This is a genomic window from Cupriavidus gilardii (genome assembly GCF_008801915.1).
Taxonomy (GTDB): domain Bacteria; phylum Pseudomonadota; class Gammaproteobacteria; order Burkholderiales; family Burkholderiaceae; genus Cupriavidus; species Cupriavidus gilardii.
The window spans coordinates 1-42947 of the sequence record NZ_VZOV01000033.1 but is presented as its reverse complement, the minus strand read 5'-3'; the positions used below and the strand labels follow the sequence as shown (position 1 = coordinate 42947).

Sequence of the window (42947 nt, the reverse complement as noted above, 5' to 3'; positions counted from 1 at the left end):
GTTCAGCCAGCTGATGCTCGAGTTCCAGTTGCCCGCGTAGAAGCCGCTCGCATGGCTGTAGTCGAAGCCGCCCTGGATCGCCGGCCGCCGGTTGGTCTGCATGATCCCGCGGTAGCGGTATTCGGAGCCCAGCGTCACGTTCGCCGTGAACGTATGCGGCGAGGCCGCTTCGGCGGTCACGGGCGCGCTCTGCGCCAGCGCGGTGGTGGCGGAACCGCACAGCGTCAGCGCGCCGATGGCGAGGGCCAGCGTCTTCATGGATTTCTTCTCCTTTTCCTTGGGCTCGGGACTTCTTTGTCAGGCGGATACTGCAACTGCCATGCCAGGAGCCGCCGGCGCCCGGGTGCGCATGGACGGCGCTTCCCACGCGCAAGGGACAGCGAATGAAAGCCGGTTTCCATCTGCCTTCGGAACGCCCGCAACACGGGGCGGGGCGGGCCATGCCGGGTTAAATGCTGTGTCCGGCAGGTCCGGGCCGCTTTCCCCGGCGCGCTTCACGGGCCATAATCGGCCCATGCCACCGGCTGGTGCTGGCCGCCGCCACGGGCGCGCACTGCACCGATAACGTGCAGACGCACCCATCCGGCCGCCCCCGCCGCCCCCGATCGATGCACCCTCACGGTGCAAAGGAGAAACCGATGAAACCCACCGATCTCTTCAACGACCTGCAGAGCAAGGTCAGCGAGGTCCTGCGCAATTCGCCCGCCAAGGACATCGAGAAGAACGTCCGCAGCATGATGACCCAGGGCTTTGCCAAGCTCGATCTGGTCACGCGCGAGGAATTCGACGTGCAGTCGCAGGTGCTGGCCCGCACGCGTGCGCGGCTGGAGGAACTGGAGATGCGTGTCGCCGAGCTGGAACGGCGCGCCGGCATGGGCGCAGCGGGGCCGGCCACGGTCGGCACCGCCGGCGTCGGCACCACGGTCTCGGCCACTTCGGTGCCGGGCTCGACCACGCCGGAACCGGGCACCGGGCCGACGAACCCGGGGCTGGCTGGCTGAGCGCGCCAGACCCACGTCACGCGAAGGCCGCCGGGCAACCGGCGGCCTTCTGCGTTTACGGCGGCGTTAATAGATCTGCGACATGCACGGCAATGCGCGCGGCGAGATGCCCGCCGGCATGCCGGATCGTTCCCCCGGCTTGCGCCTTCCATCCGCTTCGTCCAACCCTCTCCTGGTCCCTTCCCATGCACCTCGCCGTCCTGCGCAGCCGCGCGCTGACCGGCATCGACGCGCCGCCGGTCTCGGTCGAAATCCATCTGGCCAATGGCCTGCCGGCCTTCGCCATCGTCGGTCTCGCGGAGACCGAGGTGCGCGAGAGCCGCGAGCGCGTGCGCGCGGCGATCCTGAACTGCGGCTTCGAATTTCCGAACCGCCGCATCACGGTCAATCTGGCGCCCGCCGATCTGCCCAAGGAATCGGGCCGCTTCGACCTGGCGATCGCGCTCGGCATCCTCGCGGCCAGCGGGCAGATCCCGGCGCCGGCGCTGGACGGCTACGAGTTCGCCGCCGAGCTGTCGCTGTCGGGCATGCTGCGGCCGGTGCGCGGCGCGCTGGCGATGGCGATGGGACTGGCGCGCGAGCAGGCGGCCGGAGCCGGAGCCGCAGCCGCAGCCGCAGCCGCAGCCGCAGCCGAAGCCGCAGCCGGAGCCGCAGCCGGAGCCAGAGCCGGAGCAGCAGCAAGAGCTGGGACAGGGACCAATGCCAGCGCCGGCACCGCCGCTCGCGCCTTCGTGGTCGCGGCCGGCAACGGCGCCGAGGCCGCGCTGGTCGAGTCGGTCACGGTGCTGGCGGCCGCCTCGCTGCCCGAGGTCTGCGCGCACCTGGCCCGCACCGGCCCGCCGCTGGCGCGGGCCCGGCCCGGGGCGACGGCACCCTTGGCCGGTTCGCCCGCCGGCATGCCGGACATGCGCGACGTCCGCGGCCAGGGGCAGGCGCGCCGCGCGATGGAGGTGGCGGCCGCCGGCCAGCACTCCGCCTTGCTGATCGGGCCGCCCGGCACCGGCAAGTCGATGCTGGCGCAGCGCTTTCCCGGGCTGCTGCCGCCGATGACGCTGCAGGAGGCGCTCGAATCGGCCGCGGTGCTGAGCCTGACCGGCGCCGGCTTCCACACCGAGCGCTGGGGCCGCCGGCCGTTCCGCTCGCCCCACCATACCGCCTCGGCGGCCGCGATGGTCGGCGGTGGCGGCGATCCGCGCCCCGGCGAGATTTCGCTGGCGCATCACGGCGTGCTGTTCCTCGACGAGTTGCCCGAGTTCGAGCGGCGCGTGCTGGAGGTCCTGCGCGAGCCGCTGGAGTCGGGCCGCATCACGATCTCGCGTGCGGGCCGGCAGGCCGACTTCCCGGCACGCTTCCAGTTCGTCGCGGCGATGAACCCCTGCCCCTGCGGCTACCAGGGCCATCCGGCCCGCGCCTGCCGCTGTACGCCCGACCAGGTGCTGCGCTACCAGTCGCGGCTGTCCGGGCCGCTGCTGGACCGGATCGATCTGCAGATCGAAGTGCCGGCGCAAAGCCAGCAGGACACGCTGGATGGCCCGCCCGGCGAGGACAGCGCGGCGATCCGCGCGCGCGTGCTGGCCGCCCGGGCGCGGCAGCTCGAACGGCAGGGCAAACCCAATGGGGAACTGGCGGGACAGGAGATCGAGCGGCATTGCCCGCTCGACGAGCAGGCGCAGGGGCTGCTGCGCGCCGCGATGGCACGGCTGGGCTGGTCGGCGCGTTCGTACTTTCGCGTGCTGAAGGTCGCGCGGACCATTGCGGACCTGGGCGGCGCGGATTTCATCGGCACGGCGCACGCCGCGGAGGCGGTGCAGTATCGGCGGGTATTGCGCCCGGTTTAATGGCTCAGGGCCGCCATCGGCTCCCCTCTCCCGATGGCGGGAGTGGGTCGGGGGAGAGGGAACGGGCGGTCGCCCTATCGACGCCGCCGGTCATTCAATCGCCCTTGCCCTCTCCCCCGCCCCTCTCCCACATGTGGGAGAGGGGAGTGAACCGGCGCGGTGGCGGCGCATTGCCGTACATCAAGCCGGAAGTCGCGCTTCAGGCGGCTCGCCCGGCGGTTCCGGCTCCTCCTCGATCGGCGGGTGATCGGGCGGCACGCCGGGCGGCGGCGGGTCTTCTATTGGCGGAACGGTATGGTCGATATGGTCGGCACGGCGCGGCATCGGTCGGCTCCAGGGGCGAGGTAACCACCATTGAAGCAAACCGGCCGGGGGATCGCCAGCCGGCGCGGTCCGACGGCGTTCAGCCCGGCTGGCGCCGCACGAAGAACAGCGCCGCGCCGACCGCCATCAGCACGCTGCCGAACACGCGGTTCTGCCAGCGCATCGCGCGCGCATCGCGGAACAGCCCCTGCATGCGCGAGGCCAGCAGCGCGTAGCCGTGCATCACGATCAGGTCGACCGCGCACATCGTCACGGCCAGGATTGCCAGCTGCGGCGCCAGCGGCCGGCCCGCATCGATGAACTGCGGCAGCACCGCGACCATGAAGACGATGCCCTTCGGATTGGTGACATTGGTCAGCAGGCCGGTGGCGAACCGCCGGCGCGGACTCATCGCGGCCACGCGGATGCCGCCCCGCACCTCGCCCTCGCCGTTCGCGCCGCCCGGCTCCTGCTCGACGCGCGCGCGCCATTGCTGCACGCCGAGATAGATCAGATACAGCGCGCCCACCGTCTTGACCGCGGCGAACGCATGTTCGGACGCGATCAGCAGCGCGCCCAGGCCGCCGCCGGCGACCAGCAGCACGATCAGCAGCCCGGTCTGCAAGCCGAGGATCGTCGTGGTGGTCCTGCGCAGCCCATAGGACAGTCCGTGGCTCATCGACAGCACGGCCCCAGAGCCCGGCGAGACCGCGATCGCCCAGCAGGCCGCGAAATAGGCGAGCCAGATTTCCCAACGCATGATTTGCTCCTTCCTGTTTTTTCCTGAGCCCGAATCTCTTCAAACCTTCGGGCCTATCCACACTACGGACCTTTCCAACCCCCGACCTTTCCAAACCCGGACCGTTCAAACCCGCCGGATCATGGGAAACGCCGGCGGCATTCAGGCGGCCGCGCGCCGCCACAACCGCGGCACCAGCGCATACCAGAGATAGCCGACGAGCTGCAGCGCCAGCAGCCCGCCCAATGCCGCGCGGAAGGCGTCGGCCTGCGGCAGCCCGGCGTCGCGGAACAGATCGATCGCGACACCCAGCCCCCACTGGATCAGGAAGCTGCCGCCGAACACCAGCAGGTTGTAGGTGGTATTGGCGCGCCCGGCCACCTCGGCGGGAAACGCCAGGCTCAGCGTGCTCAGGATCAGCGACAGCGTGCTCGCGCACATCGCCAGCAGCGGCCACAGCAGCCACGCCGCCGGCGCGGTCCAGGCGACGATCGCCGCCTGCAGCACCAGTGTCAGCCCGGCGCCGATCATCACCAGCCGCGCGGATTCGACCGGGTCGCGCGCCCGCCGCGGCGCCAGCCAGCCCAGCAGCAGATAGCCGGCCAGCAGCGCGATATTGAACAGGAACAGGATCTGCGCGGTGCGGTCCGGCCCGAAGCCCAGCACGTCGACCAGCCAGGGGCCGACCCACAGCGTCTGCACCGCCATGAAGCCGGCCTGGTTCAGCAGCCCGAAGGGCAGCACGCGGACGAAGGCGGGGTGGCGCAGCAGCGCGCGATAGCCGCCGGCCATCGCCGCCGGCGCCGGCGCCATGCCGGTCGCGCCGGCGGTTCCGATGTCGGCCGCGATATTGGCGGGCTGCGCCGACGCGCTGACGGGCTGCCCCCCGCGCGCCAGCCGCGCGCTGCGCCGCTCGACCCGGGCGAGCCCCCGATACAGCGCCAGCGCCGACGCCAGCAGCAGGCCCGCCATCACCAGGAACACGCCGCGCCAGCCCAGCCATGGCAGCACCGCCTGCACCGGCAGCGTCGTCATCAGCGCGCCGCCGCTGCCGGCGACCAGCATCCAGACCGACAGCTGGCTCTGCCTCGCGGTCGGAAACCAGCGGCGATAGGCGGTATAGGAAGCCATCAGGCAGGCCGACACCCCGGCGCCGATCAGCGCCCGGCCCAGCCACAAGGTCGCCGCCGAGCCGGCCAGCGCGAACACCAGCGCGCCCACCGCCGCGACCAGCAGCAGCACCGTTTCGACGCGGCGCACGCCGCGCCGGTCCAGCCACTGGCCGACGGGCAGCTGCATCGCGGCGAAGGCGAGGAAATAGGCCGACGACAGCAGGCCCAGATCGGCGTTCGACAGCCGCAGGTCGGCGATCAGCTCGGGGGCGATCACCGCGTTGATGGTGCGCAGCGCGTACGACAGCACATAGGCGGCCGCGAAGCAGGCGAACACCAGCGCGCCCTCGCCCCGGCGCAGCAGCGCGGATGGGCGCATGGACAGGCCGATGCGGGTGCTGCGCGGGCCGGGACGGGAAGGCATCAGAACGGGTGGAAGCCGGCCAGGAACTGCTCGACCTGCTCGGCCTGGCGCTGGTCGCGCGCGGCATCGCCGGCTTCGAGCACGACCGCCTGGTAGACCTTGGTGCCCTTGGCGACCAGCCGTGCGGTCAGCCGGCGCGGCGCCTTGTCCTGCGGCGACACCGCGGCGACGCGGATTTCGATGGCCGGCAGCGCCACCGGCGGCTGGGCCGACGACATCACTGTGACCGCGCGCGTCTGTACCGGCTCGGTTGGCGCGTTGCCCAGATTGGCCAGCAGACCGGACTGCATCGCCGACAGCGCCTCGGCGCGCAGCGCGGCGTCGTCGCTGGGCAGCGTGACCACGCCGACCGCGAACAGCGTCTCGTCGACGCGGGCCGCTTCCATCGTCATCGGCAGCTTGCGGCCCGCGATCGCGACATCGCGCGCGGCGCTGGTCGGCTTGCGGGGATAGAGCGCGGCGTACCCGCCCTCGTTGGACTGGATGGTCCGCCAGTCGTAGCGCGGCGAGCAGGCCAGCAGCGCGGCCACCGCCAGGCCGGCGCAACACCGGGCCGGCCGGCGGAGGAACGAAAGGCGAGACATCGAAAGCGGGATCGGACGGGTGAACGAAGGACGGCCCAAAAAAGAGGGACCATGCGCCGCCCCGGCAGCGGGGCGGCCAAGCCGCTATTATCGGGGATCAGACACTGGCGCAGTGTCTTTCTCTTCTCGATATTTCATTATGCTTTTCGACTTCGCAGCTCGCCGCATCGGTCCGGCATGGCCTCGGGGCTCGAGCTTGGCGTGGCTTGCCGGCATGCCGGTGGCCGGCTTGGCGCTCGCCTGGGTCCTCGCCGCAGCCGCCCCGCCGGCACGGGCGGCGAGTCCCGCGCACCTGCCCGCTGTCAGCGACCTGGCGGCGGAAACCCGCGCGGCCAGCCGGCGCGGCGAACCGCTGGTGGTGCTGGTGACGCTGCCGGACTGCGGCTATTGCGAGGCGGTGCGGCGCAACTATCTGGGCCCACAGGCCGCCGCCGGGCAACTCGTCGCGCACGAGCTCGACATGAGCGCGGCGACGCCGATCCGCGATGCCGACGGCCGTGCCACCACCGCCCGTGCCTGGGCGCGCGAGCACGGCATCCGCTTCGCGCCGACCGTGCTGTTCCTCGACGGACGCGGCCGGCCGGCCGCGCCGCCGCTGCGCGGCATGCAGCCGGACTTCTACGGCGCCTATCTGGAGCAGTCGCTCGATACCGCGCGCGCCGCGATGGCGGCCGGGGCCGGCGCGCGCTGAGCCCGCCCCCGCCAGCGCTCGGGCGCCATCGGCCGCCGCGGCGCTAGAATGGCGTTTTCCCCTCCTTTGGTCGGCCCATCATGACTTCGTCCGCCTCCCAACCGGAACGTCCCGCCTCCCCCCGCAAGCGCTGGCCGCTGATCGTGGGCCTGCTGGTGCTGGTCCTGCTCGGCTGGTTCGGCTACCGCGCGCTGACCCCGGCGCGGCAAGCGCCGCAGGCGACCTTCGTGCTGCTGTCCGGCGAGCGCGTCAGCACCGCGCAGCTGCAGGGCAAGGTCTATATGGTCAACTTCTGGGCCACCAGCTGCACCACCTGCGTCAAGGAGATGCCTGACATGGTGCGCACTTATCAGCAGTTCAAGGACAAGGGCCTCGAGTTCGTCGCCGTGGCGATGAGCTATGACCCGCCGATGTATGTGACCAATTTCACCGAGACGCGCAAGCTGCCGTTCAAGGTCGCGCTCGATTCGGACGGCTCCGCGGCCAAGGCGTTCGGCGACGTGCAGCTGACGCCGACCACCTTCGTGGTGGACAAGGACGGCCGCATCCTGAAGCGCTACGTTGGCGAGCCGGAGTGGGACAGCCTGCACAAGCTGCTGGATCAGGCGTTGGGCAAGGCGGTTTGATGCGCTGACCGGGAAGGGGCGGCTGCGGTATGCCGGCGCCGCTTGCCCTCTCCCCAACCCTCTCCCGCAAGCGGAAGAGAGAGAACCCCGCAGGCACTCGGCAAGGCTGCCGGTTTGCTCCCCTCGCCCGCTTGCCGGTGAGCGCAGGGGGAGAGGGCAACTCGGGCGTCACCACAGTAAAAGCGCCCTTCTCGCCCCTTCAACGATCCCCCGCTTGCCCAACACATCTGTATGGATATACAGTCTGCGGCGAACATTTCCGGTTTTCGCCCTCGCCTGTCCTGTGTCCGTCGATCTTGCCCTCGCTCCTGCCGCCGCCCAGTCCGACCCGGCTGACCCGGTCGACTATCTCGCCGCGCTCAATCCCGAGCAGCGTGAAGCGGTCGAGCACCCGACCGACCAGCCGCTGCTGATCATCGCCGGCGCAGGCTCGGGCAAGACCAATACGCTGGCGCACCGCGTCGCGCATCTGCTGCTGGGCGGCGCCGATCCGCGCCGCATCCTGCTGCTGACGTTCTCTCGGCGCGCCGCGGTCGAGATGGGCCGGCGTGTCGAACGCATCGTCGACCAGGCCTTCGCCGCCCGCAACGGCACCACCTCGTCGGCCAATCCCGGCCGCGCCGCGCTGCAATGGGCCGGCACCTTCCACGCGATCGGCGCGCGCCTGCTGCGCGAATACGCGGAAACGCTGGGCCTGTCGCCCTCCTTCACGATCAGCGACCGCGGCGATTCGGCCGACCTGATCAACGTGGTGCGGCACGACCTCGGCCTGTCGGCGCAGAACGCGCGCTTCCCCCGGAAGGAAACCTGCCTGGCGATCTATTCGCGCGTGGTCAACACGCAGTTGCCGCTCGAAGAGGTGCTGCAGCGGCAGTTCCCCCGCTACGCGATGTGGGTCGATGCGCTGCGCACGCTGTTCGCCGGCTATGTCGAGGCCAAGCAGAAGCAGCAGGTGCTCGACTACGACGACCTGCTGCTGTACTGGGCGCAGGCGCTGGCCGAGCCGGCGCTGGCGCGCGACATGGGCGAGCGCTTCGACCACGTGCTGGTCGACGAATACCAGGACACCAATGCGCTGCAGGCGGCGATCCTGCTGTCGCTCAAGCCCGACGGCCGCGGCCTGACCGTCGTCGGCGACGATGCGCAATCGATCTACGCGTTCCGCGGCGCCACCGTGCGCAACATCCTCGACTTCCCGCACCGCTTCTCGCCGCCGGCGGGACAGGTCACGCTGTCGCGCAACTACCGCTCGACGCAGCCGATCCTGGCCGCGGCCAACGCGGTGATCGGGCTGGCCGCCGAGCGCTTTACCAAGGACCTGTGGTCCGACCGCGCCAGCGCCGAGAAGCCGGACGTGGTGGTGGTCAACGACGAGACCGAGCAGGCGCGCTTCGTGGTCGAGCGCATCCTGGCGCGGCGCGAGGAAGGGCTGGCGCTGATGGCGCAGGCGGTGCTGTTCCGCGCCGCCGACCACAGCGCGCAGCTCGAACTGGAGCTGGTCCGCCGCAACATCCCGTTCGTCAAGTTCGGCGGGCTCAAATTCCTGGAGTCGACCCACGTCAAGGACATGCTCGCGGTGCTGCGCTGGCTGGAGAATCCGCGCGACCGCATGGCGGGCTTTCGCACGCTGCAGCTGATGCCGGGTGTCGGACCGAAGACCGCGGCGCGCGTGCTCGACGGGCTGGAGCTCGCCAGCGATCCGCTGTTCGCGCTCGAATCGTTCGAAGCGCCGGCGGCCGCCGCGCACGCCTGGACGGAACTGGTCGCGCTGGCGCGCGAGGCGATGGCGCCGGCGGCGGCGTGGCCGGTCGACTTCGAGCGCGTGCTGCGCTGGTACGAACCGCATCTGGAGCGGCTGCACGACGATGCCGCCGCGCGTGCCGCCGACCTGCAGCAGCTGGCGCGCATCGCCGCGACCTACGGCTCGCGCGAACGCTTCCTGACCGAGCTGACGCTGGACCCGCCCGACGCCTCCAGCGACGAATCGGGCGTGCCGCTGCGCGACGAGGACTACCTGATCCTGTCGACGATCCATTCGGCCAAGGGCCAGGAGTGGAAGGCGGTCTACGTGCTGAACGCGGTCGACGGCTGCCTGCCCTCCGACCTGGCCACCGGCACCACCGAGGAGATCGAGGAGGAGCGCCGGCTGCTCTATGTCGCGATGACCCGCGCGCGCGACCATCTCGACATCGTGGTGCCGCAGCGCTTCTACGTGCACCAGCAGCCCGGCATGGGCGACCGCCACGTGTATGCGTCGCGCACGCGCTTCCTGCCCAATCGCGTGATGCCGCATTTCCACAGCCGCGCGTGGCCGCCGCCTCCGCCGGTCGATGCGGCGCCCCAGCGCGCCTCGCTGCCGGCGGTCGACCTCGCCGCGCGGATGCGCAATATGTGGCGATGAGGGAGGCGCAGCCGGCAGCGGCCCCTCCGCCGCTCGCCACGAGGGCGCCAGGCCGACGCATTCTGTGGCCCATAGCTAACTCGCGCCATCGCGCCGCGCTGCAGGCGTCGCCATGCGGTCGAAACGGCCCCCGGCTCGCCGTATAATTCCGAGCTTCCCACCGTTCCGACCGGCGCCAAGCCGCGCGCGCGGCCCAGCCGAGCGCGCCGCGCCCTCCCACGCATGAGCAGCTACTACCAGCACCACGTCTTCTTCTGCCTGAATCAGCGCGAGCCGGGCGAAAACTGCTGCGCCAACCACAACGCCAAGGCGATGCAGGAATACGCCAAGAAGCGCTGCAAGGAGCTGGGCATCGCCGGCGGCGAGGGGCGCGTGCGGATCAACAAGGCCGGCTGCCTGAACCGCTGTGAACTCGGTCCGGTACTGGTGGTCTACCCGGAGGCCGTTTGGTACACATTCGTCGACGAGCAGGACATCGACGAAATCATCGACAGCCATCTGATCCACGGCAAGCCGGTCGAACGCCTGATGGTGGATCGCTGAGCGCCGCGCTCGGCCGCATCCGCCGCCATCCGCTGCCCGCTTTCGTTCCCGGATTTCCGCCCTTCCTGCCATGAACGCGCATACCCAGGTACTCACCGTTGCCGGTCCCGCCGGCGCGATCGACGTCTCGGTCGACCTGCCGCAGGCCGCCCCGGTGCGCGGCCTCGCGCTGGTCGGCCATCCGCATCCGCTGTTCGGCGGCACCAAGGACAACAAGGTCGCGCAGACGCTGGCGCGCGCCTTCGTGCAGCTGGGCTACGCCACCGTGCGGCCGAACTTCCGCGGGGTCGGCGGCACCGCCGGCGAGCACGACAACGGCCAGGGCGAGCAGGACGATCTGCTGGCGGTGATCGAGTGGATGCGCCAGCAGCGCGACTGGTCCGCCGACGCGGCCACGCTGCCGCTGGCGCTGGCCGGCTTCTCGTTCGGCAGCTTCGTCGTCAGCCATGTGGCGCGGCGCCTGGCCGAGGCCGGCACGCCCGCCGAGCGGCTGGCGATGGTCGGCACCGCGGCTTCGCGCTGGCAGGTCGCGCAGGTGCCCGCCGATACCATCGTGATCCACGGCGAGCAGGACGAGACCGTGCCGCTCGCCAGCGTGCTCGACTGGGCGCGGCCGCAGGAACTGCCGGTCACGGTCATTCCCGGCGCCGATCATTTCTTCCATCGCAAGCTGCACCTGATCAAGCAGCTCGTCGTCAATGCGTGGCAGCGCTGAGCCCGGGCATTGAGCGGGCGGCCACGGCGATCCGTGGCCGCCGCTCCATGCCCCGCCGCCACGCCCGCGTGGCAGCGCGACGCTGCCCTTTCTCTCTTGTCGGAACCTGAAAACATGTTCAATCAAGCTTCGCCGCTGTTCTCCCACCGCATCGCCCATACCCTGCTGGCCAGCGCCGCCGTGCTCGCGCTCGCCAGCGCACCGCTGACGGTGCGCGCGCAGGCCGTGCCGATGCCGCAGGTGGCAGCCAAGGCGTGGATGCTCTATGACGTCACCAGCGGCCAGGCGCTCGGCTCGCAGAATGCCGACGCCCGCATCGAGCCGGCTTCGCTGACCAAGATCATGACCGCCTACCTGGCCTTCCAGGCGCTGAAGGAAAAGCGCCTGACGCTGGACCAGGCAGTGGTGCCGACCAATGTCGTGCTGAAGGTCAAGAGCGACGAGTCGCGCATGTTCATCGAGCCGAACAAGCCGGTCACGGTGCAGGACCTGCTGATGGGCCTGATCGTGCAGTCGGGCAACGACGCCGCGCTGGCGCTGGCCGAGGCGGTCGGCGGCTCGGAGGAAGGCTTTGTCGCGATGATGAACCGCGAGGCCCAGCGCATGGGCATGAAGAGCACGCATTTCACGAATACCGACGGCATTCCCGACCCGAACCACTACACCACCGCGGCGGACCTCGCGATCCTGACGACGCGCCTGATCCAGGACTTCCCCGAGTACTACGGCATGTACTCGCAAAAGGAGTTCACCTATAACAAGATCAAGCAGCCCAACCGCAACCGCCTGCTGTACATCGATTCGACCGTGGACGGCGTCAAGACCGGCCACACCCGCTCGGCGGGCTACTGCCTGATCTCCTCGGCCAAGCGCCCGCTGGCCAACGTGCCGAATGGCTCGCGCCGGCTGATCTCGATCGTGATCGGCACCACCAGCGAACAGGTCCGCACGCAGGAAAGCCTGAAGGTGCTGAACTACGGCTTCCAGTTCTTCGACACGCTGCGCCTCTACGACAAGGGCCAGGTGCTGGCCACGCCGGACATCTACAAGGGCAAGAACGACTCGATCAAGATCGGCGTCCGCGACGAGACCTACGTGACCGTGCCCAAGGGCACCGCGGGCCGTCTGAAGCCGGTGCTGGAGCGTCAGGAGCTGCTGGTGGCGCCGATTTCGGCGGGCCAGCAGGTCGGCACCGTCAAGCTGATGGACGGCACCACCAAGGTGGCGGAATTCCCGGTGGTCGCGCTGGAGGAGGTGCCGGAGGCCGGCTTCTTCGGCCGCATCTGGGACACCATCCGCCTGTGGTTCAAGCGCAAGTAACACGCAACAAGGAGGCCGCCGCCATGAGCGCCGACAACACCGACAACGGGCGCGACCAGCCTTCGCTGATCGAATACCCGAGCGATTTCCCCATCAAGGTGATGGGCGCGATGCAGGACGGCTTCGCCGAGGCCATCGTCACGCTGGTGCAGGAATTCGACCCGGGCTTTCATGCCGGCAAGATGGAGATGCGCCCCTCGCGCAACGGCAACTATCTGGGCCTGACCGTGACGGTCTGGGTCACCAGCCGCGAGCAGCTCGACGATCTGTATCGCGCGCTGACCGCGCATCCGATGGTCAAGGTGGTGCTGTAACGCGACGCGGACGCCGGCTACGGCCGGCGGAGCCTGTCCCTTTTGCACCGTCCCGCTTGCGCCTCCCCGTTTGCACCGTCCCGTTTCCACCGTGCCCTCTCCCCGGCATGTCCCGCAGGCCGGAGAGGAGCGAACCGCGCGGTGAACCCGAAGGCCGCCGATGCGCGGCCTCCCTTCCCTGAATCATGAATACGCTGACCCTGAAGCCCGGCAAGGAGAAGTCCCTGCTGCGCCGCCATCCCTGGATCTATGCGACCGGCGTCGACCGCGTCGAGGGCCGCGCCGAGCCTGGCGCCACCATCACCGTACGCGCCGCCGACGGCCGCTTTCTCGCCAAGGCCGCCTACAGCCCGCACTCGCAGATCCGCGCGCGGGTCTGGACCTTCGACGAGAACGAGCCGGTCGACCATGCGCTGATCAAGCGCCGCGTCGCCGCCGCGGTCGCGCATCGCCGCCAGTGGGTCAGCGACAGCGACGCGGTACGGCTGGTGTTCGGCGAGGCCGACCGGCTGCCCGGGCTGGTGGTCGACTACTACGGCGCCGGGCGCGGTGCCGAGCAGGCGCAACTGGTCTGCCAGTTCAATGCGGCCGGCGTCGAGCAGTGGAAGGACGCGATCGTGCAGGCGCTGGTCAGGGAAACCGGCTGCCCCAACGTCTACGAGCGCTCCGACGCCGCGGTGCGCGAGCGCGAAGGGCTGGAACTCGTGACCGGCGTGCTGGCCGGCGCCGAGCCCGATCCCGAGCTGTCGGTGACCGAACACGGCGTGCGCTACTACGTCGATGTCCGCAACGGCCACAAGACCGGCTTCTATGTCGACCAGCGCGACAACCGCAAGCTGGTCGGCGACCTCGCCGAAGGGCGCGAGGTACTGAACTGCTTCTGCTACACCGGCGGCTTCTCGCTGGCGGCGCTGCGCGGCGGCGCGGCGTCGGTCGTGTCGATCGATTCGTCGGGCGAGGCGCTGAAGATTGCCGAGGGCAATGTCGCGCTGAACGGCTTCGATGCGGGCCGTGCGACGTGGCTCGACGCGGACGTGTTCAAGTCGCTGCGGCAGTTCCGCGCCGAGGGCCGGCAGTTCGACCTGATCGTGCTGGATCCGCCCAAGTTCGCGCCGTCGGCCCAGCATATCGACCGCGCCGCGCGCGCCTACAAGGAAATCAATCTGGTCGGCATGCAGCTGCTGCGGCCGGGCGGTCTGCTGTTCACCTATTCATGCTCGGGCGCGATCGGCATGGAGCTGTTCCACAAGATCGTGGCCGGCGCCGCCACCGACGCGCGCGTCGATGCGCGCATCCTGCGGCGGCTGTCTGCCGGCACCGACCATCCGATGCTGGCGGCCTTCCCCGAGGGCGAATATCTGAAGGGTCTGCTGCTGCAGCGGGTGTAGGCACGTCCGGACGCAATCCGTTGCACCGACGCTATTGCCGCTTCACCGAGACGTCACCGGGTCGTCCCCGGATCGTCATATTGCCGCTCTACCATGCCGTTGACGGTTCCGGCATTGGCAGGTGCCCGCCGTCGATGTATCAGTCTTCGTGGTAATTGCCCCGCCCCGGACGCGGGGCTTTTTTTTGGTTCATCGCCGATTACCGGGCGCTAGACTGGGGCCTCTACCGTTGCGCTACCGTCGCCTCGCGCAAGTTTTCTATAATCGAACGATCGTTCAGAAAAACGCCGATGCCGCGCATCGCTTCCGAGGTTCAGGAGACACCATGCCCGCCGCCAAACAGATTCCCGCCGTCCTGCAGAACCTGACGCTGCCCGTGATCGCGTCGCCGATGTTCATCGTCAGCTATCCCGAACTGGTGCTGGCGCAATGCAAGGCCGGCATCGTCGGTTCGTTTCCGGCGCTGAATGCGCGCCCCGCCGAGCTGCTCGACGAATGGCTGACGCAGATGCAGCAGGAACTGGCGGAGTTCCGCGCGACCAACCCCGACGCCACCGTCGGGCCCATTGCGGTCAACCAGATCGTGCATGCGTCGAATGCCCGGCTGGAGCAGGACGTGCGCGTCTGCGTCGAGCACAAGGTGCCGGTCTTCATCACCTCGCTGCGCGCGCCGGTCAAGGAGATGATCGACGCGGTGCACAGCTATGGCGGCATCGTGCTGCACGACGTGATCAACCTGCGCCATGCCGAGAAGGCGATCGAGGCCGGCGTCGACGGCCTGATCCTGGTCGCGGCCGGTGCCGGCGGGCATGCCGGCACGCTGTCGCCGTTCGCGCTGGTGGGCGAGGTACGGCGCATCTTCGACGGCCCGATCGCGCTGTCGGGCTCGATCGCCACCGGCGACGCGGTGCTGGCCGCGCAGGCGATGGGCGCCGACTTCGCCTATGTCGGCACGCGCTTCATCGCCTCGCAGGAAGCGCATGCCAGCGAAGCGTACAAGCGCTCGATCACCGATGCGGCCGCCGCGGACATCGTCTACACCAACCTGTTCACCGGCGTGCACGGCAACTACATCCGCGAGAGCATCCTCAATTCGGGGCTCGATCCGGAGAACCTGCCGCAGGCCGACAAGAGCAAGATGGATTTTTCCAGCGGCAGCTCGAAGGCGAAGGCGTGGAAGGACATCTGGGGCGCGGGCCAGGGCGTGGGGCAGATCGACGCGATCGCGTCGGCCGGCGAGATTGTCGCGCGGATGAAGGCCGAGTACGATGCGGCCAAGGCGCGCCTGTGCGCCACCTGCTGACCGTCGCCGCCACCGCGGATGCGGTCGTCCCCGCAGACCGCTGGAGATTCCCCGCTGGATAAACCCCCTGTCGTCATTGCCGAGGTCCGGCGCAGCCGCCGCGAACGCGTCATCCGCGCGGCCTGGGCCACGCTCGGCATCGTCTGCATGGTGCTGGCGGTGCTCGGCATCTTCCTGCCGGTGCTGCCCGCCACGCCGTTCGTGCTGCTGGCCGCGGCCTGCTTCGCGCGCGGCTCGGAACGCTTCCACGACTGGCTGATGAGCCATCCCCGGCTCGGGCCGATCGTGCACGACTGGCAGCGCCATCGCAGCATCCCGCTGCGCGCCAAGATCCTGGCGATCGGAACGATGTGGATCTCGCTGCCGACCACGGCCTGGCTGCTGCGCGCCAGGCCGGTGTTCTCGATTGCGCTGCTGGTGCTCGGCGCGGTGGCGACCGCCTATCTGCTGTACCTGCCGACACGGCCGCGCGGCGGCTATGGGCCGGCATCGGGCACGCGGTCCAGCGAGCCGGAACCGCCGCGGCGGCGCTGACTTCGCTTGGCCGACCGCGCTCAGTCGTAGCTGCGCGCGTCCTCGATGACCTTGCCGTCTTGCGGCAGGGAACCGGCCGGCACGAACTTCACCTCGCCCTTGAGCCGCATCACGTCGCGCATCGACACGGCGATCGCATCGGCCAGCCCTTGATCGTCGCGCGTGGCGTCGCAATGCAGCGTCATCACGTCGGCGCCCGGCGCGCCGGTGACCACCAGCCGCGCGGCGCGCAGCTCGGGATGGCGGCGCATCACCTCGCCGATCTGGCCGGGATGGACGAACATCCCCTTGACCTTGGTAGTCTGGTCGGCGCGGCCCAGCCAGCCGCGCAGCCGGATATTGGTGCGCCCGCAGGGGCTCGGCGTCGTCGAGGAGCCCGCCACGACCGCGGACAGATCGCCGGTGCCGAAGCGGATCAGCGGATAGTCCTCGTTGCCCAGCACCGTGACCACCACCTCGCCGACCTCGCCCTCCGGCATCGGCCGCGTGCCGCCCGGCTCGACGATCTCGACCAGCACACCCTCGTCGACCACCCAGCCGTCGCCGCCGTCGCTTTCATAGGCGATCAGCCCGACATCGGCGGTGCCGTACATCTGGTGCACCTTGATGCCGCGCTCGACGAACCAGGCGCGCAGCGAAGGCGGCAGCGCCTCGCCCGACACCAGTGCCTTGGCCAGGCTGCACGGCTGGCCGAGCTCGGCGCCGCGTTCGAGCAGGATCTTCAGGAACGACGGCGTGCCGGCGTAGGCCGCGGGCCGCAGCATCGACAGCGCCTGCACCTGCGATTCGGTCTGGCCGACGCCGGCCGGGAACACGCAGCAGCCCAGCCGGTGCGCGCCGGTTTCCATCATCATGCCGGCCGGCGTGAAGTGATAGGAGAAGGTGTTGTAGACCAGCTCGCCGCGGCGAAAGCCGGCGGCGAACATCGCGCGCGCGGTGCGCCACCAGTCGGGCCCGTGGCCGTCGGGTTCATGCAGCGGCCCCGGCGATTGGTAGATATGGCGCAGCGCGCCGAGCGGCGTCGCGTTGAGCCCGCCGAGCGGAGCGCTGGCCTGCTGCAGTGCGCCGAGCTGCGCCTTGCGCGTGACCGGCAGCGCGGCCAGCGCCTCGCGCGTGGTCAGCGCCTGCGGATCGACATCGCGCAGCGCCTCGGCGAAGAACGGCGCGTGCGTCCTGGCATGCGCGACCTGGCGCGACAGCGCGGCCATCAGGGCCTGTTCGCGCGCGGCGGGATCGCGCGTCTCGAGAGCGTCGAAGTATTCGGACATGGTGACGGATGTCGGTAAGGATGGGTGCCGGGCGATACCGGATACGGCCGCGGCTGGGCAAGGCAAGTTGCCGGCGCCGATCGCCGCGCGGGCCAGCCGGTCCGCGCGCCGCTCAGGCGAGCCAGCGCTTGCGCCGGCGGTAGCTCTTGACGTCGCGGAACGACTTGCGGCCGCCGCCGTCGGCATCGTTGGCGGCCACGCCGAGGTAGAACTCCTTGACGTCCTCGTTGGTGCGCAGCGCCTCGGCGGCGCCGTCCATCACCACGCGGCCGTTCTCGAGGATGTAGCCGTAGTCCGCATAGCGCAGCGCGACCATCGTGTTCTGCTCGGCCAGCAGGAAGCTGACGCGCTCGCGCTGGTTCAGGTCGCGCACGATCTCGAAGATCTCCTCGACGATCTGCGGCGCCAGCCCCATCGACGGCTCGTCGAGCAGCACCATATTGGGCTTGGCCATCATGGCCCGGCCGATCGCGCACATCTGCTGCTCGCCGCCGGACGTATAGCCCGCCTGCGACTTGCGCCGGGTCTTCAGGCGCGGAAAGTAGGTGTAGATCTTGTCGAGCTCGTCGCGCGTTTCGCCGCGCGAGAGCCCGCGCGTATAGGCGCCGGTCAGCAGGTTCTCCTCGATGGTCAGGTGGGCGAAGCAGTGGCGGCCTTCCATTACCTGGATCACGCCGCGCTTGACCAGATCGTTCGGCGTCAGCTGGTCCACGCGCGCGCCGCGGTATTCGATCGAGCCCTTGGTCACGTCGCCGCGCTCGGCGCGCAGCAGGTTCGAGATCGCCTTCAGCGTGGTGGTCTTGCCCGCCCCGTTGGCCCCCAGCAGCGCCACGATGCTGCCCTCCGGCACGTCGAGCGACACGCCCTTGAGCACCAGGATCACGTGGTCGTAGATCACTTCGATGTTGTTGATGGACAGCAGGGTCATGGTGGACCTCGGTAGTGATAGCGGGGCGCGGCGGTGTTCTCCCTCTCCCGCTCCGGGCGGGAGATCGGGAAGAGGGAGAACCCCTACGCAAGCTTCAAGATGCGCATCACGACTTCGCGCACGCCGGCGTGATGCCCTTCTCCTTCGCGTACTGCGCCGCGTTGGCCTTGAACAGCGGGTGGATCAGGCCCTTGTTGCCTTCGATCCAGTCCGACACCACGGTCCACTTGGCGCCGTCCCATTGCTGGATCTTGACCTTGCCCGAACCCTCGTGGTTTTCGCAGCTGGTCTTGATCTCCGGCAGCAGGCCGGTGGCGCCGAGCTGCTGCAGCCGCGCGTTGGTCAGGTTCAGGTTCTCGAAGGCCCAGCGCATCTGCTCGCCGCTCATCGGCTTGCCCTTGCCGAACTTGTTCTGCGCGACGCGAATGGCCTCGACCGTGACCACCGCCGCCGACACGCCGCGGTTGTACAGCACCGAGCCGATCTTGTTGCGGTCCTGCATATTGCCCTTGCCGCCGCCGTAGACCACCTTCTCGATATCGGCGATCAGCGGCACGCCCTTGCCGGCCACGTTCCAGGTCGCGCTCATGTAGCCCTTGGCGGCGTCGCCCGCGGGCACGGTGTCCTCCTCGGAGCCGGCCCACCACGAGCCGATCATCTTGTCGCGCGGATAGCCGACCTTCTGCGCGGCCTTCAGCGCGGTCTGGTTCATCACGCCCCAGCCCCAGAAGATCACGTAGTCGGGCCGCTCCTGGCGGATGCGCAGCCATTGCGCGCCCTGCTCGTTGCCCGGATGCGCGACCGGGATCTCGATCAGGTCGAACTTGCCGAGCCTGGCCTCGGCCTGCAGCGCGACGATCGGCTCCTTGCCGTAGGCAGAGTCGTGGTACAGGTAGACGATCTTCTTGCCGGCCAGCGAACCGCCGCTCTTGCCGGCCAGGTACTTGACGATCGCCGACACCTGCATCTGGTAGGTCGTCACCAGCGGGAAGGCGTAGGGGAACACCGAGCCGTCCACCGCATCGGTACGGCCATAGCCCATCATCACCAGCGGCACCTTGTCGGCCGCGGTCTTGTCGACCAGCGCGTACGAGATGCCGGTCGACATCGAATGGTAGGCGGTGCCCTTGGTGGTCGGGTTCTTGCCCTTCAGGCGCTCATAGCATTCGACGCCCTTGGCGTTGTTGTATTCGGTCTCGCACTCTTCCCAGCTGAGCTTGACGCCGTTGACGCCGCCTTCCTTCAGGTTGACGTAGTTCAGGTAATCGATAAAGCCGCCGTACCAGGACTGCCCGTTGGCGCCATACGGCCCGACCCGGTAGCTCGGCAGCGCGATGAACTGCTCGCCGCTCTGGGCCTGCGCCGGCAGCGCCGGCACCAGCAGCGCGGCGGCCGCGCCGACTGCCAGCGCGACGCGCTGGGCATTGCGAATCAGGTTGCTCATCACTGTCTCCTTCACCTTGGCAGGTGCATTGTTATGGCGTTGTTGTCCAACGACCCGTTTGCATGACACCGACGCGTGCCCCGTCGACACGGCGTCAATGCGGGAACGGCCACAGCCGCAGCTTCTCCTTGCCGATCTGCCACAGCCGAGCCAGGCCGTGCGGCTCGACGATCAGGAAGAAGATGATCAGGCCGCCGAACACCATCATCTGGATGTGCGAGACCGTCGCGTTGGTGAACGGCAGGTGCAGCAGCGCGGCCAGCGGCGGCAGCATGTTGTCGAGCAGGATCGGCAGCAGCAGGATGAACGCGGCGCCGAGGAAGGAACCGAGGATGCTGCCGACGCCGCCGATGATGATCATGAACAGCACGCGGAACGACAGGTCCAGCGAGAAGCCGTCCGGCTCGACCGACCCGAGGTAGCAGAACGCGTACAGCGCGCCGGCCACGCCGCAGTAGAACGAGCTGACGGCGAAGGCCAGCAGCTTGGTACGCATCAGCGGGATGCCGATGACCTCGGCGGCCACGTCCATGTCGCGCACCGACATCCACGCGCGTCCGGTCGACGAGCGCACCAGGTTCTTGGCGATCAGCGCCAGCACCGTGACGATCGCCAGCACGAACAGGTACTTGCGCATCGGCGTGTCGATCGGCAGGCCGAACAGGTCCAGCTGCTGCGCGGTGATCACGCCCGACGAGCTGTTGTTCGAGAACCAGGGGAACTTGGTCAGCGCCCACACCACGAAGAACTGCGCGGCCAGCGTCGCCACCGCCAGATAGAAGCCCTTGATCCGCAGCGACGGCAGGCCGAAGGCCACGCCGACCAGCGCGGCCGACAGCCCGGCCAGCACGAACGTCAGCAGCACCGGCAGTCCTTCGATGCGCAGCTGGAAGTTGTAGGCCGCGTAGGCGCCGACCGCCATGAAGGCCGCGGTGCCCAGCGACAGCTGGCCCGCGTAGCCGGTCAGGATGTTCAGCCCCAGCGCGGCCAGCGAGAAGATCAGGAAGGGGATCAGGATCGCCGAGAACCAGTACTCGCTGCCGATCAGCGGCACGCCGACGAAGGCGAGCGCGAGCAGCACGGCGAAGCCGATGCGGTCCTGCCGGATCGGAAAGATCTGGCTGTCGGCGACATAGTCGGTCTTGAACTGGCCGGCTTCACGATAGAACATGGGCGACTCCCTGGCGTCGTGCCACTGGATCGTTGGGGACCATCACACGCGGTCGATATGTTTTTCGCCGAACAGCCCCTCGGGCCGCACCAGCAGGAACAGCAGCGCGAACACATAGGGGAACCACCCCTCGATGCCGCCGAAGTTGCCGCCGAACATCGACTGGAACACCGGCGGGATATAGATCTCGGCGAGCTTCTCCGAAGCGCCGATGATCAGGCCGCCGACGATCGCGCCCGGCACCGAGGTGAAGCCGCCGAGGATCAGCACCGGCAGCGCCTTCAGCGCGGTCAGCGTCAGCGCGAATTGCACCCCATTGCGCGAGCCCCACAGCATGCCGGCCACCAGCGCGACGAAGCCGGCCACACCCCAGACGATCGCCCAGATGTTCTGCAGCGGAATGCCCAGCGACAGCGCGGCCTGGTGGTCATCGGCCACCGCGCGCAGCGCGCGGCCGACCTTGGTGTACTGGAAGAACAGCGCCAGCGTGGCGACCAGCACGCCGGCGATCGCCGCCGCGGCCAGGTCGAACTTCGAGATCACGATATTGAAGCGGGTCAGGATCGCCTCGATCGGCTCGTCGACGATGCCCAGCTGGATCGGCCGCACCTCGTTGCCGAACAACAGCGGCCCCAGCCCTTCGAGGAAGAACGACAGGCCGATGGTCGCCATGAACAGCGTGATCGGCGGCTGGTTGACCAGCTTGCGCAGCACGAAGCGTTCGGTGCCGATGCCGACCAGCGTCATCACCAGGAAAGCGCCGATGACCGCCGCCCACATCGGCATGCCCTTGTCCATCAGCCCGACCACGGCCAGCGCGGCGAAATAGACCATCGCGCCCTGCGCGAAGTTGAACACGCCGGAGGCCTTGTAGATCAGCACGAAGCCGAGCGCCACCAGCGAGTACATCAGCCCGGACAGCAGTCCGCCGAGCAGGATTTCGAAGAAGAAGGTCATCGGCGTGGCCTCGGTGAAGGACGGGAGTCAGCGTTGCGCAAGTGGGCGATGCCGTTCAGTGCGACGCGCCCAGGTAGGCGCGGATCACCTCGGGGTTGGACTTGACCTGCTCGGGCGTGCCGTCGCCGATCTTCTTGCCGTAGTCGAGCACCACCACGCGGTCGGAGATGTCCATCACCACGCCCATGTCATGCTCGATCAGCACGATCGTGGTGCCGAACTGCTGGTTGACGTCCAGGATGAAGCGGCACATGTCCTGCTTCTCCTCGACGTTCATGCCGGCCATCGGCTCGTCGAGCAGCAGCAGCGACGGCTCGGCCGCCAGCGCGCGCGCCAGTTCGACGCGCTTCTGCAGGCCGTAGGGCAACCGCCCCACCGGCGTCTTGCGGATCGACTGGATCTCGAGGAAGTCGATGACCTCCTCGACCTTGCGCCGGTGCGCGATCTCCTCGTTGCGGGCGGGCCCCCACGACAGCGCGTTGGCCAGCAGACCGGAGCGAAAGCGTGTATTGCGTCCGGTCATGATGTTGTCGAGCACGGTCATGCCCTTGAACAACGCGATGTTCTGGAAGGTACGGGCGATGCCCTGGCGCGCGGCGGCCGTCGGATTCATCTTGCGCCGTTCCTCGCCGCGGAACACGATGCGGCCCTGCTGCGGGTGATAGACGCCGTTGATCACGTTCAGCATCGAACTCTTGCCGGCGCCATTCGGGCCGATGATCGCGCGGATCTCGTGCTCGCGCACGTCGAACGAGATGTCGGTCAGCGCCTTGACGCCGCCGAACGACAGCGAGATATGCTGCAGGTCGAGGATCACCTCGCCATGCCGCGTCGCTGTCGCCCCTGTCGCACGCTGGTTCGACTTCGACTCCGCCCCGGTCGCCACGCCGCCTTCGGCCAGCGGCTCTCCGGCCGCGCTGGTCCCCGCACCCGGCCCCGCGCCCGCCCATTCAGGCGAGCCGTCGGCCCGCCGCTCCACGCCTTGCCACGCCATCTGCGTCATCCTCCTGCCCCTGCTATGCCGCTTGCTCGGCGGGCGCTGCCGCGCCGGCCTGCGTTGCCGCCGCGGCCTGCGCCGCTCCCGCCGGCGGGAAGCGCCGGGCATCCACCAGCTTCAGCGTCGCGCTGACGCTGCCCTCGCGCCCGTCCTCGAACTTGACGCGCGTCTCGATGAACTGCTCCGCGCGTCCGGCATACAGCGCGTCGATCAGCACGCCGTACTTCTCCGCGATGAAGCCGCGCCGCACCTTGCGCGTGCGCGTCAGCTCGTCGTCGTCGGGGTCGAGCTCCTTGTGCAGGATCAGGAAGCGCGCGATCTGCGAGCCGGACAGCGCCGGATCCTTGGCGAGGTCCGCATTGACCTGCTCCACGCATTCGGTGATCAGCTCGATCACCTGCGGCTGCGCGGCCAGGTCGATATAGCCCGCGTACGGCAGATGGCGCCGTTCGGCCCAGTTGCCGACCGCCTCGAAATCGATGTTGAGGAAGGCGCAGACGCGGTCGCGGCCGGTGCCGAAGGCCACCGCCTCCTTGATGTAGGGGAAGAACTTGAGCTTGTTCTCGATGTACTTGGGCGCGAACATCGAGCCGTCGGCCAGCTTGCCGACGTCCTTGGCGCGATCGATGATCTTCAGATGGCCGTCGGCGTCGATCACGCCGGCGTCGCCGGTCATGAAGTAGCCCTCGTCGTTGATCGCCTCGCGCGTCGCATCGTCGCGCTTGTAATAGGCCTTCAGCAGCCCCACGCCGCGCACCAGCACCTCGCCGTTCTCGGCGATGCGGATCTCCATGCCGGGCGCGGCCGGGCCGACCGAGTCGAACTTGACCTGGCCGTCGGGCTGCAGGCAGACATAGGCGCAGGTCTCGGTCTGGCCGTAGAACTGCTTCAGGTTGATGCCGATCGAGCGATAGAAGCGGAACAGGTCCGGGCCGATCGCCTCGCCCGCGGTATAGGCCACGCGGATCCGGCTCATGCCGAGCACGTTGCGCAGCGGGCCGTAGACCAGCCATTCGCCCAGCGCGTAGCGCGTCCGTTCGCCCAGCGGCACCGCGCGGCGATCGAGGATGTCGGCGCCGCAGCGGCGCGCCACCGCCATGGCCCAATCGAACAGCTTGCGCTTGACCCAGCCGGCGTCCTCCATGCGGATCATCACCTGGGTCAGCAGGCTTTCGTAGATGCGGGGCGGCGCGAAGTAGTAGGTCGGGCCGATCTCGCGCAGATCCGTCATCACGGTCTCGCGCGACTCGGGGCAATTGACGGTGAAGCCCGCGGCCAGCGCCTGCGCGTACGAGAACAGGTTGTCGCCGACCCAGGCCATCGGCAGGTACGACAGCACGTCGTCGTCGGGGCCGAGCCGGTCGAATTCGCAGCCGTGCATCGCCGCGCCGATCAGCCCGCGATGCGAATGGCAGACGCCCTTGGGCTTGCCGGTGGTGCCCGAGGTGTACAGGATGATCGCGGTATCGTCCGGATCGCCGGCCGCCACGGCCTGGTCGAAGAAGCCCGGATGCGCGCGGTCGTATTCGCGGCCGATCTCCTGCAGGCGTTCGTACGACATCAGCGACGGATGGTCGTAGTCGCGCAGCCCGCGCGGGTCTTCGTAGATCAGATGGCGCACCGCACCGCCCTGCGCGGCCAGGTCCTGCTCGACCTCGAGCAGCTTGTCGACCTGCTCCTGGTCCTCGACCACCGCGAACGCGATTTCGGCGTCGCGCAGCACATAGACCATCTCGCTGGCGATCGCGTCCTGGTACAGCGGCACCGGCACGCCGCCCAGCGCCTGCGCGGCGGTCATGGCCCAGTACAGCCGGGGGCGATTGTCGCCGACCACCGCCAGGTTCATGCCGCGGCCGAAGCCGAGCGCGGCCAGCCCGCATGCCAGCGCGCGTACCTCTTGCGCCGCCTGCGACCAGCTGCTCGTCTGCCAGATACCGAGATCCTTCTCGCGATAGGCCGGATGATCCGGCCGCTGCTGCGCATGCGCCAGCAGCAGTCGCGGGAAGGTCGTTGCCGACCTGTCCTGCATCGCTGTCTCCTGTCCCTCCGGCGGGTGGGTTCCCGCCGGTGCCAAGCGCCGGTGCCGATCGTTATACTTGCCGCTGGTCGTCCGAAGGCCAGCAGGCCGCGGCGCGCCAGGGATATCGTGGCCGCGCTTCGTGCGCGGGTCGGTCCGTGGTGAACGTAAGATAGCCGATGCCCCTCCCCCCGGTTGTCACGTCGGTGACAATTCCGGGTTAATCCCTAGCGGAGTCCTTGCCGGACTCCCGACCGGAGCCTAGCAGGCATGCTCAACGACTTTCTGGACCGGTGCATCTGGGCCGCCGACCTCAGCGACGAACAGCGCCAGCGGGTGCGGCAGGCCATGTTCGTGCGCGAATACAACCCCGGCGACTACGTCTGCCACAAGGGCGAGATGGCCGAACACTGGCTCGGCGTACTGGAGGGGATCGTCAAGATCACGACGGTGTCGCCATCGGGCAAGTCGGTGACCTTCACCGGCGTGCCGACCGGCGGCTGGTTCGGCGAAGGGGCCGCGCTGAAGCACGAGATCCGCAAGTACGACGTGATGGCGCTGCGCCATTCGCGCATCGCCTTCCTGCCGCGCGAGACCTTCCAATGGCTGCTCGATACCAGCCTGCCGTTCACGCGCTTTCTGCTGACGCAGCTCAACGAGCGGCTCGGACAGTTCATCGCCGCGGTCGAATACGAACGGCTGCTCGATATCGACTCGCGCGTAGCGCGGGCGGTGTCGTCGCTGTTCAACGAGCACCTCTATCCCGGCATCGGCACCAAGCTGGAAATTTCGCAGGAAGAGATCGGACTGCTGGCCGGCATTTCGCGGCAGCGGGCGAACCAGGCCCTGAAGGTGTTGGAGCAGCAGGGCCTGGTTCGGGTCGACTATGGCGAGATCGAGGTGCTCGATCTCGAAGGATTGCGCCAGTACGGCGAATGAGGCATCGGATTCAGACCGGCGCCGTTTGCCCGGCTGGCACCTGTCCGGGCAGCGGCGGCGCGGACGGCAACACCGTGGCAGGCGTGGCAGGTGTGGAAGCCGTGGCAGGTGTGGAAGCCGTGGCAGGTGTGGAAGCCGTGGCAGGTGTGGAAGCCGTGGCAGGCGTGGAAGCCGTGGCAGGCGTGGAAGCCGTGGAAGACGTGGAAGCCGTGGAAGACGTGGAAGCCGTGGAAGCCGTGGAAGCCGTGGAAGACGTGGAAGACGTGGAAGACGTGGAAGAAGGCGATGCGGCTGGCTGCTGAGGGTTCGGCGACTTGCCCTTGTCCACTGAATGCCGCTGCGGGCGATCGTTCGGCTTGCGCGGCGCGTCCAGGTCAAACTGATGCAAGGACTCGAACTTGCCCTCGGTGTAGACCGTGACGGGCTTCTCGCAGTCCGTTTCCGCCACCGTGACGACCGGGGGGACCACGGACTTCAGTTCCTGCCGCAGCACGTACGCCGCGGCCTGTTGCGGCGAGATCGGCTGCTCGGCGATCGGACCGGAAAGCACCTCGATCTCGTCGGCGACGACGACGCGTTCGGCAGATAGCCCCCCGGCACCGCCTGCCCCGGCCGCTTCGCCCGCCCAGCGATGGAGGTAGCCGCAAGTGGTATTGCCGATGCGCAGGCTGGACGTCAGCCGGAGCAACAGCTCGGTCGGCACGTCTTCTTCGGCTTTCCACTCGAAGGCGAATTGGCTCTGGAGCCGGCGCACGCTCTCGCCGAGAAGCGGAACGATCTCCCTCTGGTAGAACTGGCCCAGCGAAACGTCGAATACCGTCTGATGCAATGCCTTGGCATCGGCTTCGACATTGCTGGGTACCTCGGCCAGGCGGATGGTCTTCCATGCCCACTTCGCCAGGCTCGGCCGTCCCTGCGGCACGAAGCGCAAGGCCTCGCCATCCTTGCGCGACGCGACCGCCAGCACCTCTTCGTGAGTCCGCTCGCCCGAGATCCAATCGAGCAGCCCCGGCTTGCGGGTAAAGCGTGCCAGTCGCACGCCCTCGGGCAAGGCGGCGCCAGCCGGGCGGTCGTCGTGCAGCGCCTGCGCGGCGGCGGCCGACACACCGCGCTCCTGCACGACCTGGCGCACGAACGCGGCGAGCCGCTGTCCGGCGACAAAGGGCTTGGCCTTCTGCTGGATCGCCTCGATCAGGCTCGCGCGTGCATCGAGCACCGCGGATACGATCTGATCGGCCTTGTCGCGGCACACGCCATTGAGGATGGCCTGGAAGCGCTGTGCCGCGCAAGCCCGGCACGACGCCATGGCTTCGTCGACGGCGCGGGCCAGGGCCCGCCGCGTCGCCCGCGTCGACTCCAGGCTGCCATCCTTCCTGACCGTGCCGATCAGCAGCGGCCTGACATCGTGATTCCCCTCATCGGCCAGGATTCCGCGGGCCCACTGCTCCAGCAGCCGCGGGGCTTCGTCCTCGATCGTCGCGACCATGTAGCGGCCCATCAGTTCGGCCATGTTCCGGTAACCGCAGTCCTCTCGGTCGCCCCTGGCAATCGACAGCAAGCGCTCCATGTCGCGGCGGGCGCGCTCCTTGCGCTCGGCCGAGCCGCTACCCTGGGCATGCAGCCGGAACTCGATGGCATCGCCTGCGCTCTTGAAGGACAGCACCAGAACCTCGCCCTCGATTCTGGTCTTGCCGCGGTCGATCCGCTCCAGGCTCACCGGACCGCGCTCGGGACAGCGGATCCATGCGTCGATTTCTCCCGGGTTCAGCGAGACCAGCGTGCCCAGCGCGCGCTCCGAGATCGGACGCCGATTCGACAGCGCTGCGTTGCCGCGCCGTTCGGAGGTCCCGGCCCCCGCTTCGGCGCCCGGTGCATCGAAGCCCGGCCACAGCTCCTCGACGACGCGATCGGCATGACCGCGCAGGCCCTTGACCAGACCGGTCGTGATGGCGGACCCGCTGCGCAGCGCGCGCTCCATCGAACGCGTGCTGCTGCGGAAGAACAGATAGTCCATCAGCTGCCGGATCCGCATCTCCACCAACGATTCGCCGTTCTCGAACTGGCGCTCGATGCATAGCCGCCGTGTCTTTCCCTTGGTAACCAGCTTCAGCGTGAAGATCTCTTCGCCGATCTGGAATCGGCCGCTCGGCTCCGGCCCACTGGCCTTCTGTCCGAGGACGCGCGCCACGAAGTCGCCTGGATTGCTTCGCACGTGCTGGTAGTACTGCTCGTACGTCGTCTTTTTCACCTGTCCGATAAACGTCGCCATGACTTTCGATCCTCATAGGGTGAGTGAAGGCGGTCATCGTACGGATCGCAATGTGGCCACTTTTCGGAAAGCGACCGATTCTTTGTCGATGGAAATGGCACCACGCGGCGCGCTGCGCGTCATTCGCGCGTACTCGTACTCGGGCACGACGCGGACGGTGGAGAAGACGGGAGAAGCGAGGCGCGAGGAAGGGCGGAAAGCGGAGGCGGACGGGACCAGGAGAAGGCGCGAACCGGCGCACGCGTCGAGCGCGGCGCGGCCGGTTCGCAGGCAGCCGACCGGTGCGTGATGAAGGGCGTGTCAGCGGCCGGGGCGTTACCGGCTCTGGCTGTAGACGTAGACGCCGCGTCCCGTCTTGCGGCCGAGATAACCGGCGGCCACCATCTCGCGCATCAGCATCGCGGGCCGGTACTTCGGATCGCCGAACTCGGCGTACAGCACCTCCATCACGGCCAGCATCGTGTCGAGCCCGATCATGTCGGCCAGCGCCAGCGGGCCGATCGGATGATTGCAGCCGAGCTTCATGCCTTCGTCGATCTCCTCGGGCGAGGCCAGGCCTTCGCCGAGCACGCAGAAGGCCTCGTTGATCATCGGGCACAGGATCCGATTGACGACGAAGCCCGGGCTGTTCTTCACCGTGATCGGATACTTGCCGAGCTGCTTCGACAGCTGCTCGACCGCCGCGTGCGTGGCGTCGCTGGTCTGCAGGCCGCGGATCAGCTCGACCAGCGCCATCATCGGCACCGGGTTGAAGAAATGCATGCCGATGAAGCGCTCGGGCCGGTCGATCGCCGCGGCCAGCTTGGTGATCGAGATCGACGAGGTATTGGACGCGACGATGGTGCCGTCGCCGACCAGCGCATCGACCTGCTTCAGGATCTTGAGCTTGAGCTCGTAATTCTCGGTGGCCGCCTCGATCACGATCTGCGCGGCCTTCAGGTCCTCGTAGGCGGTCGAGCCGCGCACGCGCGCCAGCGCGGCGGCCTTGTCGGCCTCGGTAATCTTGTCCTTCTTGATCAGGCGGTCCAGGCTGCCGGCGATGGTGGCGATGCCCTTGTCGACCGCGCCCTGGCTGATATCGACCATCACGACATCGAGCCCGACCACCGCGCATGCCTGCGCGATGCCGTTGCCCATGGTGCCTGCGCCGATGATGCCGACGGTTTGGATTGTCATGCTGTCTCCCTGCGTGCCAATGGAATGTGAATGGAATGGGTATGGAATGCGATGGATGCGGATGGCGCCAATGCGGTGAGCGTCAGCCCAGCGCCGCGACGATGCGCGCCGCGTGCTGCTGCAGCACCGCCGGATCCTGCGGCTCGCTCGCGTGGCCGCGCAGCGGGCGGTCGGCGTAGCGCGGCACGATATGGAAATGCACGTGCGGCACGGTCTGGCCGGCGGCGGCGCCGTTGAACTGGCCGATCGACAGGCCGTCCGGTTCGAACGCATCCCGCACCGCACGGGCGATGCGCTGGGTCGTGCGGATCGCTGCCTGCGCGGCGCCTTCCGACAGCTCGAACAGCTCGGCGGCGGGCTCCTTGGGCAGCACCAGCACGTGGCCGTCGGACTGCGGCATGATGTCCATGAATGCCAGCGTGTCGGCGTCCTCGTAGACCTTGTGGCAAGGCAGCTCGCCTCGCAGGATTCGGGCAAAGATATTGTTCGGGTCGTACACCGTGAGCTCCGGTTCGGGAATGCGTGGCGGCGGCAAGGCAGCGCCGCCTGCGAGTTTAACGCACGGTCGTGCGAAATTGCGCGCGCGAAGATGGCCGCGGAAAACGACAGCGCCGGGCACTGCGGCCCGGCGCTGTCGTGCCGTTCGGCAAGCGCTACATGTTGCGGCGATACTGGCCGCCGACCTCGAACAGCGCATGCGTGATCTGCCCCAGCGAGCAGACCCGCACCGCGTCCATCAGCACCGCGAACACGTTCTCGTCGTCGATCACGGCCTGGCGCAGCCGCGCCAGCATCGCCGGAGCCTGGTCGGCATGGCGGGCGTGGAAGTCCCGCAGCCGTTGCAGCTGGCTCTGCTTCTCGTCCTCGCTGGAGCGCGCCAGCTCGAGCGTGGCCGGGGTCGGATCGCCATCGGGATTGCGGAAGGTATTGACGCCGATGATCGGCAGCGTGCCGTCATGCTTGCGCTGCTCGTAATACATCGACTCTTCCTGGATCCTGGCGCGCTGGTAGCCGGTCTCCATTGCGCCGAGCACGCCGCCGCGCTCGGCGATCCGCTCGAACTCCTGCAGCACCGCCTCCTCGACCAGGTCGGTCAGCTCCTCGATCAGGAAGCTGCCCTGGTTCGGGTTCTCGCACCTGGCAACGCCCCATTCGCGATTGATGATCAGCTGGATCGCCAGCGCGCGCCGCACCGACTCGGCCGTCGGCGTGGTGATGGCCTCGTCGTACGCATTGGTGTGCAGCGAATTGCAGTTGTCATAGATCGCGATCAGCGCCTGCAGCGTGGTGCGGATGTCGTTGAAGTCGATCTCCTGCGCGTGCAGCGAGCGGCCCGAGGTCTGGATGTGGTACTTGAGCTTCTGGCTGCGCTCGTTGGCGCCGTACTTGTCGCGCAGCGTGACGGCCCAGATGCGGCGCGCGACGCGGCCGAGCACGCTGTACTCCGGGTCCATGCCGTTCGAGAAGAAGAACGACAGATTGGGGGCGAAGTCGTCGATATGCATGCCGCGCGCCAGATAGGCCTCGACATAGGTAAAGCCGTTGGCCAGCGTGAAGGCCAGCTGCGAGATCGGATTGGCGCCCGCCTCGGCGATGTGATAGCCGGAGATCGACACCGAGTAGAAGTTGCGCACCTGATGATCGACGAAATACTGCTGGATGTCGCCCATCACCTTCAGCGAGAACTCGGTCGAGAAGATGCAGGTGTTCTGGCCCTGGTCCTCCTTCAGGATGTCGGCCTGCACGGTGCCGCGCACGTTCTGCAGCACCATCGCGCCGATCTTCGCGGCCTCGCCGGCATCGGGCTCGCGGTCCTGCTCGCGGCGGAAGCGCTCGAGCTGCTGGTCGATCGCGGTATTCATGAACATCGCCAGGATCGCCGGCGCCGGGCCGTTGATCGTCATCGACACCGAGGTCTGCGGATCGATCAGGTCGAAGCCGTCGTACAGCACCTTCATGTCGTCGAGCGTCGCGATCGAGACGCCCGAATTGCCGACCTTGCCGTAGATGTCGGGACGCAGGTCCGGATCCTCGCCGTACAGCGTCACCGAATCGAATGCCGTCGACAGCCGCTTGGCCGGCATGCCTTCGGAGACCAGCTTGAAGCGGCGGTTGGTGCGGAAGGCATCGCCCTCGCCGGCGAACATCCGCGTCGGATCCTCGTTCTCGCGCTTGAAGGGAAAGACGCCCGCGGTGTAGGGGAAATAGCCGGGCAGGTTCTCGCGCATCAGCCAGCGCAGCAGCTCGCCCTCGTCGGTGAAGCGCGGCAGCGCCACCTTGCGCAGGCGCGTGCCCGACAGCGTGGTGGTCACGAGGCCGGTGCGCAGCTCCTTGCCGCGGATCGTGACGACGTGCTCGTCGCCGCTGTAGGCGTCGCGCAGCGCGGGCCAGCCGGCCAGCAGCGCGCGCTCGGTCGCGCCCAGCGCGCCGTCGCGCTCGGCCTCGAGCGCCTGCAGGCCCTGCAGGGCCTGCGACGGGTCGGCACCGGCGGCAGCCGGCGCCTCCGCCAGCATGCGGCGCGCCTCGCGCAGCTGCTGCCGCTCGCGGGCGATCCGGCTCTGCGCGGCCACGCGCTTGTGATAGGCGCGCACGGTATCGGCCAGCTCGGCCAGATAGCGGCTGCGCGCCGGCGGCACGATCGCGTTGCGGCCGGTGCTCTGCCGTCCCGCCAGCCGCGGCAGCGTGCCCTCGCGCAGCACCAGGCCGCGCGCGGCCAGCGCCTCGCGCAGGCCCAGGTACAGCATCGTCACGCCGTCGTCGTTGAAGCGCGAGGCCTGGGTGCCATAGACCGGCATGTCCTCGGCGCGCGCATGCCATTGCTCGCGGTTGCGCTGCATCTGCCTGGCGACGTCGCGCCACGCGTCCTGCGCGCCCTTGCGGTCGAACTTGTTGATCGCGACGAAGTCGGCGAAGTCCAGCATGTCGATCTTCTCGAGCTGGCTGGCCGCGCCGAACTCGGGCGTCATCACGTACAGGGACAGGTCGACGTGGGGCACGATCGCCGCGTCGCCCTGGCCGATGCCCGAGGTCTCGACGACGATCAGGTCGAAGCCGGCGACCTTGCAGGCCGCCAGCGCGTCCGGCAGCGCCCGCGACACCTCGCTGGCGGCGTCGCGTGTGGCCAGCGAGCGCATGTAGATCTGCGGATGGTGGATCGCGTTCATGCGGATCCGGTCGCCCAGCAGCGCGCCGCCGGTACGCCGGCGCGACGGGTCGATCGAAATCACCGCGATGCGCAGGCTGTCCTGCTGATCGAGCCGGAAGCGGCGGATCAGCTCGTCGGTCAGCGACGATTTGCCGGCGCCGCCGGTGCCGGTCACGCCCAGCACCGGGGTCGCGATGCCGGCGGCGTCCGCATGCAGCGCGGCGGCCAGCGCGGGATCGGCCTTGCCGTTCTCGAGCACCGTGATCCATTGCGCCAGCGCGCGGCGATCGCCGGCGCGCAGCGTGTCGAGCGTCGCGGGAGCGTGGCGCGACAGGTCGAAGTCGCAGCGCCGCACCATGTCGGCGATCATGCCGGCCAGACCCAAGCGCTGGCCGTCCTCGGGGCTGTAGATGCGCGCCACGCCGTAATCCTGCAGTTCGCGGATCTCGGCCGGCACGATCACGCCGCCGCCGCCGCCGAACACCTGGATATGCGCGCCGCCGCGCTCGCGCAGCAGGTCGACCATGTACTTGAAGTACTCGACGTGGCCGCCCTGGTAGCTCGACACGGCGATGCCCTGGACGTCCTCCTGCAGCGCGGCCGCGACGACTTCCTCGACCGAGCGGTTGTGGCCGAGGTGGATCACCTCGCAGCCCTGCGCCTGCAGGATGCGGCGCATGATGTTGATCGAAGCATCGTGGCCGTCGAACAAGGATGCGGCCGTAACGAAGCGGACCTTGTGGGTCGGCGCGCCGGCGGGCGCGGGTGCCGGCGCCACGGTAGCGGCCTCGGCTTCGGCGCCTGCCTTGCGCAGGTCGGACAGATCGGTCATGGTCTCCACCCGGTGAGGCCGGGAGCGGCGGACAGACTGCGCCGCCGAAGCACCGGCCATCGCGTTGTGCGGCCATTGCTGGCCATATTGTCTGGGGTCGCCCACACGGCGCAGCCGCCGGCGGGCCAGTCGATTGTAGGCCCATCCCGCCGGGCGTGACCAGCGGGCAGCAAACGGCACGTGACGCCCTCTGCCTTCGGCTACAATCGAGAACATCCGCCGGGACTCGGACCTCCGGTCGGCACAACAAAGGACACGCACAGCCGGCCGTGTCGACCTACTGAAGGGAGATTCCTATGCGGCATTGCGTGCCGTGGCTGCCGCGCCTTGCGCTGCTCGCAGGTCTGATCGGCCTGCCCGCCAGCGCCATCGCGTGGGACTACACGCCCGCGGCCATTTCGGGTCTGACCAGCCTGTACGGCTACCTGACCAACCAGAACGCCACGCTGGAGCGCGCCGCGGCCAAATACCCGTCGCTGCGCAACGACATCCAGCAGGTACGCAATGCGTTCGACCGCCAGTATCCCGATGCGCTGGAGACGGTAACCCGGCTGTTCCAGGACATTCCGCTGCCGGCGACCGATCGTGCCCGGCTGGCGACCAAGGTGCTGGAAATGGACCGCGAGGCAATGCAGTCGGCGCTGGCCTCCGAGCCCGCGATGCAGGCCTATCTGCGGCGCGTGCGCGAAAGCGCCCAGGGCGACATGGAGAAGGCCTCGCTGCAACTGCTGCTGGCGGCGGTCTACGAGGACAAACCCGCCGCCGAACTGGCCTCGCCGATGGCCCGCAGCTATACCACCAAGGGCGTCCGCCAGGCGGGTTCGATCGACCTGATGCTGCGCATGCCGCTGTCGTGGGAGCGCGATCCGGCCCGCGAAAGGCTGCTGCCGGACAACGCGATCTTTGCCTTCACCAGCCAGGGCGGCAACGGCCTGTCGACGATCGATCTGCTGGCCCGGCCGCTGCCCAAGGACGGCGCGAAGGACGGGGCCAGGGAAACCGGGAAGGACGCCGCCAGCGCGGCGACGGCCGCGCGCGCGAGCGAGGAACTGAAGGCGCTGACCGGCGCCGGCGCCAGGGTGATCGCCCAGGGCACGGTACGGCTGGCGAATCACCGCGCCAACTGGGCCAGCTTTTCGATCGCCAGCGACGGCGGCCGTCTGCAGTACGGCCGCGCCTGGTGGGTGCCGCTGCCGGAGGCGGGCCAGACCGCGGTGCTGCTGTGCCGCACGCCGTCGCTGCCGCCGCAGGCCGCCGACAACGAGCGGCAGCGGCTGGAGCCATTGTGGCAGGCAGTCGCCGCCACGCTGTCGACCGCGACGCCGGCGCGCTGAGCGCCGCCGCCCTCACCCTCCCGGCTTGCGCTTCGCACGATTGCCGCTAGCGCGACAGATGCCGCGCCGGCCACCAGCCGGCGGAGGGCTCCGGCAACCGTATCGGGTCGGGCCGCGGCCGCGGGCGCAGCAGGGCGACCAGAGCGCGCCACGACAGCGGCGCCGCTTGCTGGGCCAGCGTGAAGCGGGCTCCCGGCGCGTCGGCCGAGATCCATACCCAAGCGCCCTCGGGCAGGTCGAACGACTGGCCCGGCGCCAGCCAGACGTCGCTACGCTGCCCTTCCACCGTCAGCCAGATGTTGCCGTCGCGCGCGACGATGCGCTGCCCCGGCCGCGCGCGCCAGCTGACCGGCGTGCCAGCCTGGTCCAGTTCGAAATCCCTGAGTTCCTGCATGGTGCTGCTCCTGTCGATGGGCATCGAGCGGAGCCGGCTCGTCCGACCCGCCACCTGACGGTCGCACAACAGCGGGTCGCGCAACAGCGGACCGGGTGTTGTCCAGGCGGGCATGGTGGGCGCCGATGGCCCTGAAGCCTTTTGGTATTTCGCGGCGGTTGTTGCCCGCTGCGCCGGGCCTCTTGCCAATGTGGGCGACCGCACGGACGGCCGCGCCACGGCGTGCTTCGATGCACGATTGCATTATGGACAGCCGGCGCGGCCATCACAGGGACAGTTCCGAACAGTTTCCCAGGTACTGTTCCGGCGTTTTTTCTGACAGTTGGGCCGCCGCGGTGGCGAGACGCCAGGCGAGACGCTGGCGGTGCTGGCGAACCCTGGCTGGCCCCTAGCGGTGCAGCACGGCGTTGCGCCGCGCGTAGCCGAAATAGATCAGCAGGCCCAGCGCCAGCCACAGCAGGAAGGCGATCCACGTGAACGCCTGCAGATGCGCCATCAGGAACAGGCAGAAGCCCACCGACAGCAGCGGCACCACCGGCACGCCGGGGCAGCGGAAGGTGCGCGGCAGGTCCGGCCGGGTCCGGCGCAGCACCAGCACCGCGATCGAGATCAGCGCGAAGGCCGACAGCGTGCCGATATTGATCAGCTCGGCCAGTACGTTCAAGGGCACCAGGCCGGCGATCGACGAGAACACGATGCCGACCGCCCAGGTCGCGTGGAACGGCGTCGCGTGCACCGGATGCACCTGCGACAGCCTGGCCGGCAGCAGCCCGTCGCGCGACATCGCGAACAGGATGCGGGTCTGGCCGTAGGTCATCACCAGGATCACCGTGGTCATGCCGAGGATCGCGCCCAGGTCGACGAAGCCGGCGACCCAGTTCTCGCCGGCGTACTGCAGCGCCAGCGAGACCGGATGGTCGATGCCCTCGAACTTCGGGAACGGCACGATGCCGGTCATGATCGCCGCCACCGCGACATACAGCAGCGCGCAGACCGCCAGCGAGCCGATGATGCCGATCGGCAGGTCGCGGCGCGGGTTGCGCACCTCTTCGGCCGCCGAGGTCACCGCGTCGAAGCCGATGAAGGCGAAGAACACCAGCGCCGCCGCATTGACGATGCCGGCGAAGCCGAACGGCGCATAGGGCTGCCAGTTGGCCGGCTTGACATGCCAGACGCCGACCACGATGAACAGCAGCACCACCGCGACCTTGATCGCCACCATGATGTTGTTGACCCGTGCCGACTCGCGCGCGCCGTACGACACCACCCAGGTGATCGCCAGCATGATCAGCACCGCGGGCAGGTTCAGCACCGTCTGCACGCCGGGCACGGCGCCGGGCGCGGCGGTCAGCGCGGCCGGCAGTTGCAGGCCGAAGCCCGACAGCAGCGACTGGAAGTAGCCGGACCAGCCGACCGACACCGCGGAGGTCGCCAGCCCGTATTCGAGCAGCAGGTCCCAGCCGATCATCCAGGCAACGATCTCGCCGAGCGTGGCGTAGCTGTAGGTATAGATCGAGCCGGACACCGGGATCGCGGTCGCGAATTCGGCGTAGCACAGCGCGGCGAAACCGCAGGCGAGCGCCGCGATCACGAAGGACAGCGTCAGCGCCGGGCCGGCGGTCAGCGCGCCGGTACCGGTCAGCACGAAGATGCCGGTGCCGATGATGGCGCCGATGCCCATCATCACCAGATCGACCGGGCCGAGCACCTTTTTCAAGCCATCGTCGCGGCTCGCGGCGAGCATCGTTTCGATGTCCTTGGTGCGGAACAAGCTCATGAAGGGATCTCCTGCATTGGCGGCATCCGCCCGGGGTCGGTCATGCGGTGTCGCCTGGAACGAGTTGGCCGGCCTGTGGATGACCGGTCGCCCATGCCCGCGCGCGCCACCGCCTGGGTGGAGTGCGCGAAGCCGCCCGCGCCGGCAAGGTGTGCCGGCCGGGGCAAAAAAGGCGCCTAGTTTATCGAACCGCGCCGGCCAAGCCGTCACTTTATGGAGGCGGGCTTCGGGGTTCGAGGCAGGAGATCACGGGGAAAGGGGCGGCTTATGGGCGAGAGAGAGCGGCGGGAGAGAGCGGCGGGAGAGAGAATCCACCCCGACGGGTGCTCCCTCCCTGAGGCGGGAGAAGGTCGGGGAGAGGGGGTGGTTTCGATCCACGATGGCAGAACGACCGCCCGCTGCCTACTCCCCTGCCCCTCTCCCGCAAGCGGAAGAGGGGAACAACCAGGCCGGCTTGCCGCACGGCCCTTGCTGCAGGTCCCCTACTGCACGTCCTTCAGCACCTGCCGCACCGTGTCGAACAGCTCGGCGATCTGCGCCTCGGTGACGATCAGCGGCGGCGAGAAGGCCAGGATGTCGCCGGTGTACCGCACCAGCACGCCGCGCTCCAGGCACTTGAGGAAGACCTCGTAGCCGCGCGCGCCCGGCTGTCCCGGCCGCGGTTCGAGCTCGATGCCGGCCACCAGGCCCAGGTTGCGGATGTCCTTGACGTGCGGGGCGCCACGCACGCCGTGGGCGGCCTCCTCGAACAGCGGCGCCAGCTTCGCGGCGCGTCCGAACAGGTCTTCGCTGCGGTACAGGTCCAGCGTGGCGATCGCCGCCGCGGCCGCCAGCGGGTGGCCCGAATAGGTGTAGCCGTGCGGCAGCTCGATCGCGCCCGCGGCGGCGGCATCGATCACCGTGTCGTGGACCTCGCGGCGCACCGCCACCGCGCCCATCGGCACGGCTGCGTTGTTGATCGCCTTGGCCATCGTGATCAGGTCCGGCGTGACCTTGAAGCGCTCGGCCGCGGTGGCCGCGCCCAGGCGGCCGAAGGCGGTGATCACCTCGTCGAAGATCAGCAGGATGCCGTGCTTGCTGGTGATCTCGCGCAGCCGCTCCAGGTAGCCGACCGGCGGCACCAGCACGCCCGCCGAGCCCGCCAGCGGCTCGACGATCACGGCGGCGACATTGGACGGGTCGTGCAGCGCGATGATCCGCTCGAGGTCGTCGGCCAGATGCGCGCCCCAGGTCGGCTGCCCCCTGGAGAATGCCGCCTCGGCGATATTGAGCGTGGCCGGCAGATGGTCGGTGCCCGGCATCAGGTTGGCCGAGAATGCCTTGCGATTCGGGCCGATACCGCCGACCGCCATGCCGCCGAAGCCGACGCCGTGATAGCCGCGCTCGCGGCCGATGAAGCGGGTGCGCTGCCCCTCGCCGCGGGCACGATGGTAGGCCAGCGCGATCTTCAGCGCGGTATCGACCGATTCGGAGCCCGAGTTGGTGAAGAAGATGCGGTCCAGGCCCGACGGCATGATCGCCGCCACCTTGCTGGCCGCCTCGAACGACAGCGGATGGCCCATCTGGAACGGCGGCGCGTAGTCCAGCGTCTGCACCTGGTGCGCGATCGCGTCGGCGATCTCCTTGCGGCAGTGCCCGGCCGCCACGCACCACAGGCCGGCGCAGCCGTCGAGGATCTTGCGGCCGTCGTGGGTCGTGTAATACATGCCGCTGGCCGAAGCCAGCAGCCGCGGCGCCGCCTTGTACTGGCGGTTTGCGGTGAACGGCATCCACAGCGCATCGAGATCGGGAATCACGGTCTTGGCGGCGTCCATTACTTCCTCCTTGGTTCGTCCTGTCTTGGCCCGGGCTTGGTCCGGTCAGTTCGGGGTATTGCGCCACCGCGCCGGAGCGGTCGATGGTGCGGGATAGCGATCCGGCCACTGTAGCGAGCCCGGCGCTGCCTAAAAATATACGGTTGCGAAATGCTCGCCTTACCGTACTGATTTTCCGACCCAAACCGTACAGGTCGATCGCGGCCTCAGCGGCACGACATCATCGCCATGAGCCCGTATTGGCAGAGATCACGCGGCATGTCGGCAGGCACAGCCAGGCCGGCATCGTCGTTCGCCACGCTTGAACTGTACAGGCATCCCCCGCACAATGCGGTCGCATGATCCAGCTCGAATTGACCCGCAGCCGCCGGGGCGGCGACACGCTGACCGAACAGATCGTCGCCGGCATCGCGGCGCTGGTGGACCGGCGCGCGTTGCGCCCCGGCATCGCGGTGCCTTCGGTGCGGCGCTTCGCCGCCCAGCATGGCATCAGCACCTTCACGGTGGCCGAGGCCTACGGACGGCTGACGGCGCTCGGCTACCTGGCCGCGCGCGCGGGCTCGGGCTACACGGTGGCGCATCGCCAGGCCAGCACCGGGCAGGCGCCGAGCCCGCGCTGGGAGACCCCTGCGCTGAACGCCGCCTGGCTGCTGTCGGACGTGTTCGCCGACCATTCGGTGCCGATCAAGGCCGGCGCCGGCTGGCTGCCGGGCGACTGGCTCAACGAGGAGGGGTTGCACCACGCCATCCGGGCCGCTGGGCGCGTGCCGGCCGGGCAGGTATCGGGCTACGGCCATCCCTACGGCTTCGCCGCGCTGCGCGAGCACATCGCCACGCGGCTGGCGCAGTACGGCATGCCGATGCAGGCGCAGCAGGTGGTGCTGACGCAGGGCGCGACCCAGGCGCTGGACCTGGTGGTGCGCACGCTGCTGCGCGCCGGGGATACGGTACTGGTCGAGGATCCGTGCTACTGCAATCTGCTGCAGATCCTGCGGCTGGCGGGGCTGAACGTGGTGGGCGTGCCGCGCGGCGCGGCGGGGCTCGATACCGACGCGCTCGACGCGGCGATCCGCCGGCACGGACCGCGCGCGCTGTTCGTCAACACGGTGCTGCAGAACCCGACCGGCGGCACGCTGACCAGCATGAACGCGCACCGCGTGCTGCAGCTGGCCGAGCAGCACCGGCTGCTGGTGGTCGAGGACGACATCTATCGGGAGCTGGCGCCCGCGGGCGCGCCGATGCTGGCGGCGATGGACGGGCTGTCGCACGTGGTCTACGTCAACGGCTTCTCGAAGACCATCACGCCGTCGCTGCGGGTCGGCTATCTGGCGGCCAGCCCCGAGCTGGCCAAGGCCTTTGCGCGCACCAAGATGGCGGTCGGGCTGACCTCGTCGGAGGTGACCGAGCGGCTGGTCTATGCGGTGCTCACCGGCGGCCACTACGCGCGCCACGTCGACGCGCTGGCGGCAAGGCTGCGCGCGCAGCAGGACCGCGTCACCGAGAAGATGGAGGCGCACGGCCTCGAGGTGCTGCTGCGCCCGGAGGGCGGCATGTTTGCCTGGGCGCGCGTGCGCGGGGCGCCCGACGGCGCCGCCGCGGCGGCGCACGGGCTGTCCGGCGGACAGCTGGCGACGCGCGCGCTGTCGCATGGCGTGTGGTTGGCCCCGGGCAGCTATTTCGCGCCGGACGAGACCGATTCGCCGTGGATCCGCTTCAATATCGCGACCAGCGATGCGCCGGCGCTATGGGAGTTCTTCGATGGCGTACGCGGCGGCAGCTAGCCGCGCACGCCCCCGGACTACGCCAGACCGGCGCCACCGACCGGCGCCGGGGCCCTGCTCAGAAGCGGTAACGCACGTAGCCGGTGTAGAAGTTGGTACCCGGATTCGGCCGCTTGATGCTGGCGTTCGAGATGTGCTGGAAGCGGAAGCCCGCCTCGGCGCGCTTCTGCGGGCCGAACGCCACGCCCACGCCGACCATGTCGGAGAACTGGAACGCGGTGCTGTAGTCGTGCGAGTCCGACGTCGAGGTCGCGCTCATCAGCCGCAGGCCGACCGACAGCTCGGCAAACGGCACCACGCTCCAGCCATGCTTTTCGACGCGCAGGATCGGCGAGAAGCCGAACTCGGTCACGTCGCGGCGATTGTTGCCGGTGCGCGCGTTCCAGCGGGCCAGTTCGACTTCCCATTGCAGCTTGGCCAGCCAGCCCTGCGGATTGCCGTAGGCGAATCCCGAATCCCAGTTCAGGCCGATCTCGTACTTGTTCAGGCCGTGGCCCGGGTCGCGGCCATAGGCCACATGGACGGCGGGGTCGGCCTGGGCCGGCGCCGCGACGATCAGCGCTGCGGCAGCGCAGCAAAGGGCGGCCGAGCGGCGCAGCGAACGCGCCGTCCGTTCTTGTTGTTGTGTCATGGTCGAGGGGAGAGAGTTGAAAGATGCCGGCGAAGGCACTGGCACGGTCCGTGCCAGGCAGGAAACGCCACCCGCATCGGTGCCGCGCGAACCGGCTCGGACTAGGCCCAGAGCCGTTCGATCAGCCACCCGGCGGTGGCGCACAAGCCCAGCCACGCCGCCATGCAACCGGCAATGAATCGATAGGTCATCGTACTTTTGGCAAGCAAAGAGCGAAGTTACGCAAATTCGTGACCCGGATGATACATGCATTCATGAATGTATGTTATGAGCCGATAAATCCATTTTGCGTCTGGGGGTAAACGATCGGACACCCGAAAACTTGAGCCGGGGCCGCGTCAGTCGGCGCACCGCCAGCATGGATTTGCGCCTGCCGGCACGCGCATGCTGCTACCCTTGCGGCCATCGAAAAGAGGCACGCCATGCATACCCACGATCTCTCCCCCTGGACCCATTCGCATGTGTTCGACCGCGGCAACGCGGCCGGCGAACGCGGGACGCGCCTGGTGCTGCTGCTGACGGCCGCGGCGATGGTCGCGGAGATCGGCGCAGGCTGGTGGTTCGGCTCGATGGCGCTGCTGGCCGACGGCTGGCACATGAGCTCGCACGCGCTGGCGATCGGCCTGTCGGTGTTCGCGTATGCGGCGGCCCGCCGCTTCGCCAACGACGGCCGCTTCGCCTTCGGCACCTGGAAGATCGAGGTGCTGGCCGGCTTCGCCAGCGCAATCTTCCTGATGGGCGTGGCCGCGCTGATGGGCTTCGCCTCGATCGAGCGGCTGTTCGCGCCGGCGGCGATCCGCTATCCGGAAGCGATGGCGGTCACCTGCCTGGGCCTGCTGGTCAATCTGGCGAGCGCCTGGCTGCTGGGCGGCGCGCACCATCATCACCACCACGGGCACGGGGACGGCCACGATCACGCTCACCATCACCACGATCATCACCACGGCCACGACCACCATCACGGCCACGCGCATGGCCACGACCTGAACCTGCGCTCGGCCTATCTGCACGTGCTGGCCGACGCCGCCACTTCGGTGCTGGCGCTGCTGGCGCTGGCGGGAGGCTGGTGGCTCGGCTGGAACTGGCTCGACCCGGTGATGGGCATCGTCGGCGCGGTGCTGGTCGGACACTGGGCCCTGGGCCTGATCCGCCAGACCTCGGCCGTGCTGCTCGATCGCGAGATGGATCACCCGGTGGTCGACGAGGTGCGCGAGGTGCTGGCCGGCTTCGATGATGGGCGCGACGGCACCCGCATTACCGACCTGCATGTGTGGCGCGTCGGCAAGGACAAGTTCGCCTGCATCGTCGCGCTGGTCACGCACGACCCGACGCTGACGCCGGCGCGCGTGCGTACCGCCCTGGGCGTGCACGAGGAACTGGCGCATGTGACCGTGGAAATCGCGCGCTGCGACGATGGCGCGCCGACCAAGGCCCGATGAACGGACCCGCATGCCGGGCCGGCTGAAGAGGCTCGCACCCGCGCGTTGGCGCGGGCAGGAAGACTGGAGGCGGGGGAACGGAATCGAACCGTCGTACACGGCTTTGCAGGCCGTGGCATGCCACTCTGCCACCCCGCCGCTGTTCTGAAGCGGTGCGCCGCGAAACAGCGCGGGCCGAAGTGTAGCCCGATTCTCCCGATCGTGCAGGCCAGCGCTCCATCGCGCGTTGGGCCGATCCGGCCGCGGCCAACACCGGGCCGACTTCGGCCCGACACCGCCCCAACTTCGGCCCGATGCCCTGCCCCATCTCTGCTATCGTCTCGGCCATCGTTGAAAGGCCCCTCCCGCATGCGACTGCTGCACACCTCGGACTGGCATCTGGGCCAGACCCTGCATCACTACGACCGCACCCACGAACACCAGCACTTCCTCGACTGGCTGCTCGATACGCTGGACGCCGAGGCCACCGACCTGCTGCTGGTCGCCGGCGATATCTTCGATACCGCCAACCCGTCGGCCGCCGCGCAGCGGCAGCTGTACCGCTTCCTGACCGAGGCGCGGCGCCGGCGTCCGCATCTGGCGATCGCGATGATCGCCGGCAATCATGATTCGCCGGCGCGGCTGGAGGCCCCCGCCCCCTTCCTCGACTGGTTCGGCGCGGCCTGCGTCGGCCAGGTCCATCGGCTGCCCGACGGCGCGATCGACATGGAAAGGCTGGTGGTGCCGGTGCGCGATGCGCAAGGCCAGATCGCGGCGTGGTGCCTGGCCATCCCCTTCCTGCGGCCCGGCGATGTGCCG

General features: G+C 68.9%; 35 protein-coding genes, 1 tRNA gene and 1 pseudogene. 17 read left to right on the top strand and 20 right to left on the bottom strand.

What is annotated here, in order from left to right:
- The coding region (locus F7Q96_RS24180; protein ID WP_211923522.1) for a TorF family putative porin at positions 1-258 on the bottom strand (258 nt) is incomplete at its 3' end.
- A gap of 380 nt (positions 259-638) precedes the next feature.
- Between F7Q96_RS24180 and F7Q96_RS24175 the strand changes: the two are divergent.
- Both F7Q96_RS24175 and F7Q96_RS24170 read left to right on the top strand, forming a co-directional pair.
- Positions 639-893 (top strand): annotated as a pseudogene (locus tag F7Q96_RS24175) (accessory factor UbiK family protein); the annotation flags it as partial.
- Positions 894-1186: 293 nt separating this feature from the next.
- Positions 1187-2839: a YifB family Mg chelatase-like AAA ATPase gene (locus tag F7Q96_RS24170; RefSeq protein WP_053820995.1), complete on the top strand. Its 1653-nt coding sequence runs from the start codon at positions 1187-1189 to the stop codon at positions 2837-2839.
- A gap of 403 nt (positions 2840-3242) precedes the next feature.
- Here the strand turns inward: F7Q96_RS24170 and F7Q96_RS24165 are convergent, their stop codons facing one another.
- From F7Q96_RS24165 to F7Q96_RS24155, 3 genes are all read right to left on the bottom strand, one after another.
- On the bottom strand, positions 3243-3902 hold the full coding sequence (locus F7Q96_RS24165; RefSeq protein WP_053820994.1) for a LysE family transporter: 660 nt from the start codon (positions 3900-3902) through the stop codon (positions 3243-3245).
- A gap of 141 nt (positions 3903-4043) precedes the next feature.
- Positions 4044-5417, bottom strand: coding sequence for an MFS transporter (locus F7Q96_RS24160; RefSeq protein ID WP_053820993.1), 1374 nt, complete (start codon positions 5415-5417; stop codon positions 4044-4046).
- Positions 5417-6001, bottom strand: coding sequence for a hypothetical protein (locus F7Q96_RS24155; protein WP_053820992.1), 585 nt, complete (start codon positions 5999-6001; stop codon positions 5417-5419). The genes F7Q96_RS24160 and F7Q96_RS24155 overlap by 1 nt, the downstream gene beginning before the upstream one ends.
- Positions 6002-6215: 214 nt before the next feature.
- On the opposite strand from F7Q96_RS24155, the gene F7Q96_RS24150 reads away from it, so the two are divergent.
- The 10 genes from F7Q96_RS24150 to F7Q96_RS24105 all read left to right on the top strand — a co-directional run bounded on the left by F7Q96_RS24150 (position 6216) and on the right by F7Q96_RS24105 (position 15836).
- The gene (locus F7Q96_RS24150; RefSeq protein ID WP_053822959.1) at positions 6216-6692 is read left to right on the top strand and encodes a thioredoxin fold domain-containing protein; all 477 of its coding nucleotides are present in this window, start codon (positions 6216-6218) and stop codon (positions 6690-6692) included.
- An 80-nt stretch (positions 6693-6772) separates the two neighbouring features.
- The gene (locus F7Q96_RS24145; RefSeq protein ID WP_053820991.1) at positions 6773-7318 is read left to right on the top strand and encodes a TlpA disulfide reductase family protein; all 546 of its coding nucleotides are present in this window, start codon (positions 6773-6775) and stop codon (positions 7316-7318) included.
- Positions 7319-7601: 283 nt separating this feature from the next.
- A complete protein-coding gene (locus F7Q96_RS24140) occupies positions 7602-9719 on the top strand; it encodes an ATP-dependent helicase (RefSeq protein ID WP_053820990.1) in 2118 nt (705 codons plus the stop codon).
- A 222-nt stretch (positions 9720-9941) separates the two neighbouring features.
- A complete protein-coding gene (locus tag F7Q96_RS24135; protein ID WP_006578238.1) occupies positions 9942-10262 on the top strand; it encodes a (2Fe-2S) ferredoxin domain-containing protein in 321 nt (106 codons plus the stop codon).
- A gap of 70 nt (positions 10263-10332) precedes the next feature.
- Entirely contained in the window at positions 10333-10977 is a 645-nt protein-coding gene (locus tag F7Q96_RS24130; RefSeq protein ID WP_053820989.1) for an alpha/beta hydrolase, read from the top strand.
- A gap of 114 nt (positions 10978-11091) precedes the next feature.
- A complete protein-coding gene (locus F7Q96_RS24125; protein WP_053820988.1) occupies positions 11092-12297 on the top strand; it encodes a D-alanyl-D-alanine carboxypeptidase family protein in 1206 nt (401 codons plus the stop codon).
- A 23-nt stretch (positions 12298-12320) separates the two neighbouring features.
- Complete coding sequence (locus F7Q96_RS24120; protein WP_053820987.1) at positions 12321-12611, top strand: DUF493 family protein; 291 nt, start codon at positions 12321-12323, stop codon at positions 12609-12611.
- Between the two features lie 185 nt (positions 12612-12796).
- Positions 12797-13999, top strand: a complete 1203-nt coding sequence (locus F7Q96_RS24115; RefSeq protein ID WP_053820986.1) for a class I SAM-dependent rRNA methyltransferase — start codon at positions 12797-12799, stop codon at positions 13997-13999.
- A 325-nt stretch (positions 14000-14324) separates the two neighbouring features.
- Positions 14325-15302, top strand: coding sequence for an NAD(P)H-dependent flavin oxidoreductase (locus F7Q96_RS24110; protein ID WP_053820985.1), 978 nt, complete (start codon positions 14325-14327; stop codon positions 15300-15302).
- An 18-nt stretch (positions 15303-15320) separates the two neighbouring features.
- Positions 15321-15836: a YbaN family protein gene (locus F7Q96_RS24105; RefSeq protein WP_226994818.1), complete on the top strand. Its 516-nt coding sequence runs from the start codon at positions 15321-15323 to the stop codon at positions 15834-15836.
- A gap of 20 nt (positions 15837-15856) precedes the next feature.
- On the opposite strand, the gene F7Q96_RS24100 is transcribed toward F7Q96_RS24105, so the two are convergent.
- From F7Q96_RS24100 to F7Q96_RS24070, 7 genes are all read right to left on the bottom strand, one after another.
- The gene (locus tag F7Q96_RS24100; RefSeq protein WP_053820984.1) at positions 15857-17104 is read right to left on the bottom strand and encodes a phenylacetate--CoA ligase family protein; all 1248 of its coding nucleotides are present in this window, start codon (positions 17102-17104) and stop codon (positions 15857-15859) included.
- A gap of 112 nt (positions 17105-17216) precedes the next feature.
- A complete protein-coding gene (locus F7Q96_RS24095; protein WP_006578243.1) occupies positions 17217-18032 on the bottom strand; it encodes an ABC transporter ATP-binding protein in 816 nt (271 codons plus the stop codon).
- 106 nt (positions 18033-18138) lie between these two features.
- Complete coding sequence (locus F7Q96_RS24090; RefSeq protein ID WP_151023406.1) at positions 18139-19476, bottom strand: ABC transporter substrate-binding protein; 1338 nt, start codon at positions 19474-19476, stop codon at positions 18139-18141.
- A 94-nt stretch (positions 19477-19570) separates the two neighbouring features.
- Positions 19571-20647, bottom strand: coding sequence for a branched-chain amino acid ABC transporter permease (locus tag F7Q96_RS24085; RefSeq protein WP_006578244.1), 1077 nt, complete (start codon positions 20645-20647; stop codon positions 19571-19573).
- A 42-nt stretch (positions 20648-20689) separates the two neighbouring features.
- Positions 20690-21604, bottom strand: coding sequence for a branched-chain amino acid ABC transporter permease (locus F7Q96_RS24080; RefSeq protein WP_053820983.1), 915 nt, complete (start codon positions 21602-21604; stop codon positions 20690-20692).
- 55 nt (positions 21605-21659) lie between these two features.
- Positions 21660-22607 carry an ABC transporter ATP-binding protein gene (locus tag F7Q96_RS24075; protein ID WP_151023404.1) on the bottom strand — a complete coding sequence of 316 codons (948 nt, stop codon included), beginning with the start codon at positions 22605-22607 and terminating at the stop codon, positions 21660-21662.
- 13 nt (positions 22608-22620) lie between these two features.
- Positions 22621-24630 (bottom strand): AMP-dependent synthetase/ligase, encoded by a 2010-nt coding sequence (locus F7Q96_RS24070; RefSeq protein ID WP_053820981.1) that lies wholly within the window; start codon positions 24628-24630, stop codon positions 22621-22623.
- A 258-nt stretch (positions 24631-24888) separates the two neighbouring features.
- On the opposite strand from F7Q96_RS24070, the gene F7Q96_RS24065 reads away from it, so the two are divergent.
- The gene (locus F7Q96_RS24065; protein WP_053820980.1) at positions 24889-25557 is read left to right on the top strand and encodes a Crp/Fnr family transcriptional regulator; all 669 of its coding nucleotides are present in this window, start codon (positions 24889-24891) and stop codon (positions 25555-25557) included.
- A 10-nt stretch (positions 25558-25567) separates the two neighbouring features.
- On the opposite strand, the gene F7Q96_RS27300 is transcribed toward F7Q96_RS24065, so the two are convergent.
- The 4 genes from F7Q96_RS27300 to icmF all read right to left on the bottom strand — a co-directional run bounded on the left by F7Q96_RS27300 (position 25568) and on the right by icmF (position 32979).
- Positions 25568-27826: a hypothetical protein gene (locus tag F7Q96_RS27300; protein ID WP_249041714.1), complete on the bottom strand. Its 2259-nt coding sequence runs from the start codon at positions 27824-27826 to the stop codon at positions 25568-25570.
- Between the two features lie 315 nt (positions 27827-28141).
- A complete protein-coding gene (locus F7Q96_RS24055; protein WP_053820977.1) occupies positions 28142-29002 on the bottom strand; it encodes a 3-hydroxybutyryl-CoA dehydrogenase in 861 nt (286 codons plus the stop codon).
- An 82-nt stretch (positions 29003-29084) separates the two neighbouring features.
- Positions 29085-29501, bottom strand: a complete 417-nt coding sequence (locus F7Q96_RS24050; RefSeq protein ID WP_226994817.1) for an HIT family protein — start codon at positions 29499-29501, stop codon at positions 29085-29087.
- Positions 29502-29655: 154 nt separating this feature from the next.
- Positions 29656-32979, bottom strand: a complete 3324-nt coding sequence (gene icmF / locus F7Q96_RS24045; RefSeq protein ID WP_053822956.1) for a fused isobutyryl-CoA mutase/GTPase IcmF — start codon at positions 32977-32979, stop codon at positions 29656-29658.
- Positions 32980-33275: 296 nt separating this feature from the next.
- On the opposite strand from icmF, the gene F7Q96_RS24040 reads away from it, so the two are divergent.
- On the top strand, positions 33276-34313 hold the full coding sequence (locus F7Q96_RS24040; protein ID WP_053820976.1) for a hypothetical protein: 1038 nt from the start codon (positions 33276-33278) through the stop codon (positions 34311-34313).
- 46 nt (positions 34314-34359) lie between these two features.
- On the opposite strand, the gene F7Q96_RS24035 is transcribed toward F7Q96_RS24040, so the two are convergent.
- The 3 genes from F7Q96_RS24035 to F7Q96_RS24025 all read right to left on the bottom strand — a co-directional run bounded on the left by F7Q96_RS24035 (position 34360) and on the right by F7Q96_RS24025 (position 38298).
- Positions 34360-34707 (bottom strand): DUF2917 domain-containing protein, encoded by a 348-nt coding sequence (locus tag F7Q96_RS24035; RefSeq protein WP_151023402.1) that lies wholly within the window; start codon positions 34705-34707, stop codon positions 34360-34362.
- Between the two features lie 388 nt (positions 34708-35095).
- The gene (locus F7Q96_RS24030; RefSeq protein ID WP_053820974.1) at positions 35096-36484 is read right to left on the bottom strand and encodes an amino acid permease; all 1389 of its coding nucleotides are present in this window, start codon (positions 36482-36484) and stop codon (positions 35096-35098) included.
- A gap of 482 nt (positions 36485-36966) precedes the next feature.
- Entirely contained in the window at positions 36967-38298 is a 1332-nt protein-coding gene (locus F7Q96_RS24025; RefSeq protein ID WP_053820973.1) for an omega-aminotransferase AptA, read from the bottom strand.
- 338 nt (positions 38299-38636) lie between these two features.
- Between F7Q96_RS24025 and F7Q96_RS24020 the strand changes: the two genes are divergently transcribed.
- Positions 38637-40079 carry an aminotransferase-like domain-containing protein gene (locus F7Q96_RS24020; RefSeq protein WP_053820972.1) on the top strand — a complete coding sequence of 481 codons (1443 nt, stop codon included), beginning with the start codon at positions 38637-38639 and terminating at the stop codon, positions 40077-40079.
- A 58-nt stretch (positions 40080-40137) separates the two neighbouring features.
- Here F7Q96_RS24020 and F7Q96_RS24015 read toward each other — a convergent pair whose 3' ends face one another.
- Positions 40138-40710, bottom strand: a complete 573-nt coding sequence (locus tag F7Q96_RS24015; protein WP_151023399.1) for an acyloxyacyl hydrolase — start codon at positions 40708-40710, stop codon at positions 40138-40140.
- Positions 40711-41132: 422 nt separating this feature from the next.
- Here F7Q96_RS24015 and dmeF point away from each other — a divergent pair, with 422 nt between their 5' ends.
- A complete protein-coding gene (gene dmeF, locus F7Q96_RS24010) occupies positions 41133-42149 on the top strand; it encodes a CDF family Co(II)/Ni(II) efflux transporter DmeF (protein ID WP_053820971.1) in 1017 nt (338 codons plus the stop codon).
- A 64-nt stretch (positions 42150-42213) separates the two neighbouring features.
- Here the strand turns inward: dmeF and F7Q96_RS24005 are convergent.
- Positions 42214-42287, bottom strand: a tRNA-Cys gene (locus F7Q96_RS24005).
- 210 nt (positions 42288-42497) lie between these two features.
- On the opposite strand from F7Q96_RS24005, the gene F7Q96_RS24000 reads away from it, so the two are divergent.
- On the top strand, positions 42498-42947 hold a 450-nt coding region (locus tag F7Q96_RS24000), incomplete at its 3' end, for a metallophosphoesterase family protein (RefSeq protein WP_151023397.1).

Excerpts from the sequence above, each read along its gene's own strand:
- F7Q96_RS24170 (WP_053820995.1), top strand. The coding sequence starts at position 1,187 with ATGCACCTCGCCGTCCTGCGCAGCCGCGCGCTGACCGGCATCGACGCG.
- F7Q96_RS24165 (WP_053820994.1), bottom strand. The coding sequence starts at position 3,902 with ATGCGTTGGGAAATCTGGCTCGCCTATTTCGCGGCCTGCTGGGCGATC.
- F7Q96_RS24160 (WP_053820993.1), bottom strand. The coding sequence starts at position 5,417 with ATGCCTTCCCGTCCCGGCCCGCGCAGCACCCGCATCGGCCTGTCCATG.
- F7Q96_RS24155 (WP_053820992.1), bottom strand. The coding sequence starts at position 6,001 with ATGTCTCGCCTTTCGTTCCTCCGCCGGCCGGCCCGGTGTTGCGCCGGC.
- F7Q96_RS24150 (WP_053822959.1), top strand. The coding sequence starts at position 6,216 with ATGCCGGTGGCCGGCTTGGCGCTCGCCTGGGTCCTCGCCGCAGCCGCC.
- F7Q96_RS24145 (WP_053820991.1), top strand. The coding sequence starts at position 6,773 with ATGACTTCGTCCGCCTCCCAACCGGAACGTCCCGCCTCCCCCCGCAAG.
- F7Q96_RS24135 (WP_006578238.1), top strand. The coding sequence starts at position 9,942 with ATGAGCAGCTACTACCAGCACCACGTCTTCTTCTGCCTGAATCAGCGC.
- F7Q96_RS24130 (WP_053820989.1), top strand. The coding sequence starts at position 10,333 with ATGAACGCGCATACCCAGGTACTCACCGTTGCCGGTCCCGCCGGCGCG.
- F7Q96_RS24125 (WP_053820988.1), top strand. The coding sequence starts at position 11,092 with ATGTTCAATCAAGCTTCGCCGCTGTTCTCCCACCGCATCGCCCATACC.
- F7Q96_RS24120 (WP_053820987.1), top strand. The coding sequence starts at position 12,321 with ATGAGCGCCGACAACACCGACAACGGGCGCGACCAGCCTTCGCTGATC.
- F7Q96_RS24115 (WP_053820986.1), top strand. The coding sequence starts at position 12,797 with ATGAATACGCTGACCCTGAAGCCCGGCAAGGAGAAGTCCCTGCTGCGC.
- F7Q96_RS24110 (WP_053820985.1), top strand. The coding sequence starts at position 14,325 with ATGCCCGCCGCCAAACAGATTCCCGCCGTCCTGCAGAACCTGACGCTG.
- F7Q96_RS24105 (WP_226994818.1), top strand. The coding sequence starts at position 15,321 with ATGCGGTCGTCCCCGCAGACCGCTGGAGATTCCCCGCTGGATAAACCC.
- F7Q96_RS24100 (WP_053820984.1), bottom strand. The coding sequence starts at position 17,104 with ATGTCCGAATACTTCGACGCTCTCGAGACGCGCGATCCCGCCGCGCGC.
- F7Q96_RS24095 (WP_006578243.1), bottom strand. The coding sequence starts at position 18,032 with ATGACCCTGCTGTCCATCAACAACATCGAAGTGATCTACGACCACGTG.
- F7Q96_RS24090 (WP_151023406.1), bottom strand. The coding sequence starts at position 19,476 with ATGAGCAACCTGATTCGCAATGCCCAGCGCGTCGCGCTGGCAGTCGGC.
- F7Q96_RS24085 (WP_006578244.1), bottom strand. The coding sequence starts at position 20,647 with ATGTTCTATCGTGAAGCCGGCCAGTTCAAGACCGACTATGTCGCCGAC.
- F7Q96_RS24080 (WP_053820983.1), bottom strand. The coding sequence starts at position 21,604 with ATGACCTTCTTCTTCGAAATCCTGCTCGGCGGACTGCTGTCCGGGCTG.
- F7Q96_RS24075 (WP_151023404.1), bottom strand. The coding sequence starts at position 22,607 with ATGACGCAGATGGCGTGGCAAGGCGTGGAGCGGCGGGCCGACGGCTCG.
- F7Q96_RS24070 (WP_053820981.1), bottom strand. The coding sequence starts at position 24,630 with ATGCAGGACAGGTCGGCAACGACCTTCCCGCGACTGCTGCTGGCGCAT.
- F7Q96_RS24065 (WP_053820980.1), top strand. The coding sequence starts at position 24,889 with ATGCTCAACGACTTTCTGGACCGGTGCATCTGGGCCGCCGACCTCAGC.
- F7Q96_RS27300 (WP_249041714.1), bottom strand. The coding sequence starts at position 27,826 with ATGGCGACGTTTATCGGACAGGTGAAAAAGACGACGTACGAGCAGTAC.
- F7Q96_RS24055 (WP_053820977.1), bottom strand. The coding sequence starts at position 29,002 with ATGACAATCCAAACCGTCGGCATCATCGGCGCAGGCACCATGGGCAAC.
- icmF (WP_053822956.1), bottom strand. The coding sequence starts at position 32,979 with ATGACCGATCTGTCCGACCTGCGCAAGGCAGGCGCCGAAGCCGAGGCC.
- F7Q96_RS24040 (WP_053820976.1), top strand. The coding sequence starts at position 33,276 with ATGCGGCATTGCGTGCCGTGGCTGCCGCGCCTTGCGCTGCTCGCAGGT.
- F7Q96_RS24035 (WP_151023402.1), bottom strand. The coding sequence starts at position 34,707 with ATGCAGGAACTCAGGGATTTCGAACTGGACCAGGCTGGCACGCCGGTC.
- F7Q96_RS24030 (WP_053820974.1), bottom strand. The coding sequence starts at position 36,484 with ATGAGCTTGTTCCGCACCAAGGACATCGAAACGATGCTCGCCGCGAGC.
- F7Q96_RS24025 (WP_053820973.1), bottom strand. The coding sequence starts at position 38,298 with ATGGACGCCGCCAAGACCGTGATTCCCGATCTCGATGCGCTGTGGATG.
- F7Q96_RS24020 (WP_053820972.1), top strand. The coding sequence starts at position 38,637 with ATGATCCAGCTCGAATTGACCCGCAGCCGCCGGGGCGGCGACACGCTG.
- F7Q96_RS24015 (WP_151023399.1), bottom strand. The coding sequence starts at position 40,710 with ATGACACAACAACAAGAACGGACGGCGCGTTCGCTGCGCCGCTCGGCC.
- dmeF (WP_053820971.1), top strand. The coding sequence starts at position 41,133 with ATGCATACCCACGATCTCTCCCCCTGGACCCATTCGCATGTGTTCGAC.